This window comes from Streptomyces sp. NBC_01474, assembly GCF_035918215.1.
GTDB classification, from domain to species: Bacteria; Actinomycetota; Actinomycetes; order Streptomycetales; family Streptomycetaceae; genus Streptomyces; species Streptomyces aureus.
The window spans coordinates 5044936-5100172 of sequence record NZ_CP109449.1 but is presented as its reverse complement, the minus strand read 5'-3'; the positions used below and the strand labels follow the sequence as shown (position 1 = coordinate 5100172).

Here is a 55237-nt window from a genome sequence, read left to right as displayed (position 1 = left end):
AGGTCTTCTACATCAAGGCGAACACCAAGGCCCACGACGTCAGTTGGGTCCTGGAGCTGAAGTGGTCGAGCGGCACCCGCCATGGCGTCCTGAAGGTCGACGACCAGGGGCGGGCGTTCCGTACCAGCGCCGATGTCGGCCGCCCCGGCTACGACTACCCGATCGGGGCGGGCAGCTGGGGCGAGCGCGCCGCATAGCCGCCGGGCCGGACGACTGTGCCCCGCCGGGGACTCTCGGGTTCTAATGAACGTCGCAACACCCGACGTCCGGGTGGGCAATGAAAGACACGAGCACAGTCGGGGGGCGCCCGAACGGCAAGAGGGTGCCCCCCGAGGTCAAGCAGCGGTTCTTCGAACTGATACACGAAGGTGTGAGTATCAGAGAGGCCAGCCGCATCGTCAGCATCAACCGTCGAACTGGCCAGGAGTGGGCCAGCGGTCGTGGTGCGCGCGTGAAGACCACGAAGGCGGGGCGGAAGACAGTGCGGGCCGCGATCCAGCCAATCGTGGGCGACCCTCGTGAGTTCGAACCCCATCCGCGAGCTGAGGAGCGGAACGGCTCACGCTCGATCTCTGCCCGCTTCCTGTCCGAGGAGGAGCGGGTGCGCATCGCTGATCTGCGGCGAGAGAGGAAGTCGATACGGGCAATCGCTGGCGAGCTGAACCGCAGCCCGTCAACGATCAGCCGGGAGATCCGACGCAACGGCAACCCTGACAGCAGACCAAAACATCCGGTCCACTACCGCCCGTTCGCCGCCCACAGACGGGCGCAGGCACGACTGCCGCGGCCCAAGCCCCGGAAGATCGACCGTTGCCCCGAGCTGCGGGACTTCATCCAGACCCGGTTGGACGAGAAATGGAGCCCCGAGCAGATCGCGCACATCCTGCGTCGGGATTTCCCGGACCGCCCGGAGATGCATGTGACGCACGAATCGATCTACCGAGCCCTGTATGCCCAGGCCAAGACCGGCCTGATGCGGGAGGTCTCGCGGCGCCTACGGACGGGTCGAAGCCTGCGCAAGCGGCGCCGCCGGCCGGACCAGAGGACCACGCGGTTCACTCACCCGATGGTCCTGATCAGCCAGCGGCCCGCCGAAGCCAACGACCGCAACGTCCCGGGGCACTGGGAAGGTGACCTGATCGTCGGCACGAAGAACGGCTCGGCAATCGGCACTCTGGTCGAACGCAGCACCCGCTACACGCTGCTGGTGCACCTTCCGAACGGGTCCTCCCCTGGGTTCTTCCGGAAAGCGCTGCTCGATGCCGTCAGCGGCCTCCCGGCCCATCTCAAGCGATCCCTCACCTGGGACCAAGGGTCCGAGATGGCGCATCACTACGCGTTCTCGGAGGCTTCCGGAATCCCGGTCTACTTCTGCGAGCCTCACAGCCCCTGGCAGCGAGGCACGAACGAGAACACGAACGGCCTGCTACGGCAGTACTTCCCGAAGGGGACGGATCTTTCCAAGTACGCCAAGGAGGACCTGGAGGCCGCAGCCGCCGAGCTGAACCGCAGGCCCCGGAAGGCGCTCGGCTGGGACCACCCAGCCGCGCGCTTCACCGGCCTCCTGATGAACGACCCCAACACTCCTCGTGTTGCGACGATTTGTTGAATCTGCCGACTCCCGGCGGGGCACAGTCGGCGTATCGGGCTGCCGGGTATCGGAAGACCGAGGCCGGGTCAGAGGCGCTCGGGCGTCCTGATGCCCAGGAGCGCCATGCCCTGGTGCAGCGTGCGGGCCGTCAGGTCGCACAGGAACAGCCGGTTCTCGGCGACCTCCGGCGCGGGCGCCGGCTTCACGACCGGGCACTGGTCGTAGAACGTCGTGTACAGCGACGCCAGCTGGTACAGGTACGCGGCCAGCTTGTGCGGCTCGTACGACGACGCGACCTCGGCCAGCGTCTCGCCGAACCGGTCCAGGTGCAGGCCGAGCGCCCGCTCCGCCGGGGCCAGCTCCAGCTCCGGGTGCGCGAGAGGCCTGCGGTCGCCCGCCTTGCCGAAGATCGAGCGGATACGGGCGTACGCGTACTGGAGGTACACGCTCGTGTCGCCGTTCAGCGACACCATCTGGTCCAGGTCGAACTTGTAGTCCCGCACGGCGGAGGTCGACAGGTCGGCGTACTTCACCGCGCCGATGCCGACGTACATGCCGTTCTCGACGATCTCCTCCTCGGTCAGGCCCACCTTCTCGGCCTTCTCGCGCACGACGGACGTGGCGCGGTCGATCGCCTCGTCGAGGAGGTCGACCAGCCTCACCGTCTCGCCCTCACGGGTCTTGAACGGCTTGCCGTCCTTGCCCAGGACCGTGCCGAAGGCCAGCTGGTGCGCCTTCACGTCCTCGTTCAGCCAGCCGGCGCGACGGGCCGTCTCGAAGACCATCTTGAAGTGGAGCGACTGCCGGGCGTCCACGACATAGAGGAGCGTCGACGCCTTGAGGTTCTGGACGCGGTCCCGGATCGCGGAGAGGTCGGTCGCGGCGTAGCCGTAGCCGCCGTTCGTCTTCTTGACGATCAGGGGGACCTTGTTGCCGTCGGGGCCCAGCACGTCGTCGAAGAAGACGCACAGCGCGCCCTCGGAGCGGACGGCGACGCCCGACTCCTCCAGGATCCGGCAGGTCTCCTCGAGCATGTCGTTGTAGCCGGACTCGCCGACCACGTCCGGGTCGTCGATCTGCATGTCGAGCTTGTTGAAGACCGAGTAGAAGTAGATCTTCGACTCGTCGACGAACCGCTGCCACAGGGCGATGGTCTCCGCGTCCCCGGCCTGGAGGGCCACCACGCGGTCCCGCGAGCGGGCCTTGAACTCCTCGTCGGAGTCGAAGAGCGCGCGCGAGGCCTTGTAGAGCCGGTTCAGCGACGACATCGCCGCCTCGCCGTCCTCCTTGCCGCCCTCGTGGTCCAGCTCGTGCGGGTGCTCCAGGAGGTACTGGATGAGCATGCCGAACTGGGTGCCCCAGTCGCCGATGTGGTGACGCCGGACGACCTTCTCGCCGGTGAACTCCAGGATCTCGACCATCGCGGCGCCGATCACGGCGGACCGCAGGTGGCCGACGTGCATCTCCTTCGCCACGTTCGGCTGGGCGTAGTCGATGACCGTCGTGCCCGCGTCCTGCTGGAACGGCACGCCGAGGCGGTCGTCGGCGGCGCGGGCGGCCAGGGTCTCGATGATGGCCTTGTCGGCGATCGTGATGTTCAGGAAGCCGGGGCCCGAGACCTCGACGTCCTTGATCACGTCGTTCGCCGGGAGGGCGTCCAGGACGGTCGCCGCGAGCTCGCGCGGGTTCGCCTTCGCCTTCTTGGCGAGGGCGAGGATCCCGTTGGCCTGGAAGTCGGCCCGGTCACTTCGTCGCAGCAGCGGGTCCGCGGCGCCGGCCTCCGGCAGGGCGGCCGAGAGGGCGTCCGCGAGACGCTGGTGGACGGAAGCGGTGAGGGACGTGACCGAGGCCATGGGTGAGGTGCCGTTCTGCTCGGGTGCCTGGGTTTCTCCATATACAGAGAAGCTCAGTATCCCACGCGGTGAAAAGCGGTTTTCGCGGATGGGGGCGCAGCTGGGAGAATGGAACGGTCAGGCGTCCCTGACGCACTCCACGTATGAGGAAGAAGGACGTGCCGATCGTGGCTCAGAGCACAGAGACCACCGACTGGGTCTCCCGTTACGCGGACGAGGTCATTGCCGAGTCGGAGCGTCGTGCCCCGGGCAAACCCGTTGTCGTCGCGTCCGGACTCTCCCCGTCCGGCCCCATCCACCTGGGGAACCTGCGCGAGGTCATGACCCCGCACCTGGTCGCCGACGAGGTCCGCCGCCGCGGCTACGAGGTCCGGCACCTGATCTCCTGGGACGACTACGACCGGTACCGCAAGGTCCCGGCCGGTGTCCCCGGCGTCGACGAGTCCTGGGCCGAGCACATCGGCAAGCCGCTCACCTCGGTCCCGGCGCCCGCCGGGTCGGCGTTCCCGAACTGGGCGGAGCACTTCAAGGCCGCGATGACCGGGGCGCTCGGCGAGCTGGGCGTCGAGTTCGACGGCATCAGCCAGACCGAGCAGTACACGTCGGGCGTCTACCGCGAGCAGATCCTGCACGCGATGAAGCACCGCGGCGACATCGACGCGATCCTCGACCAGTACCGCACGAAGAAGACCCCCCAGCAGAAGCAGCAGAAGCAGCAGAAGCCGGTCGACGAGGCCGAGCTGGAGGCCGCGGAGGGCTCCGGCGCGGCGAACGAGGACGACGGCAGCGGCGGCGCGGGCGGCTACTACCCGTACAAGCCGTTCTGCGGCGAGTGCGGCAAGGACCTCACCACCGTCACGTCGTACGACGACGAGACGACGGAGCTGTCCTACACCTGCACGCTCGACGGCCACGGCGAGACGGTCCGGCTGACGGAGTTCAACCGCGGCAAGCTGGTCTGGAAGGTCGACTGGCCGATGCGCTGGGCGTTCGAGGGCGTGATCTTCGAGCCGTCCGGTGTCGACCACTCGTCCCCGGGCTCGTCGTTCCAGGTCGGCGGGCAGATCGTCGGGATCTTCGGCGGCAAGCAGCCGATCGGCCCGATGTACGCGTTCGTCGGCATCAGCGGCATGGCGAAGATGTCCTCCAGCAAGGGCGGGGTCCCGACCCCGGCCGACGCGCTCCAGATCATGGAGCCGCAGCTCCTTCGCTGGCTGTACGCCCGCCGCCGGCCCAACCAGTCCTTCAAGATCGCCTTCGACCAGGAGATCCAGCGGCTCTACGACGAGTGGGACAAGCTCGCGTCCAAGGTCGCCGACGGCTCGGTCCTGCCGGCGGACGCCGCCGCGTACACGCGCGCGGTGGGCACCGCGGCCGGTGAACTGCCGCGCACCCCGCGGCCGTTGCCGTACCGCACCCTGGCCTCCGTCGCCGACATCACCGCCGGCGCCGAGGACCAGACCCTGCGCATCCTCAGCGAGCTCGACCCGGAGAACCCGGTCACCGCGCTCGACGAGGTACGGCCGAGGCTCGACCGGGCCGAGGCGTGGATCAGCAAGTACGTGCCCGCCGAGTCGCGCACCCTGGTGCGCGACGAGCCGGACACGCAGGCGCTGGCCGCGCTCGACGACGAGGCCCGCGAGTCGCTGCGGCTCCTCCTCGACGGTCTGGACTCGCACTGGTCCCTCGACGGCCTGACGCACCTCGTCTACGGCGTGCCGAAGGTCCGGGCGGGCTTCTCGCCGGACGCGACGCCGAAGGAGCTGCCGCCGGAGATCAAGACGGCCCAGCGGTCGTTCTTCGCGCTCCTGTACGACCTGCTCGTCGGCCGTGACACCGGGCCGCGGCTGCCCACGCTGCTGCTCGCCGTGGGCGCGGACCGAGTGCGCAAGCTGCTCGGAGCCTGACCCGCCACAGACGCGAAAAGGGCCGCACCGGATGTTCCGGTGCGGCCCTCGCGCGTCTGTGGCGGGTCAGGCGATGTGGTCCTCGATGAACTCGCTGTTCAGCCGCTGCATGAACAGCTCCATGTAGCGCTGCAGTTCACGGGGTTCAAGGCTGGTTCCGAACGTCGCCTCGACGTTCGCGTGGAACGTGCCCGGGGTGGGCCCGCCCTCGCCGTCTATCGACTTGCGGAACACCTGGTACAGGTCTTCCTCCGTCGGCGGCTCCTCGCCGTTCTCGATGCCCTCACCGAGCTGGCGGGTGCGGTTGGGCCCGGACGGAACGGGGAACTCCGGCTCCTGCATCTGCGCCTGTGCCTGCATCTGCGCCTGCATCTGCGCGGGGATGAAGGCCTCGGTCGGCAACTGCTCCTGGACCTGGCCCGGAACCTGGTCCTCCTGCTGCTCCTGGTACCAGGGCTCGTACTCCTGCTCAGGCACGTACGACGGGTCGTAGCCGCCGTCGTACGACATCGCCTGCGGCGGGGTCGCGAACCACGGGCTCGACTCCTCACCGGCGGCAGCGGCAGCCTCGGCCGGAGTGCCGGGCTCGGCGGGGACCGGCTGCGGTCCGGTGGCCGCCGCAGCGGGACGCTCCAGCTCGGGAACGGGTACGGGAGCGGCCGGTGCCGGGGCCGGGGGCAGCAGCGCGGGCTCGATGCCTGCGGCGGCCAGGCCCGAGGGCGCGGTCTGTGCGAGGGGGACGCCGTAGCGCGCGAGGCGCAGCGGCATCAGGGACTCGACGGGGGCCTTGCGGCGCCAGGCGCGGCCGAAACGGGAGTGCAGACGGGCCTGGTAGACGAGACGATCCTGCTCCAGCTTGATGACCTGCTCGTAGGAGCGCAGCTCCCACAGCTTCATGCGGCGCCACAGCAGGAACGTGGGCAGCGGGGAGAGCAGCCAGCGCGTGAGGCGCACGCCCTCCATGTGCTTGTCGGCCGTGATGTCCGCGATCCGGCCCACCGCGTGCCGCGCCGCCTCGACCGAGACGACGAACAGGATCGGGATGACGGCGTGCATGCCGACGCCGAGGGGGTCCGGCCAGGCGGCCGCGCCGTTGAACGCGATCGTCGCCGCGGTCAGCAGCCACGCCGTCTGGCGCAGCAGCGGGAACGGTATGCGGATCCAGGTCAGCAGCAGGTCCAGGGCGAGCAGTACGCAGATACCCGCGTCGATGCCGATCGGGAACACGTAGCTGAAGTTCCCGAACCCCTTCTGGAGCGCGAGTGAGCGAACAGCCGCGTACGAACCCGCGAAACCGATGCCGGCGATGACCACCGCACCGGCGACGACCACGCCGATGAGTATGCGGTGCGTCCGTGTCAGCTGTGGCGCGGCCACACGTGCTCCCCTCCCTGTACGCCTTGTTGCGCGCAACAGCCTCGCACATCGGCGCGGGGGTCCGTGGCCCGGTACGGCGGGAGCCCGGCCCCATAAGGGACCGGGCTCCGCAAAAGGCGTGACCGGCAGGTGAGTTGAGGCCTGCTCGATGCCGACCGAGAGCCACGGAGGGCCACTTGGCGGCCGGTTGCCTACGTGGTCACGACTTCGAGGACGCCTTGTCCGACGGCGTGGCCGAGGTCTTCGAGGACGACTTCTCGGACGGCTTCGCGGAAGACTTGTCGGACGCCTTCTCCGACGGCTTCGAGGAGGCCTTGTCCGACGGCTTCGCCGATGCGGAACCGGCGGTGTCCGAGCCACCCGCCCCGTTCGCCGCGACGACCGCCGCGGCGGCGTCCTTCGCCGCCTTCTCGGCGTCCTTCACCAGCTCGTCGGCGCCCGGCGTCTTCTCGCCCGCGAGGCCCGCGCCGTTGTAGTCGATCGTGACGACGACGTTCTCGACGCGTGTGACGACCGTCTGCTGCTTGAAGGTGCCTTCCTTCTTCTTCAGCTCGTACGTCACCGCGGTCGCCTCGTCGCCCGTGCCGCTGACCGGCTCCGACTTCGGGGACTTCGCGCCGTCCACGGACTGCGCGTCGGTCACCTGCTTGGTGAAGTACTCGTGCGCCAGCTTGTTGCCGCTGCCGCGCGCCGCGTCCGAGTCGAAACGCATCAGCGACGCGTTCAGCCAGCGGAACTGCGACCCCTTCACGCCCTTGTTGTCGAGGCTCGACCAGGAGCAGGTGCCCCGCACCGACTCGTCGTCGGAGGAGCCCGCCTTGCCCGACTTCGCCTCCGGGACGAGATCGTCGAGCGTCTTCTTCGAGATCGCGGCGCACGGCTGCGGCAGGGAGTCGTACGCGGCTGCCTTCACCTTGGCGGCCGCGTCACTCGCGGGGGCCGACGCCTTCGAAGAGCCCTTGCCGGCCCCGTCGCCGGAGTCCGAGCCGGAGGAGCAGCCGGATGCCACGAGGATCACCGGCACGGCGGCTGCGCAGACGAATATGCGGGTGAGTCGCTTGGTCGGTCGGTGCATGGTTCCTTATTCTCCGGGTTTGCCTGGTACGTACCCGAGAGGTGCGGCCCGGGTCCGATGGGCCACCGTACGCCCAAGCCGGGCAGCGCGGTTCAGCTTCCGCGGACCCGCGCACCCGTGCTACCACCGGTTACCCGCCCAGCGTCCCGGCCAGCTTCCGGGCCAGTTCCTGCACCCTGTCCTGCATTTCCTTGCTGTCCGGCACCTTCGCGGCGGGGCCCGGCTGCTGCTCGTACTCGACGGTCACGATGACGTTGGACGTGCGGAACACCACAGTCACCGTGCGGTGGCCGCCCGCCGACGCGCGCGCCGTCAGCTGGTCGTCGAGGAACGCCTCGTCGGCCAGCCCTTCGAGAGCGCGGGGCTGCAGTTCGGCGTCCGGAGCGGAGTCGTCCGACGGGCTCGACGAGGTGTCGTCCGATACTTCGTCCGACGCCCCTTCGTCCGTCTTGCCCGACTTCTTCCCTTCCTTCTCCGTGTCGTCCCCGGCGTTCTCGTCGGTGCCGGCCGAGGGGGAGTGGGAAGGGGTCGGTGACGTCGTGTCCGTCGGGACCGGCTCCGGCAGATGCGCTTCGGTCCGCTTCGACGCGAAGATCTGGCCGGCCTCCGTGTCGTCGCTCACCGTGCTGTCGTAGGACACGACCCGCTCGAAGTCGACCAGCAGGCGATGCGTCGCGTCCGCCCCGTCGTCCTTCCAGCGGCAGCCCACTCGCCGGTCCGTGTCGTATGTAACCGTGGCTGCGCCCTCGTACGCCCTGTCGCGCTGCTCGCCCTCGGGGAGCTCCTTGATGCCGGGCAGCATCTTGTCGAGGGTGCCCTTGTCGGGCTGTCGGCACGGCTCGGGCAGGGTGCGGTACTTGCCGGGCCGGGCGGCCACGGCGCTGGTGCCGACGTCGCCGGGCTTGGAGTCGGTCGCGTCACCGGTGGCCCCGGAACCTCCGGTGCAGCCGGTGAGCAGCGCTGCGAGGAGCGCGGCGACGCCGGGTACGTACGCCTTCCGCTGCACGGTGATGGCCCCTCTCAACAAGGTGACACGTCGTCGGACGTGCTTATTCGGTTGCCGTCGCAGGACGGCCGATGGACACAATGTGTATCGCACGCACTGCTGTGAACGCCGGTCCGATATCCCATTCGTCGACCTTGGCGCCGGTATTTGCGATTACTGACTTTTGATCAAGTACGCGAAGGTACGGGAGCGTACGGGGGAAACGAGGACACCATGTCGTATGTAGAGGTTCCGGGGGCGAAGGTGCCGATCCGGATGTGGACGGATCCGGCGTCGGTCGAGGACGTGGCGATGCAGCAGCTGCGCAACGTCTCGACCTTGCCGTGGATCAAGGGTCTGGCCGTGATGCCCGATGTGCACTTCGGCAAGGGCGCGACGGTCGGCTCGGTCATCGCGATGCACGGCGCGGTCTGCCCGGCGGCGGTGGGCGTGGACATCGGCTGCGGCATGTCGGCGGTGAGGACGTCCCTGACGGCGAACGACCTGCCCGGGGACCTGTCCCGGCTGCGCTCGAAGATCGAGCAGGCGATTCCGGTGGGCCGCGGTATGCATGACGCCCCGGTGGATCCGGGGCGGCTGCACGGCTTCGGCACGGGGGCCTGGGACGACTTCTGGGGGCGGTTCGAGGGCGTCGCGGACGCGGTGAAGTTCCGTGAGGAACGGGCCGCGAAGCAGATGGGGACGCTCGGCAGTGGGAACCATTTCTGGGAGTTTTGCCTCGATACCGACAATTCGGTCTGGGTCATGCTCCATTCGGGGTCGCGGAACATCGGCAAGGAGCTGGCCGACCACCACATCGGCGTCGCGCAGAAGCTGTCGCACAATCAGGGCCTGGTCGACCGGGACCTCGCGGTGTTCATCGCGCAGACCCCGCAGATGGCGGCGTACCGCAACGACCTGTTCTGGGCGCAGGAATACGCGAAGTACAACCGCGCGGTCATGATGGCGCTCTCCCTGGACGTGATTCGCCGCGAGTTCAAGAAGGCGAAGCCGACGTTCGAACCGGTGATCTCCTGCCACCACAACTACGTGTCGGAGGAGCGCTACGACGGCATGGACCTGCTCGTAACCCGGAAGGGCGCGATCCGTGCGGGTTCCGGTGAGTACGGGATCATCCCGGGCTCGATGGGCACGGGCTCGTACATCGTGAAGGGCCTCGGGAACGTGGCGTCGTTCAACTCGGCGTCGCACGGCGCCGGCCGCAGGATGAGCCGGAACGCCGCGAAGAAGCAGTTCTCGACGAAGGACCTGGAGGAGCAGACGCGGGGCGTGGAGTGCCGTAAGGACTCCGGCGTCGTCGACGAGATCCCGGGGGCCTACAAGCCGATCGAGAAGGTCATCGACCAGCAGCGCGACCTGGTCGAGGTCGTCGCGAAGCTGAAGCAGGTCATCTGCGTGAAGGGCTGAACCGCCCCCGGCAAGCACCTGCCTCGCTGCTCGGCCGCTTCGCTACTTCGTGTGGGTGACGGCGTAGATCATGACCAGGGCCACCAGGTGGATACCGAAGAGGAAGTAGGCCAGGTACCACCACATGTGGCGCTCGCCGCGTTTTTCCTCTTCGCGGCGGCGCTCGTCCGCTTCTCGCTCCAGGATCTCCAGCGGGTCGGGGGGTTCCGGGGGCATTACAGCTCCCTGTGGACCTTGGTGTTGGAGGCCTGGGCGCGGGGGCGGACGACGAGCAGGTCGATGTTCACGCGGCTGGGGCGGGTGACCGCCCAGGTGATGGTGTCGGCCACGTCGTCGGCCGAGAGCGGTTCGGCGACGCCCGCGTAGACCTTCTCGGCCTTCTCGGTGTCGCCGCCGAAGCGGGTCAGGGCGAACTCCTCGGTCTTGACCATGCCGGGCGCGACCTCGATGACGCGGACCGGGGTGCCGACGATCTCCAGGCGCAGGGTCTCGGCGAGGACGTGCTCGGCGTGCTTGGCCGCCACGTAGCCGGCGCCGCCCTCGTACGTGCCGTGTCCGGCCGTGGAGGAGAGGACGACGACCGTGCCGTCGCCGCTGGCGGTGAGGGCGGGGAGCAGGGCCTGCGTGACGTTCAGCGTGCCGATGACGTTCGTCTCGTACATCTGGCGCCACTCGGCGGGGTCGCCCGTCGCCACGGGGTCCGCGCCGAGCGCGCCGCCCGCGTTGTTCACGAGGACGCCGATGGTCTTGAAGGCCGTGGCGAACTCGTCGACCGCGGCGCGGTCCGTGATGTCGAGCGCGTAGGCCGCCGCCTGGTGGCCCGCTTCGTTGATCTCGGCGGCCAGCGACTCGATCCGGTCCTTGCGGCGCGCGGTGAGCACGACCCGGTAACCGGCCGCCGCCAGCTGTCGTGCGGTGGCTGCGCCGATTCCGCTGCTCGCGCCGGTGATGACGGCGATGCGGGAGGCGGCTGCGGGCGCGGCGGCGGTCATGGCTTGCTCCTCGGACGTGCGATCGACTCCCGCCAGGATAGGCAGGCTGCGCGCGGTGGTGTCACCGGGCGCCGCGGGGCGCGTACATGATCACGGCCATGCCGGCCAGGCAGATGAGGGCTCCGGTGACGTCCCAGCGGTCGGGCCGGTAGCCGTCCGCGACCACGCCCCAGGCGATCGAGCCCGCGACGAAGACGCCTCCGTAGGCGGCGAGGATGCGGCCGAACTCGCCGTCGGGCTGGAGCGTGGCCACGAAGCCGTAGATGCCGAGGGCGATGACGCCCGCGCCGATCCACGCCCATCCCTTGTGTTCGCGCACGCCCTGCCAGACGAGCCAGGCGCCGCCGATCTCGAAGAGGGCGGCGAGGACGAAGAGGAGGGCGGAGCGGGCGACCAGCATGCGGGACAGGTTGCCATGCCGGTCCTGCGCGGCCGTCGCACCGTCACCTGTTGGACGGCGCCTGCGGGGCGGGATGCGTGGGATACATCAGGAGACCCGCCTGGCGGTGACCGGTGGTTCGTGGTCGGTGATCTGTGGCGGAGGACGAGAGGGCGGAGAGAACATGCTGGTGAGGTGTGGTGTGGGACGTGCGGTTGGGCGTGGATTCGGCGCTGTCGGGCTGAGTGCCGCCGCGGTGCTGGCGGCCGGTCCCGCCGCTGCCGACGGGCCCCGCCCGCGGCCCGTTCGGGAGGTCGATCTGGCGTATCACGGGCAGGTCGCCATGTCCCGGGGCCGGGTGGAGACCCGGCTGATCCCGCAGAACCACGGTCCGTCGTCGGTGGCGGACGCCACGCTGCGGCTGCGCTGGTCGGCGCCGGTCACGGACATGCGGGGGCTGCCGCCGATGTGTGTGCGGGCGGACAAACAGACGGTCCTGTGCCGGACCGGCGCGCTGCCGGCGGACAGCAGGGGCAGGCGGATCCGGGTGTCGGCGCGGCTGGCCGGGGCGCCTTCGGAGGTGACGGTGCGGATCGACACGATGTGGAGCGGAGGCGCCGCGGACCACAATCCGCAGAACAACACGCACAAGGTGCTGGCCCTGGACACCGGGGACGTCTACTACTTCTGACTCCTGTGAGCCGGGCCGCTCCTTCTGAGACGGGGGTGTGCGGCCCCGGCCGGGACTCCTATCGTTCGAGCATGAAGATCACTGACATGGAGCCCGGCGATCCACGCCTCGGCGCCGAGGTCCTGCCCGTGCTCCAGGAGCTGCGCCCGCATCTGACCGGCGAGCTGTTCTCCGAGGTGTACGCGGAGGGGTACCCGCAGGGGCTGCGGTTCACGGCCGCGTACACCGACGACGGGTCGTGCGCGGGCGTCGCGGGGTGGCGGGTGGTCGCCAACACGAGCGCGCTGCGCAAGCTCTACGTCGACGACCTGGTGACCGCCGAGCGGGCCAGGTCGGGCGGCGTGGGCCGGGCGCTGCTCGCGCATCTGGAGGAGCGGGCGCGTGAACTGGGCTGCCGCACGCTCCAGTTGGACTCGGGAACGCGTCGGACGGACGCGCACCGCTTCTATCTGCGGGAGCGCATGGACATCACGGCGTTCCACTTCACGAAGAAGCTCGGCTGAGGGTCCGCAGGTCGAGGTGCCAGTCGTGGCAGCGGATCGCGCGGCCCTTCGGGTACTCGAAGTCGCAGGGGCCGCGCAGGGTGAAGCCGGCGCTGCGGCAGACGCCGTTCGACGCGCGGTGGTCGACGGCCGGGAACGCGTGCAGGTGGCGCAGGCGTGCCCGGTCGGCGGCCGCGTGTGCGGCGACGAGGCGGGCGGCCGCGGCGGCGATGCCCCGGCCCTGGTAGCCGGGAAGGACGCCCCAGCCGGTCTCCCAGATCCGTTCGCCCTGCCACGGTGTCGCCCAGTAGCCGATGGAGCCGGCCGCGGGGGCGTCGGGTCCCGCGGTGATGCGGAACATCCGGCCGTGCCCGTCGAGCATGGACAGGGCGAGGTAGCGGCGGTGGCGGTCCATGAGCTGGTCGAGGGTCTCGGGGCCGCCGAGGTGGGCCGTCATCTCGGGCGCGTTGTTCTTGAGCAGGAGATCGAAGTCGGCGTCCGCCCAGGGCACGAGGCCTATGTGCGCCATCTTCTCCCCGGCCGTCCTGCGTTCGGTGCTGTGCGTCATCGGCTCATCGGTTCCTCGGTGCGTAGGCCGTCGGCGGCACGCCCACGGTCGCGGTGAAATCTCTGACGAGGTGGGCCTGGTCGGCGTATCCGAGGTCGGCGGCGAGGGCGGACCAGTCCACGGCGGCGTCCGAGTCGGCGCGTTCCAGGGCCTGGTGGATGCGGTGGCGCAGGATGATCCACTTAGGTCCGACGCCGACGTAGGCGGAGAAGAGGCGTTGCAGGGCCCGTACGGAGAGGCCCTGTGCCGCCGCGAACTCGCCGACGCGGTGCACGGTGGCGTCGGTGCGGATGCGGTCGACGAGGTCCATGGCGAGGTCGGCCTGCGGGTCGTCGGCGGCGGCGCGGGCGAGAAGGAAGGCGTCGAGCGCGGCCACGCGCGCGTGCTCGTCGTCGGGTCCGGTGACCGCTCGCGCGATGTCGGGCGGGGCGCCGGTGAACACGTCGCCCATGGGCAGCTCCTGGCCGGTCCAGTGGATGACCGGTACGTCAGGGGCGTAGGGCCGGAAGCCTCCGCTGCGGAACTTCACCCCGCACACCCGGCCGCGGCCGGTCAGTTTCTTGGTGAACAGGCCGAGCGCGACGCCGGTGACCACGCCGACGGGCGGTCCGCCGTGGCCTTGGGCGCCGGCGGACCGCCCGTCGGCATATCGCTCGAAGGTCAGGTTGACCGAGGGGTGCGGGACGATGTGCGAGGCGTAGGGCTCGGAGAGGTCCCAGTCGATGAACCAGTAGTTCTCGACGTAGTGGCGCAGCGGCTCGGCGGGCTCGTGGCGGCGGAACCGTACGCGGGTCAGGAGCTCGCTCGGGTCGACGATGCCGCGGGTGTCACGGCTGGGTGCGGCCATGGCCGGATCGTATGTCGCCTTTCTTCAAGACGGGTCGGGTTCGGGCCCGTAGCTTGGCGCCATGAATGACATCCATGGGAACAACGGGAGTCTCGGGCACGCGCGCGGCATCGGCGATCTTCTGGACGTGGCCGTGGAGCGGGCCGTCCCGGTCGTCCGCGCCCTGCCCGACGGCCGTCTCGAAGCGGCGACGCCGTGCGCGGAATTCGATGTGAAGGCCCTGGTCAACCACCTCTTCCAGGTGATGGAGCAGTTCCAGCGGCTGGCCGCGAAGCAGGACTCCGACTTTACGGAGTCCGCGGACCGGGTGGCCGAGGGGCCCGACTGGCGCGAGCGGTTCGGCGAGGAGGCCCGGAAGCTGGTGGCGGCCTGGTCGGCGCCGGGCGCCGAGGAGGGGACGACCGGCGCGATGAACATGCCGGCGGCCACGGTCGGCTCCATGGTGCTGCTCGATCTGACCGTGCACATCTGGGACCTGGCGCGGGCGACGGGGCAGGAGTACGTGCCCGAGGGGGAGGCGCTCGCCGTCGTGGAGCGGCTGGCCGGGACCGTCGCGGAGCTGGCGCCGACGGCACGGTCGATGGGGGTGTTCGGGGAGGCCGTGCCGGAGCCCGCGGGGGCGTCGGCGTTCGAGCGGCTGCTCGCGGCGACGGGGCGGGATCCGCGGTGGGCGGCGCCGGTGAGCTGAGGACCGCCGAGGAATAGAGGCGGGGCCGTCACCGTTCGAGGGTATAGTTGAATCATCAACAACCTCGGAGGGTGAAAGCCATGCAGTTCGGGATCTTCAGCGTCGGTGACGTCACGGCCGATCCGACGACGGGCCGTACGCCGAGCGAGCACGAGCGCATCAAGGCCATGCTCGCCATCGCCCTGAAGGCGGAGGAGGTCGGGCTCGACGTCTTCGCCACCGGCGAGCACCACAACCCGCCCTTCGTGCCGTCGTCACCGACCACGATGCTCGGCTACATCGCCGCCCGCACCGAGAACCTGATCCTCTCCACCTCCACGACGCTGATCACCACGAACGACCCGGTGAAGATCGCCGAGGACTTCGCGATGCTCCAGCACGTCGCGGACGGCCGCGTCGACCTGATGATGGGCCGCGGCAACACCGGCCCCGTCTACCCCTGGTTCGGCAAGGACATCCGCGAGGGCATCAACCTCGCCGTCGAGAACTACGCCCTGCTGCGCCGCCTGTGGGACGAGGACGTCGTGACGTGGGAGGGCAAGTTCCGTACGCCGCTGCAGTCCTTCACCTCGACGCCGCGCCCGCTCGACGGGGTCGCGCCCTTCGTGTGGCACGGCTCGATCCGCTCCCCCGAGATCGCCGAGCAGGCCGCGTTCTACGGCGACGGGTTCTTCCACAACAACATCTTCTGGCCGATGGAGCACACCAAGCAGATGGTGAACCTCTACCGCCGGCGCTTCGCCCACTACGGGCACGGCGCCCCCGAGCAGGCCATCGTCGGCCTCGGCGGCCAGGTGTTCATGCGTAAGAACTCGCAGGACGCGGTGCGGGAGTTCCGCCCGTACTTCGACAACGCGCCCGTCTACGGACACGGCCCCTCCCTGGAGGACTTCACCTCGCAGACCCCGCTGACCGTGGGATCCCCGCAGCAGGTGATCGAGCGCACCCTCGGCTTCCGGGAGCACGTCGGTGACTACCAGCGCCAGCTGTTCCTGATGGACCACGCCGGTCTGCCGCTGAAGACCGTCCTGGAGCAGCTCGACATCCTCGGCGAGGAGGTCGTGCCGGTGCTGCGCAAGGAGTTCGCGAACAGCCGTCCGGCGAACGTGCCGGACGCGCCGACGCACGCGTCGCGCGTCGCCGAGGCAGAGCTGGCGACCCAGCAGGACAAGGAGGTGCCGGCCGTATGAAGCTCGTCGTCGTGTCGGCGGGGCTGAGCGCCCCGTCGTCGAGCAGGATCCTCGCCGACCGGCTCACGCAGGCGGTGACCTCGCAGATCGCGGGCGCCGGTGTGGACGTGAGCGTCGTCGAACTGCGTGACCTGGCCGTCGAGATCGCGCACAACCTGGTCACCGGGTTCCCCGGGCCCGCCCTCAGGGAGGCGCTCGACGCGGTGACCGGGGCGGACGGCCTGATCGCCGTGTCGCCGGTGTTCTCGGCCTCGTACAGCGGTCTGTTCAAGTCGTTCTTCGACGTGCTCGACAAGGACGCGCTCACCGGGAAGCCGGTGCTCGTCGGGGCGACCGGCGGCACGCCGCGGCACTCGCTCGTCCTGGAGCACGCGATGCGTCCGCTGTTCGCCCACCTGCGGGCCGTGGTCGTGCCGACCGCCGTGTACGCGGCGTCGCAGGACTGGGGAGCGGAGGGACTTGAGCAGCGCGTCGAACGGGCCGGCGGCGAGCTCGCCCGGCTCATGACCGGGCTCGCGGCGGCCCGCCCGGCGCCGGTGGAGTGGGGCGACGACGTCATCCCCTTCGAGCGGCAGCTCGCCGCGCTGCGGGCGGAGTAGGCGTCGTCCGTCGGGTCACGGGCCCTGCGGGGCGGCCGGCGCGAGCCAGGCCGTCCAGCCGGGGGTGTGGTGCAGGGGATACGGCGTCCAGTCGCGCGCATAGTGCGGTGGGCGCTGTCCCTTTGCCGTGAGGAGGGCGGTCGGCACCTTCGCGGCGCGGTCGAGGAGGCCCGCGACGGTCGTCGAGAGGTTGTTGCCGTCCACCTGGGCGGAGGCGCAGCCCGCGTCGTAGGCGATGGGGAGGGCGCGCGGGCCCGAGACCAGGCAGGGCGGGCGCAGGCCCAGGGTGCGCAGGCCGTCGGCGGCGGCGCGGTAGCGCTCGTTCGTGAGGGCCGTGGACGCGGTGACCCGGGTCAGGACAGTGGCCTGCGAGACGAGCTGCGCCGCGATGAGCAGTCCTGCGAGGACGAGGCCGCGGCGCGGGTTCAGGCGTGTGACCAGGCCGGCGACCGGCAGTGCGAGGAGCGCGTAGGCAGGGAGCAGGAAGCGCGGAGCCGAGTAGTCGATCATGAGCAGATATGGCACGGAGAGCGCGGCGGCGACGGCCATGGGGAGCGCGGTCGGCAGGAGCCGGCGCTCGCGCAGGACGTAGGCGAGCGCGGCCGCGGCGAGCAGGGGCAGGGCCAGCCACCAGAGGGTGAGGCCGGGGGAGTCCAGGGTCGCCGTGCACGGGCGGCACAGCAGGGGGCCGTTGAGGCTGGACCAGGCGTTGTCGAAGTTGAGGTGCAGGCCCATGTCGCCCTCGGTGGCGCTCGACACGTGCAGCCGGTCCTGCACCGAGCCGAAGCGGATGTACGCCTCCGCGACCCACTGGGCGAGGCCGGCCGCGAGTCCGCCGACCAGGTAGGGCAGGGTACGGCGGTTGCGGAACAGGGACGTGGCGATCAGGGGCAGGGCGAGCCAGACGGCGTCCGGGGCGCGGAACAGGGCGGTCACGGCGACACAGCCCGCGAGCCACCAGTTGGCAGCCCGGGGTTCACGCCCGGTCACCGCGCGCAGGAACCAGCCGGTGGCCGCGACCGCGCCGAACGCGACCCAGAGGTTGGGCATGGCCTGAGGCCCGGAGATCTGGGTGATCCACAGTCCCGCGAACAGCAGCGCGGCGAGGGCCGTGGTGCGGGCGCCGACGACGGGACGCCATACGCGGAACGCGGCGTACAGGGCGGCCGACGAGAGCAGCGTGAGCCCGATGCGCAGGACGAGGACGGACGGGGTGGCCGCGATGAACGGCGCGGTCAGGAAGCTGATGCCGCGGGAGCGCGGAGCGCTGAAGAAGGCGGCGGGGACCCGCGGGTCGTACTGCGACACGTACACGGTCTCGTCCCACCCGAGCGCGTGCGCGAGCGGCGGCACGACGAGCAAGCACTGAACGAGGGCGTAGGCGAGGGCTACGAGGGCGAGCCACGGGGTGGCGCGGGGGCGCTTTCCGGGGGCGCCGGATGTGGCACCGGGGGCGGCGGTCGTGGCTGGGCGGCTGGGGGTGGGCCCGGTGTGGCGGCGGGGGGTGGTGATGGCTCCGGTGCCGGCCTCCGGGCGGGTGGCCCCGGCCTGCGGGTGACCCGTCTCCGGCCGGCCCGTCTCTGCTCGGCCCGTCCTCGCTCGGCCCGTCTCCGGTCGGGTGGTGGAGGCTGTCGGGTCCGTGTCCGGGCGAGCGGCGGCTGTCGGGTCGGGCTGCTGGGCGAGATGCCGCCGAGGCGTCGAGTGGCCTGGCGTCGGAGGGCGCTCGGCCCACCTCCGTGCCGCGGTTCCGGTCTCCGGTCGGGCAGTGGTGGCTGCCGTACCCGGCTGGGCGTCGGGCCGGGACACGGATGGCTCGGGCTCGGACAGGGACGGCACGGGCCCGGATGCGGACGGTCCGGGCTTCGGGTGGGGGTCGGGCCGGGGGGCGGGTCGCCGCCGGTTTTGATCGACCCGCCTTCCCCGGCCCTCGCTGGCCCGGTCCCGCTTGGCTCCGGGGGCCTTGGGGCCTTGCGGGCGGGCCGGTTCTGGGGTGGGGGTGCCGAGGTGTGCGTCGTTGGTCGTCATGTGCCTTCCCGCTCGTGCGTCACGTGGGGCGTGGGTCCGAGCGGGTGCCGCGCGCGGGCGCGGTCCGGGCCGGGCCGCGGGGCGAACGGGTCTTGCGCCGTGCCCAGTTGGCCGCCCGGTGGCGCAGCCGCTGCCATGAGCGCTGGCGCCGTGTCTCACGGAGTTCGGCGAACAGGAGGTCGTAGCGGGCGACGATCGGATCGGGGTCGTAGCGGCGGGCCGACGCGAACGCGGCGCGGGCCATGGCGTGCCGGTGCGGCGCGTCCTGGATGAGGTCGACCACGGCCTCGGCGAGGGCGCGCGCGTCCCCGACCGGTACGAGCCGGCCGTCGACGCCGTCCGTGATGATCTCGGCGGGGCCGAGCGGCGCGTTGGTGCTGACCGCCGGAACCCCGCACCGCATGGCCTCGACGAGCGTCATCCCGAAGGACTCCGCGTCGGAGGCGGACACCACGATCGAGGCCTTGGCGAACTCCGGCTCGATGGGTGAGTGCGCCCCCATGAGGTGGGCGCGCCCGCTCAGCCCGAGCCCGGCGATGAGATCGCGCAGCTTCGCCTCCTCGGGGCCGCCGCCGTAGATCCGCAGCTGCCACTCGGGTTCCTGCGCGGCGACGGCCGCGAACGCCTCCAGGAGCAGGTCGAAGCGCTTGCCCGGCGCGAGTCGCCCGGCGCTCGCGATGATCTTGGAAGTTCCCTCGGACGGGGGACAGGGCGCCTCCGGCACGATGTTCGGGACCGACAGAACCCGTACACCCGGCAGGGTCATGCGCGCCCGGTACACCTCGGCGTCCGCAGCGGTCATGGTGACGACGGCGTCGAGGGAGCGGTAGTGGCGGGCGAGTACCGCCCGGAGCTTCTTGCTGTGGGCGTCGTGGCGCAGGTGCTCCTGCCCGATGCGCAGCGCGGTGCGCGGGCCGTGCATCGCCAGATAGACGTTGATGCCGGGGCGCGTACCGATCACGACGTCAGCGTCGCAGCGCTCCAGGTAATCACGCACACGCAGATCGTGCAGACGGGTGTACTGCTTGTGGCGCTTCTCGGCGGCGGGAAAGTCCTGCGCGGGTTCCCCGTACGCCGCGTACTGCGTGTCGACGCCGCCGATGCGCGTGTCGACGAGCGGGACCAGTGAGACGGCGGGGTCGACCGTGAAGCGCGGCACCTCGCGGTGCCGGGACATCGAGACGATCTCGACCTCGTGGCCGCCGCACCCGGTGAGCGCCGCGGCGAGGTTGAGCGTGGTCCGTACGGTCCCGCCGATCGCGTACGCGTTGTGCAGCAGGAACACGATCTTCATGGACAGCCCTCCCGGCGGGCCCTGTGCCCGCTACATACGTCGGCAGCCTGGTCCAGCGAGGTAAGCCGCCGTTCGCTCCCGAGTGAGAGGCGGGTAAGAAGGCGTCCGGCGGGCCCCTGGTCAGGGGGTACCTCCCCGGCGACGGGGGGCACACTGGAACGCGTGTCCCCAACCGCTGCGTCCGCCACGCCCCGCGCCGCGTCCCCGACCGTGCTGCTCGCCGAGGACGACCGTGCCATCCGCCATGCCCTGGAGCGGGCCCTGACTCTGGAGGGTTACGAGGTCACGGCCGTGGCCGACGGGGTGGAGGCGATCGCCCAGGCCCATCGCAGCGCGCCCGACATACTCGTCCTGGACGTGATGATGCCGGGCATCGACGGCCTTCAGGTGTGCCGGGTGCTGCGCGCCGAGGGCGACCGCACGCCGATCCTGATGCTGACGGCGCTCGTCGAGACGCCCGACCGGATCGCGGGCCTGGACGCGGGCGCGGACGACTACGTCGTGAAGCCGTTCGACGTGGAGGAGGTCTTCGCGCGGCTCCGTGCCCTGCTGCGCCGCACCAATGGCGCGGCCTCGGGCGACGGGCAGGACGCCTCACCGGCCGGGCCGGACGGCCAGGTCGCCGCGGCCGACCTCCGGATGGATCCGCAGGCGAGGCGGGCCTGGCGCGGTGAGCGCGAGCTGGAGCTCACCCGCACCGAGTTCGACCTCCTGGAGCTGCTCGTGCGCAACGCGGGCATCGTCCTCGACCACGCCACGATCTACGACCGCATCTGGGGCTACGACTTCGGCCCCGGGTCGAAGAACCTCGCCGTCTACGTCGGCTATCTGCGCCGCAAGGTCGACGAACCAGGCGCCGCCTCCCTGATCCACACCGTGCGCGGCGTCGGCTACGTGCTGCGGGAGGACTGAGGATGCCGCGTCGCCGCCTGCGCGCATTCCTGCACGGGCGGCCGCGCGCCCGGTCCCTGCGGACCACGTTCGCCGTGTCGTTCGCGGCCGTCGCGGCGGCCGTCACCGTCCTGGTCGGCTTCCTCTCCTACGACGCCGCGGCGCGCCTCGTCCGCGTCGACCAGCAGGCCGTGTTCGACGAGGTCGTCACCGACCTGCGGCAGCAGGTGAAGGACACCGAGCTCACCCCGTACGACTTCGCGTCGGGAGACCCGGACCATGACGGGCCGCGCGACGACCTGATCAGGCCGGCGCGTACGGATGTCCAGGTCCTCGGGCCGGGCGGCCGGATCATCGACCGCGGCAGCCCGCAGCTGCCGGTGAACGCGGCCGACCGGCGCACCGCCGACGAGGCGCACGCCGGTGTGACGGAGGAGGCCGACGGGGCGGAGACGGGCGGGTCACGGCGTGATGTGGAGATCCGCGGGGACGCGTACCGGATGACGGCCGTGTCGCTGGGCGGGGGGCGCGGCGCGGTCCAGGTCGCGCAGGAGTTCAGCGACACGGAGGACCTGTTGCGTGAGCTCCAGCAGCGCACGGGCCTGCTGGCCGGTTTTGTGATCATCGCGGCGGGTCTCGTCGGCTGGTGGCTGGCGCGCCGGATCACGGGGCGTCTGGTCAGGCTGGCCGAGGCGGCGGAAGACGTGGCGGGCACGGGGCACCTCGATGTGCGGGTGCCGGTCACCGGCGGCGACGAGGTGGGCAGCCTGGGGCGCTCCTTCGACCGGATGCTGGGGCGGCTCGCGCGCTCCATGGAGGATCAGCGCCGCCTGGTGCAGGACGCCGGCCACGAACTGCGTACGCCGCTCACCTCGCTGCGTACGAACATCTCGCTGCTGCGTCGTATCGAGGACCTGCCGCCCGTGACCCGCGAGGAGCTGATCGCCGACCTCGCGCAGGAGTCGCGTGAACTGACCGACCTGGTCAACGAGTTGGTGGAGCTGGCCGCGGGCAAGGAGGACGACGAGCCGGTCGTCGAGGTGGCGCTCGCCGAGACGGCCGAGGACACGGCGGTCCTCGCGCGCCGCCGCACGGGCCGCACGGTCGTTGTGCGTTCGAGGGGCGACACGGTGATCCGGGGCCGCCCGTCCTCGCTCCAGCGCGCGGTGTCCAACCTGGTGGAGAACGCCGCCAAGTTCGACAGCGACGGGACGGAGTCGATCGAGATCGTGGTCACGGGAGGTCTCCCGGACGGCGTGCGCGTCGAGGTGCTCGACCGGGGTCCCGGCATCGCGGCCTCGGACCTGGACCGGGTCTTCGACCGCTTCTACCGCGCGCCGGCCGCCCGCAGCCTGCCCGGATCCGGCCTCGGCCTGTCGATCGTCCAGGAGGTGGCGGCGGCCCACGGGGGCGTGCCGTTCGCGAAGGGGCGAGACGGCGGGGGAGCGGCGATCGGGTTCACGGTGCGGGGGGTGCCGGAGGAGCGGGACTGAGGGCCGGCGGACGCGGCGCGTGCGGCCCGGCTGTTCAACGGGGCGAAGCCCAGCGAGAGCAGCACATGCCGAGGAACTTCAGCCACCACGGGTAGGGCGTCGGTGCCGCCTCGATCGCGGCCGGCCTGCGGATCGCCTCCGCGATACCGATCCGGCCGCCCGCAGCCCGGCGAGCAGCGGTTTCAGCGCGGCGACCTGGTCGAGGCGGAAGACCTCCCGGGAAGCCGTGCACGGTGACGGTGCGAGTACGGCCGTCCGCCGCGGTGACCGTGAGTGCCTCCGGTGCCAGCGGCAGGGGACCGAGCCGCCGAAGGCGCGGGCGCCGTCGGCCACGGCTTGCTCGACGAGGTGGGCGCCCTCGCCGGAGGAGCGCAGGAGAGGGCCGGTCGACCGGGCCAGGAATGCCGTGAGGTCGTCCAGATCCGCGGCTGCGTGTTTTTCCACGCCCGTCTCCTCGCTCCGGGATTCCAGCCTGCAAGGCGGGTCGCGGGTCGGCATCTAGAGGCATGACGCGTCAGTAGCGCAGTGCCGTGCGCGGCCGCCCGGCGCCCTCGTCCGCACATGACGAAGGCGGGGCCCGAAAACCCCGCCCGAAACCGGTGAAGCCCCGGCTCAGGGCCACACCAGGCAATACGGCTGATGTCCCGCCTCATGGAGCCGGTGGCTGAAGTCCTGCCATTCGTGCAGCAGTTGGTACACGTTGAACGCGTCGCGCGGGCCGCCGCGGTCCGGGACCGTCGACCAGATGAACGCCGCGGCGCCCACGGCCTCCTCGCCGACGCCGCGCAGCGGGTCGACGACCGTCATGGGCAGCTTCACGACCGCGTAGTCGGGGTGCAGGACGACCAGTTCCAGCGGGGGGACCTTGTGCAGAGGTATGCCCTCTATGCCGGTGAGGACCATCGCGGCCATCGTCTCCGGCTTGATCTTGGTGAACATGCCGCCCATGCCGAGCTCGTCACCGCCGAGCTCCTCGGGGCGCATCGAGATGGGGACACGGGCCGCCGTGGCACCGTCGGGCGCGCCGAAGTATTTGTACGTCACCCCCACCCGGCCACCATTCCTGCTCCCGGTCCCGCCCAGTGCCTGCCCGGCGTCCGCTTCTTCCGCCGCTGCCGCCTCCGCGTCGCGCCGGTGCTTTCCCCGCCGGGCACGCCGGGGGCCCAGATCGTCGGTCCCCTCGCCCAGTCCGCCACCGCGATGCATATCTCCACCCGACTGCTTTTCCAGGGCGCCTCGCCCCTTTTCTAGGCCGCGCGGCCACCACCGCGCAACCCGATCATCGTGTCAGTGACCTCCCCCACGGTCACTCGCCGAAACGTGCGGTGAAACACCTGCGCGGGCCGGGGAGCGAACCCCGCGCCGGCGTACAGCGTGAACTGTCCGCGAGCGGCCCATCCCCTGGGAGTTTAGGTAGTCGGTTCCCGCCGTGGCCAGAGAAGCAGGGGATGAGCCGGGCTCCGGAGAGCGTGCCCGTACGCTGAGAGGCATGGCAGAGGCGAACAACATCCCCGGGTCCGCGGCGCCGCCGTCGGGCGCGACCGCACCGTACCCCTATGAAGCACCGGTCTCGCAGGGTCTCTTCGACCGCGCGGCCCTCGTGACGCCGGGCGGCGTGAACTCGCCCGTACGCGCGTTCCGTGCCGTGGGCGGTACGCCCCGGTTCATGGTGTCCGGTACCGGTCCGTACCTCACGGATGCCGACGGTCGCGAGTACGTCGACCTCGTCTGCTCCTGGGGGCCGATGATCCTCGGCCATTCCCGTCCCGAGGTCATCGCGGCCGTCCAGGACGCCGTCGCGCGCGGCACGTCCTTCGGTACGCCGGGTGAGGGCGAGGTCGCCCTGGCCGAGGAGATCGTCGCGCGGATCGCGCCGGTCGAGCAGGTGCGGCTGGTGTCCAGCGGGACCGAGGCGACCATGTCCGCGATCCGGCTCGCCCGCGGGTTCACCGGGCGCGCCAAGGTGATCAAGTTCGCCGGCTGCTACCACGGACACGTGGACGCGCTGCTCGCCGCCGCGGGTTCGGGTGTGGCGACCTTCGGGCTGCCGGACACCCCGGGTGTGACCGGTGCCCAGGCGGGCGACACCATCGTCGTCCCGTACAACGACCTCGACGCCGTGCGGGCCGCGTTCGCCGCGAACGAGGGCCAGGTCGCGTGTGTCATCACCGAGGCGTCGCCGGGCAACATGGGCGTCGTGCCGCCGCTCGACGGCTTCAACCAGGGCCTCGCGGACCTGTGCCGCGAGAACGGCGCGCTGTACATCTCCGACGAGGTCATGACCGGCTTCCGCACGTCGAAGGCCGGCTGGTACGGCGTCGACGGGGTGGCGCCCGACCTGATGACGTTCGGCAAGGTCATGGGCGGTGGCTTCCCGGCCGCCGCGTTCGGTGGCCGCGCGGACGTCATGGGGCACCTCGCCCCGGCGGGACCCGTCTACCAGGCGGGCACGCTGTCCGGGAACCCGATCGCGACGGCGGCCGGTGTCGCGCAGCTGCGGCTGCTCGACGACGCCGCGTACGCGAAGATCGACGCGGTCTCCGAGGAGCTGCGCACCCTGGTGGGCGCCGCGCTCACCAAGGAGGGCGTCGCGCACCGCGTTCAGAGCGCCTCGAACATGTTCTCCGTGTTCTTCACGGAGAACGAGGTGCGCAACTACGAGGACGCGAAGGCGCAGGAGTCCTTCCGCTTCACCGCGTTCTTCCACTCGATGCTGGCGCAGGGCGTCTATCTGCCGCCGTCGGCCTTCGAGTCCTGGTTCGTCTCCACTGCCCATGACGAGCGGGCGGTCGAGCGCATCGCCGCCGCGCTCCCCGGTGCCGCGCGCGCGGCTGCGGAGGCCACGCAAGCATGACCACTGCCGGCAAGTCCGACCAGGACATCACCGTCGTCCACGTGATGCGGCACGGAGAGGTGCACAACCCGGAGGGGATCCTGTACGGGCGGCTGCCCGACTACCACCTCTCCGAGCTCGGCCGGCAGATGGCCGACCGGGTCGCCGAGCACCTGTCCTCGCGTGACGTGACCCATGTCGTGGCCTCGCCGCTGGACCGGGCGCAGGAGACGGCGACGCCGATCGCGAAGGCGCACGGGCTCGACCTGGCGACCGACGACCGGCTCGTCGAGGCGGGCAACGTCTTCCAGGGCAAGACGTTCGGCGTCGGCGACGGCGCGCTGCGCAAGCCGGAGAACTGGAAGCACCTCGTCAACCCGTTCAAGCCGTCGTGGGGCGAGCCGTACGTCGAGCAGGTCGTGCGGATGATGGGCGCCCTCGACGCGGCGAAGGACGCGGCGCGGGGTCACGAGGCGGTGTGCGTCAGCCATCAGCTGCCGATCTGGATCGTGCGCAGCTTCGTGGAGAAGCGTCGGCTGTGGCACGACCCGCGCAAGCGGCAGTGCACGCTCGCCTCGCTCACGACGTTCACCTATCGCGGCGACAAGATCGTGTCCGTCGGCTACACGGAGCCCGCGCGCGATCTCGTGCCCGCCCATCTCCTCGCGGGCGCCAAGCCCGTGAAGGGGAAGGACAAGGCGTTCGGCGCGTAGCGCCCTCGGCGCTCGGTGCATTCGGCGTATGGCCGTCGGCATTGCCCAATTTTGTTCTCTCTGCCGGAACCGCAGTGTTCGTCGCGCCCTCTAAGGGGGTGCCCGTCTCGTACGGGAACGGGGCGCGACGAATGGGGACCAGGCAATGCCGGACATCACACGAAGGGGACTGATCGGGCTCGGAGCGGGGGCGGCGGCGGCCGCCGCGCTCGCCGGGTGCGGTACCAGTAACGGGCAGGTCGGCGGGTCGTCCGTGCCGCCGGGCGACAGGTCCGGGGGCGGGGCCGGTAGGCCCGACAAGCCCGCGGCCCGGCCGATCGGCGACGGCTCGACGTCGTACACCGGCAAGCAGCCGAACCAGCCGGGCAGGCCCGTCCCCCTCGAACCCGGCCAGCAGCCGCCGCAGTTCGTGATCTTTTCCTGGGACGGCGCGGGCGAGGTCGGCAACGGCCTCTTCCCGCGCTTCCTCGAACTGGCCGAGAATCACGGCGCGCACATGACGTTCTTCCTCTCCGGCCTCTATCTGCTGCCGGAGTCGAAGAAGCGGCTGTACCGCCCGCCGAACAACGGGGTCGGCGCCTCCGACATCGGCTACCTCACCGACGCCCACATCAGGGAGACGCTGAAGTACGTGCGCCAGGCCTGGCTGGAAGGCCATGAGATCGGCACTCACTTCAACGGCCACTTCTGCGCAGGCACCGGCACCGTCGCCAACTGGACCCCGGCGCAGTGGCGCAGCGAGATCGACCAGGCCAAGTCGTTCGTCAAGGAATGGCGCACGAACACGGGCTGGCACGACCTGCCCTCGCTGCCCTTCGACTATGAGAAGGAACTCGTCGGCGGCCGCACGCCCTGCCTGCTCGGCCAGGACAACCTGCTGCCCACGGCCCGCGAGCTCGGCTGGCGCTACGACGCCTCGTCGCCGGGCGGCCGGCAGCGCTGGCCCTCCAAGCGGGGCGGGGTGTGGGATCTGCCGCTCCAGGCCGTGCCGTTCCCCGGGCGCAGCTTCGAGGTCCTCTCGATGGACTACAACATGCTGGCCAACCAGTCGGTGAACACCACCAGGGCGCCCGCCTACAACTACCCGCGCTGGCGCAAGCAGTCGGCCGAGGCCTACATAGCCGGCTTCAACCGGGCATACGAGACGAACCGGGCGCCGTTCTTCATAGGCAACCACTTCGAGGAGTGGAACGGCGGGATATATATGGACTCCGTCGAAGAGGCGCTCAAGTACATAGCCGGCAAGAAGGACGTACGCCTCGTCTCCTTCCGGCAGTTCGTCGACTGGCTGGACGTCCAGGACCCCGAGGTCCTTGACAAGCTGCGCTCGCTCGACGTCGGAGTGCGCCCCGACGGCGGCTGGAACAGCTACCTCAAAGCCGCGGCGTGAGCATCGCGCCGCACCCTGAATGCCCCCCTGAAATGGGGTTTTCCGTACGCAAGGGGGGTGCGGAAGATCCCCTAAACAGACATGCGAAACTTTTCACATGAGTGCCGACTGCCGCGTTTCCCCCCTCGCTGCATCCAAGCGCCGTACCGCCCTCCTCGCCGCAGGAGCCGCGGTCGCTGCGCTGACGCTCTCCGCGTGCAGCTCCGGCGGAACGTCCGGCGGTGGCAACAACACCAACTTCGTGACGAACTCCGGCGGCATCTCCACCGTCGACAAGGGTGAACGGCGCGACGCGCCGAAGCTGGACGGCAAGGATCTGAAGGGCAAGGCCCTCGACCTCGCCGACTACAAGGGCAAGGTCATCGTGTTGAACGTGTGGGGCTCCTGGTGCCCGCCGTGCCGCGCCGAGGCCAACTACTTCGCCAAGGTCGCGAACGAGACCAAGGGCAAGGACGTCCAGTTCATCGGGATCAACACCCGTGATCCGCAGACCGAACCGGCGCTCCAGTTCGAGAAGGACCACAACATCCCGTACCCGAGCTTCTACGACCCCTCGGGCAAGCTGATGCTGCGGTTCGAAAAGGGCACCCTCAACCCGCAGTCCATCCCGTCCACGCTCGTCATCGACCGCGACGGCAAGATCGCCGCCCGCTCGCTGCGCGCGCTCAGCGAGGACAAGCTGCGCAAGATGGTCGACCCCGTGATCGCGGAGAAGTGAGCGACGGTGCACGCCACGCTCACCGCTCTCGCCGCTGAAGGCGGAGTGAGCAGCACCGTCGAGAGCGGTACGCTCCTGCTCGCTCTGCCGATCGCCCTGCTCGGCGGTCTCCTTTCGTTCTTCTCGCCCTGCGTCCTGCCTCTCGTGCCCGGCTATCTGTCGTACGTGACGGGAGTCAGCGGCACCGACCTGGCCGACGCGCGGCGGGGCCGGATGGCCCTGGGCGCCGGACTCTTCGTCCTCGGCTTCACCGCCGTCTTCGTCTCCGGCGGGGCCCTCTTCGGCTACTTCGGCGAGACGCTCCAGGAGTACCAGGACACCCTCACCAAGATCCTCGGTGTCCTGATGGTCCTCATGGGGATCTTCTTCATGGGCATGATGCCCTGGCTCACCCAGCGCGAATTCCGCTTCCACAAGCGGCCGGTGACCGGGCTGATCGGCGCTCCGGTGCTCGGCGCCCTGTTCGGTATCGGCTGGACCCCCTGCATCGGGCCGACGCTCGCCTCCGTGACCGCCCTGTCGTTCAACGAGGCGAGCGCGGGGCGCGGGGCCATACTGACCGTTGCGTACTGCGCCGGGCTCGGTGTCCCCTTCGTGCTCGCCGCGGTCGCCTTCCGCAAGGCGCTCGGCGCCTTCGGCTGGGTCAAGAAGCACTACGCCTGGGTGATGCGGATCGGCGGCATCATGATGATCTTTACCGGAGTGCTGCTGCTCACAGGAGCCTGGGACACCCTCGTCCAGCAGATGCAGACCTGGTCCAACGGCTTCACGGTGGGAATCTGATTCATGAGCACGACTGAATCCGGCAAGACCGGCGAGGTGAGCGGCGACGAGCTCGGCGCGGCCGGCTCGCACCTGTCCACCGCTCCGCAGGAGGACCGCGGCCCGACCCTGCCCCGGCTGGGCGTCATCGGCTGGATCCGCTGGTTCTGGCGGCAGCTCACCTCGATGCGCGTCGCGCTGATCCTGCTCTTCATGCTCTCGCTCGGGGCGATCCCCGGCTCGCTGATCCCGCAGTCCGGGGTCGACGAGATGAAGGTGCAGACGTTCAAGGACGCGCACACGACGGTGTCGCCGGTCTACGACAAGCTGGGCCTGTTCCACGTCTACAGCTCGGTGTGGTTCTCCGCGATCTACATCCTGCTGTTCATCTCCCTCATCGGCTGCATCGTCCCGCGCACCTGGCAGTTCGTCGGGCAGCTGCGCGGTCGCGCCCCGGACGCCCCCAAGCGCTTCACGCACCTGCCCGCGTCGGCGACCTGGCGCACCGACGCCGAGCCGGAGCAGGTCCGCGCCGCGGCCCTCGAGATCCTCCGCAAGCGCCGCTTCCGCGCCCACATCGCCGGTGACGCCGTCGCTTCCGAGAAGGGCTATCTGCGCGAGGCCGGCAACCTGATCTTCCACATCGCGCTGATCGTGATGCTGATCGCCTTCGCCTGGGGCCAGCTCTTCAAGTCCGAGGGCGGCAAGCTGATGGTCGAGGGCGACGGAGGCTTCTCCAACGCCCTGCCGATGTACGACGACTTCAAGTCGGGCAACCTCTTCAACTCCGACACCGACCTGACGCCGTTCAGCTTCCAGCTCGACAAGTTCGACGGGACGTACGAGCGCAACGGGCCGAACAAGGGGAGCCCGCGCGTCTACCGCGCCAACGTGACCTACAGCGTCGGCGCGACCGGCAAGGAGCAGAAGACCGCGATCCAGGTCAATGACCCCCTCGAGATCGACGGCACCAAGGTCTACCTCAACGGCCACGGCTACGCGCCCACCGTCACCGTCCGGGACGGCCGCGGCAAGATCGTCTCCCGGCAGGCCGTGCCGCTGCTGCCCATCGACTCGAACGTCACGTCCACCGGTGCCATCAAGATCATGGACGGCTACCGCGACAAGAACGGCAAGCGGGAGCAGCTCGGCTTCAACGCCTTCTTCGTGCCGACCTTCGCGGGGTCCGGGAAGGGCAACATGTTCTCCCAGTTCCCCGCGCTCGACTACCCCGTCCTCGCGCTGTCCGCGTACCACGGAAGCCTGGGTGTCGACTCCGGTATCCCGCAGAACGTGTACCAACTGGACACCTCCAAGATGAAGAAGTTCACGGACTCGAAGGGGGAGCTGCTCAAGACGCGGCTGCGGCCCGGCGAGACCATGAAGCTTCCGAACGGTGCCGGGTCGATCACGTTCGACAAGGACATCAAGCAGTGGGCGAGCTTCCAGATCACCCACCAGCCCGGCGACGGCTGGGCCCTCGCCGGAGCGCTCGCCGCCATCGCGGGCCTCGCCGGTTCCCTGTTCATCCAGCGCCGCCGCGTCTGGGTCCGGGCGACCTCCGGAGCCGACGGAGTCACCGTCGTCGAGATGGGCGGTCTCGGCCGCAGTGAGTCCTCGAAGGTGGCCGAAGAACTCGGCGACCTGGCCGCACACCTCCACGAACGGGCGCCCAGCGCCGCCGATCCCCAACCTGCTGTTCCTGCCGAAGGGGCTGAGAAGTGAATCTCGCCGCCGCAACCAACGAGAATCTCGCGCACATCAGCAATGTGCTGATCTACTCGTCGATGGCCGTGTACCTCCTGGCCTTCTTCGCGCACATGGCCGAGTGGGTCTTCGGCAGCCGCAGCAAGGTCGGCCGCACCGCCGCCGCGCTGACGCAGAAGGCCACCGCGCAGGCCACGGCCGGCTCCGTGAAGGTGCAGGTCAAGGAGAAGAACGGCGGTACCGCCGTCCTGGAGCGGCCCAGCGTCGTGACCCGCGCCGTCTCCGGCACGCGTGACGTACCGGACGGTCCCGGCGCCTCCGGCGGCGACGAGCAGGGCGATCTCTACGGCCGTATCGCGGTGTCCCTCACCGTGCTCGCGTTCCTCGTCGAGGCGAGCGGTGTTCTCACCCGCGCGCTCTCCGTGCAGCGCGCGCCGTGGGGCAACATGTACGAGTTCAACATCACCTTCTCCACCGTCGCTGTCGCTGTGTACCTCGGCCTCATGCTGGCGAAGAAGAACATCGGCTGGCTCGGCCTCCCACTGGTCACCACGGTCCTCCTCGATCTCGGCCTCGCTGTCACTGTCTTGTACACCGCCAGTGACCAGTTGGTTCCCGCCCTTCACTCGTACTGGCTGTACATCCACGTCTCCACCGCGATCTTCTGCGGCGCGGTGTTCTACGTCGGCGCGGTCAGCACGCTGCTCTACCTCTTCCGCGACGCCTACGAGAACAAGCTGGCGAACGGCGGCAAGCCCGGGAAGTTCGCGACCTCCGTCCTGGAGCGCCTGCCCGCCGCGGCCTCGCTCGACAAGTTCTCGTACCGCGTGAACGCGGCCGTCTTCCCGCTGTGGACGTTCACGATCATCGCGGGCGCGATCTGGGCCGGCGACGCCTGGGGCCGCTACTGGGGCTGGGACCCCAAGGAGACCTGGTCGTTCATCACCTGGGTCGCCTACGCCTGCTACCTGCACGCCCGCGCGACCGCCGGATGGAAGGGCCGCAAGGCCGCCTACCTGGCCCTGATCGCGTTCGGCTGCTGGCTGTTCAACTACTACGGCGTGAACATCTTCGTCACCGGCAAGCACTCCTACGCCGGCGTCTGACACCGCGACCGCCACCGACGGCCGACCTCTTGTGAAGCGAGTCGCAAGAGGTCGGCCGTCGGTGTACGTACGGACTGGGAGGGGCCCGGGCGAAGAGGGGCACGGATCCCGGTGTGTAAGGGTGCGCGAAGCGCGCGGGCGCGCCAGCCTGGAGGTATGACCGAATCCAGCCACTCCACCGAGCCCGCGGCATCCGCCACACCCGTGGCGCCCGGCACGAGCCGGACCGAGGGGCACACCCACACCCTGCACTTCACGATCGCGCTTCCCCACCCCGTGGAGCAGGTCTGGGAGGCGGTGGCCACTCCCGCGGGACTGCCGGGGTGGCTGGCCGCCGCCGATGTGCTCGAACCACGGCTCGGCGGGGCGGTCACGCTGCGGTGGCTCAACAACGGGCGGACCCACGCGGGCCGCGTCACCGCGTGGGACGGCGAACGCGTCGCCGAGTACACGCTCGAAGGCCCGCACGGCCGCATGCGCTTCCACCTGGAGCCGACGGCCCCCGACGCGACGACCCTGCGGTTCACCGGCGAGATCGACGGCGACGACGCGGCGCGCCTGGACCACCTGGCCGCCTGGCACGACCACTTCGAGCACCTGGCCGCCGCGCTCGACGGGCGCCCGACGGACGAGCGGGCCTGGGCGGCCTGGACCCCGGACCGCCGGCGGCAGCTCCGGGACAGCTACCTCAAGACCCCACAGTGATCAGGCCCCCACGGCGGTCAAGGCGCCACGGTCAAGGCTCTACGCCGGTCAAGGCTCCACGCCGGTCAGGGCCCCACAGCGGTCAAGGCTCCACGCCGGTCAGGGCGGCACAGCGGTCAAGGCTCCACCGTGATGGCGTCCAGCTTCGCCCGCAGGTACGTGTGCGAGTCGACGGGCTCGTACGCGACCCGGCCCTTCGGCGCGGGGACGGACTCGACGCTCGTGCGCGGGTCGCACTCGTAGAAGTAGACGAGCGACATCAGCTCCTCCGCGGGCAGGTCCGCCGGGGGCGGCAGGACGCGGTGCCGGCCGGAGCGCCAGCGGTCGCCGGTCCAGCGCGCCATCAGGTCACCGATGTTGATGGTGAACGCGTCCGGGTCGAACGGCGCGTCCTCCCAGCCGCCCTCGTCGGTGCAGACCTGGAGCCCGCCCTTGCCCGCCTGCCGGTCCAGGACCGTGACCGTCCCGAAGTCGGTGTGCGGGCCGATGCGGAACTGGCACTCCTCGGGCTCGCCCACGACGTCCGTGCCCGGGTACCAGTTGATGTTGAAGCCCCAAGTGGGGTGCGTGGTGTGCCGGGTGAAGAAGTCCCGCTCCTCGCCGAGCGCGACCGCGAGAAGTTCGAGCAGCAGGTCGGACAGTTCCCGCATCCGCCCCAGATACGTCTCGACGAGCGCGCGGAGCCCGGGCGTCTCGGCGGGCCAGGTGTTGGGCAGGAACCACTCCGCGTCGATCTCCGCGTCGCCGGTGGGCAGTTCGGAGGCGTACGACAGGGACTCCTTCAGGTCGGGCGGGGTCTCGGTGCCCTCCGCGTAGCCGTTCGCCTCGGCGCCGGGGCCCAGCCAGCCCCGCCCGCCCACCTTCACGGCGTACGGCTCCTTCACCGCGGGCGGCAGCCGGAAGAAGTCGCGCGCCGCCTCCCGGATCCGGGCGCGCAGGCCTGGGTCCACGCCGTGCCCGGTGACCAGCAGGAATCCGGCGGTCCGCAGCGCCTCGTCGACGGTGCGGGCGATCTCGGCGCGCGCGTCCGGGCCGCCGGAGAGCCAGGGCCGCAGATCGATCGTGGGGATGCGGGGCCGCGGCGCGGAGGGTTCGGTCATGCCCCCACTGTGGACGCGGCCCAGCACCGAGGCAACGGCGCCTGACCCGGCCGGACGCGAGCGCTACGCGCCGATGTCCTCGTTCCACAGCTCGGGCCGGGCCGCGATGAACTCCTCCATCATGGCGACGCACTCGGGGTCGTCGAGCACCACGATCTCCACGCCGTGCTCGGCCAGCCAGTCGTGGCCGCCGTGGAACGTCCGCGCCTCACCGACGACGACCCTCGAGATTCCGAACTGCCGCACCAGACCGGAGCAGTACCAGCACGGCGAGAGCGTCGTCACCATCGTCGTGCCCTTGTACGAGCGCTGCCGTCCCGCGTTGCGGAAGGCGTCCGTCTCGCCGTGCACGGACGGATCCCCGTCCTGCACGCGCCGGTTGTGCCCGCGCCCGAGGACCTTTCCGTCCGCCGAGTAGAGGGCCGCGCCGATCGGGATGCCGCCCTCGGCGAGCCCCGCCCGCGCCTCCTCGACGGCCGTGGCCAGCCAGGTCCGCGCCAGTTCGGGGTCGAAGGCGTTCACGCCTGCTCGCCGCCCTGCTCGCGCTCGCGCTTCTTGAGCTCCTCCTCGCGGCGGCGTAGATCGGCCTCCCAGTCCTTGAGGAGCGACTCGTCCTTCTTGTTCTCCTCGCGCAGGGAGTGCAGGAACTCGGGGTTGTCGTCGGGCGCGACCCACTGTGTGCGGTGGCTGCGGTGCCACTCGGACGGGGTCGAGCCACCCGCGGGCGCGTGCCGGCGCCTGCCCGCGACGAGCCAGGCGATCGGGCCGACGAGCACCTCGCCGAAGAGCAGGATGATGATGACCCACACGACCTTCGGCAGGCCCCTGACCTCCTCCTCCGGAGTGTTCAGGCAGTCGATGAAGGCGTAGATCCACAACGCCAGTACCAGCAGGAACGGCAAGTAGCGGAGCATGGTGTCGCGATCCCCCAAGGAGCGGCATGGGGACGACGCGGGCCCCCGGTGACCGGGTCAGGGTAGCCGGTGCGCGCTGCGCCATCGCGGGAGACGACCCCCGGACCTCCGGCCGAAGGGCAGGGGCGGGCGCAGGAAGTGCGTGCCCCCTCAGCGATACTGGGACGCATGGCTTACGACGATCTTCGCTCCCTCCTGCGGGCGCTGGAGCGCGAGGGCGACCTCAAGCGCATCAAGGCCGAGGTCGACCCCTATCTCGAGGTCGGTGAGATCGTCGACCGGGTGCAGAAGTCCGGCGGCCCCGCTCTCCTCTTCGAGAACGTGCGCGGCTCCTCGATGCCCCTCGCGATGAATGTGTACGGGACCGACCGGCGCCTGCTGAAGGCGCTCGGCCTGAAGTCCTACGAGGAGATCAGCGACAAGATCGGCGGCCTGCTGCGCCCCGAGCTGCCGCACGGCTTCGTGGGCGTGCGCGAGGCGTTCGGCAAGCTCGGCTCGATGGTCCACGTGCCGCCGAAGAAGGTGAAGGACGCGCCGGTGCAGGAGGTCGTCCTGCGCGGCGACGACGTGGACCTGGACCAGCTCCCGGCCCTGTTCACCTGGCCCGAGGACGGCGGTTCCTTCTTCAACCTCGGCCTGACGCACACCAAGGACCCCGAGAGCGGCATCCGCAACCTCGGGCTCTACCGGCTCCAGCGCCACGACCGGCGCACCATCGGCATGCACTGGCAGATCCACAAGGACAGCCGCAACCACTACCAGGTGGCCGCCAGGAAGGGCGAGAAGCTGCCGGTCGCGATCGCCTTCGGCTGCCCGCCCGCCGTGACGTACGCGTCGACGGCGCCGCTGCCCGGGGACATCGACGAGTACCTCTTCGCCGGGTTCATCCAGGGCAAGCGGATCGAGATGGTCGACTGCAAGACGGTGCCGCTCCAGGTGCCGGCGAACGCCGAGGTCGTCCTGGAGGGGTGGCTGGAGCCCGGGGAGATGCTCCCCGAGGGCCCGTTCGGCGACCACACCGGCTTCTACACGCCGCAGGAACCCTTCCCCGCGCTGACGATCGACTGCGTGACGATGCGCAAGCGACCGCTGCTCCAGTCGATCGTGGTGGGGCGCCCGCCGACGGAGGACGGCCCCCTCGGCCGGGCCACGGAGCGCTTCTTCCTTCCGCTCCTCAAGATCATCGTGCCGGACATCGTGGACTACCACCTGCCCGAGTCGGGCGGATTCCACAACTGCGCGATCGTCTCGATCGACAAGAAGTACCCGAAACACGCGCAGAAGGTGATGCACGCCGTGTGGGGCGCGCACATGATGTCGCTGACCAAGCTGATCGTGGTCGTCGACTCGGACTGCGACGTGCATGACCTGCACGAGGTCGCGTGGCGGGCGCTCGGCAACACGGACTACGCCCGTGACCTGACCGTCGCCGAGGGTCCCGTCGACCACCTCGACCACGCGTCGTACCAACAGTTCTGGGGCGGCAAGGCGGGCATCGACGCGACGAAGAAGTGGCCCGAGGAGGGCTACACGCGGGACGGCGGCTGGCCCGAGATGGTGCTGTCCGACCCGCAGACGGCGGCGACGGTCGACCGCCGTTGGAAGGAGTACGGCCTGTGACCAGCGCCTCCGCCGCGATCCCGCAGCCGGGCCGGACCAAGGCGTTTCTGCGCCTCGTCATGATCGAGCACTCGGTGTTCGCGCTGCCCTTCGCGTACATCGCCGCGCTCACGGCGATGTTCCAGATGGACAGGAACATCCACTGGTGGCGGCTGCTGCTCGTGACGATCGCGATGGTCGGCCTGCGCACGTTCGCGATGGCCGTGAACCGGATCATCGACCGCGAGATCGACGCCCGTAACCCGAGGACCGCCCACCGCGAACTCGTCACGGGCGCGATGTCCGTGAAGTCCGCCTGGACCGGCGCGCTCATGGCGCTCGTCGTCTTCCTCGGCGCTGCCGCCCTGCTCAACCCGCTGTGCCTGGCGCTCGCGCCCATCGCGGTGATCCCGATGGTCGTCTATCCGTACGGCAAGCGGTTCACGAACTTCCCGCAGGCCATCCTGGGTCTCGCCCAGGCGATGGGCCCGGTCGGCGCCTGGCTCGCGATCACCGGCGAGTGGTCGTGGGACGCGGTGATCCTCGGGCTCGCGGTCGGCATCTGGATCGGCGGCTTCGACCTCATCTACGCCTGCCAGGACGTGGAGACCGACCGCGAGGTCGGCGTGATGTCGGTACCGGCCCGCTTCGGAGTCCCGGCGGCGATCTGGGGAGCGCGCGGCTGCCACACGCTCACCACGGCGCTGTTCGTCTGGTACGCCCTCGCCACGGACGCGAGCGCGTTCTTCTGGCTCGGCCTCGTCATCGTCGCGGGCGCCTTCCTCTACGAGCACACGATCGTGCGGCCGCGCGACCTGTCCCGGCTCAACCGGGCCTTCTTCCAGGTCAACAGCTTCATCGGGATCGCCCTGTTCGCGTGCGCGCTGCTCGACCTCCTCGTGCGCGGCCTGACAGTCTGACCGCGACCGGGTGCCGGATAGGCTCGATGGCATGACCGCAGGAGAAATTGGGCGCCGGCCTTGGATCGTGGGGGTGTCCGGCGCGTCGGGGACCCCGTATGCCGCCGCGGTTCTGCGCGCGCTGCTCGACGCGGGGGAGAGCGTGGACCTCTTCGTCTCGCGCGCCTCGCGGCTGACGCTGCTCGACGAGACGGGGATCGCCTTCCGGGACGCGCACTGGCGTCAGGACCTGGGGGAGTGGCTGGCGCGCGGGGCGGACGGGAAGCCGGACACGTTCGCGGTGGGCGCGGCTCTCGACCAGGTCAGGTACTGGTCCGCCGGGGATCTGGCGGCGGGACCGTCGTCCGGGTCGTATCCGGCGAAGGGCATGATCATCGTGCCCGCGTCCACGGCGTGCGTGGCGGGCGTGGCGCTCGGCCTGTCGAAGGATCTGCTCCAGCGCGCGGCGAGCGTGACGCTCAAGGAGGGGCGCAGGCTGGTCGTCGCGGTGCGCGAGACACCGCTGAACGGACAGACGCTGAAGCATCTGGTGGCGCTGGACGAGGCGGGCGCGGTGGTGCTGCCCGCCTCTCCGGCGTTCTACGCGGGGGCGACGCACATCCAGGATCTGGTGGACTTCGTCGCCGGGCGGGCGCTCGACGCGGCAGGGGTGCCGCATCGGCTCTACCGCCGGTGGGAGGGAGAGCTCGGGGGCGGCTCTCCGGACCGTTAGCGCTTCTTGGCGCGCGCGGCCCGCTTCTCAGCGGTACGCGCCTCGACGGCGGACTGGTGGGCACGCGAGCGGTTGGCCTGGTCCTGCAGCTCGCGCATACGGGCGTAGGCCATCTCGATCGTGTACACGGTGACAACACTCCTGAATGATCGTCTTTGATCGGTAGTCGAAGATCGCTTGGTAGGGAAGCCGAAGGTGAAACCGGGTTTCGGCTAAAAGATTCACAGGGGCAATGCCCTGCACGCCTTAGATTCTACACGTAAACTCGCGTCAACGCAGAATAATGAAAGGCATGGACCCATGGACGCCGTGGACAGGCAGCTCATTCAGGCCCTGCGCGAGAACGGCCGCGCCTCGTATGCCGAGCTGGGACGCCTCGTAGGCCTGTCCGGGCCCAGCGTCACCGACCGCATCAACCGCCTGGAGGCGGCCGGTGTCATCACGGGCTACCGCGCGACCGTCGACTCGCCCTCGCTCGGTCTCGGGGTCACCGCCCTGATCGGCATCTCGCTCTCCGACGCCGCCGACCACGAGGACGTGGCGCGCCGGCTCAAGGACCTGTACGAGATCGAGGACTGCTGGTTCATCGCGGGCGACGACTCCTACATGCTCAAGGTGCGGGTCGGCGACGTGGACGGCCTGGAGCGCACCATCCGCCGGCTCAGCGGCACGAAGGGCGTCTCGCGCACGCGCACCACGATCGTGCTGTCCACCAAGTGGGAGAACCGGGTGGGGGAGCTGCCCGAGGAGGAGTAGAGGCGGGCACGAAGTGCCTGATGGGGGCCCTCCCGCCCGAAGGGTGGGGGAGTACGGTTGGCCGCAGTCTTTGGTGAGGAGCAATGGCAATGGACGTAGGGCTCAAGCGCGAGCTGGAGCAGAAGGTGCGGGACGGCGAGCGGCTGTCCCGTGAGGACGGCGTCGCGCTGTACGAGTCGGACGACCTGGCCTGGCTGGGCGGGCTCGCCCACGAGGTGCGCACGCGCAAGAACGGCGACGTCGTCCACTTCAACGTCAACCGCCACCTCAACATGACGAACGTGTGCACCGCCTCGTGCGCGTACTGCTCGTTCCAGCGCAAGCCGGGCGAGAAGGACGCGTACACGATGCGCATCGAGGAGGCCGTCCGCCTCGCCAAGGCGATGGAGAACGAGAACCTCACCGAGCTGCACATCGTCAACGGCCTGCACCCGACGCTGCCCTGGCGCTACTACCCGCGCTCCCTGAAGGCCCTCAAGGAGGCGCTGCCGGACGTCGCGCTGAAGGCGTTCACGGCGACGGAGATCCACCACTTCGAGACGATCTCCGGGCTCTCCGCCTCCGAGATCCTCGACGAGCTGATCGACGCCGGCCTGGAGTCGCTGACCGGCGGCGGCGCCGAGATCTTCGACTGGGAGGTCCGGCAGCACATCGTCGACCACGCCACCCACTGGGAGGACTGGTCGCGGATCCACCGCCTCGCGCACGAGAAGGGTCTCAAGACCCCGTCGACGATGCTGTACGGGCACATCGAGGAGCCCCGTCACCGCGTCGACCACGTGCTGCGCCTGCGTGAACTCCAGGACGAGACCGGCGGTTTCCAGGTCTTCATCCCGCTGCGCTACCAGCACGACTTCGTCGACATGAAGGACGGCAAGGTCCGTAACCGCCTCCAGGCGCGTACGACCATGGCGACCGGCGCCGAGGCGCTCAAGACCTTCGCGGTCTCCCGGCTTCTGTTCGACAACGTGCCGCACGTGAAGTGCTTCTGGGTCATGCACGGCGTGCAGACCACCCAGCTCGCGCTCCAGCACGGCGCCGACGACATGGACGGCTCGGTCGTCGAGTACAAGATCACGCACGACGCGGACAACTACGGGACGCCGAACAAGCTGACCCGCGAGGACCTGCTCGACCTGATCCGCGACGCCGGCTTCCGGCCCGTCGAGCGGAACACCCGGTACGAGATCATCCGCGAGTACGACGGCCCGGACCCGGCGCGCCGTGAGACGCCGCAGGCGATGCGCGTCTGACGACGTCGCTGACGGCGTCTTTGACGGCAGGCGTAACGACGAAGAGGGGTTCCGGCCGGTGGCCGGGCCCCTCTTCCCGTATCGCCGTATGTGGGTCAGGCCACCGGCAGCAGCATCGTGATGTCGTCGCGGTCGTCGCCGGGGGCCACCCGGATCGCGCCCGGGACGCGGCCGACCTCCTTGTAGCCGCACGCCGCGTAGAAGCGGTCGGCGCCGGTGCCGCCGCGGCAGGTGAGACGGATCGCCTCGATGCCGTCGAAGGCGCGGGCGGCGTCGGCCGCTGCGTCCATCAGCTCCCGCCCGTACCCCTTGCCCTGGTACCGCGGGTGGACCATCACCGTGTACAGCCAGATGTAGTGCTTCTGCAGGCGGTGCTGGTTGTACGTGAAGAAGGCCGTCGCCGCGACGGTGCCCTCCTCGTCGCGTCCGACCAGGAGCCGGGTGCGGCCCTCCGCCATCGCGGCGAGGTGTCTGACCAGCTCGGGGCGTATGTCCTCGGTGGTGACGGGCGGGACGAAGCCGACCGCTCCGCCCGCGTTGGACACGTCGGCCCAGAGCGCGAGGACGTCATCCCGCAGCGCCGGTCCGATCTGCGGGTCCAACTGAAACGTAAGGGTCATTGGGCCACTCTAGCCATTACTTGCGGTACCGCTCAATGCCCTTCGAGGGCCGCATGCTTCACTGGACGTGCGTAGGACCGATTCGGAACGGAAGAGTGGATTGACATGCTCCGCTACACGCTGATGCGCTTCGGGATCTTCGCGGGCTGCTTCCTTGTCGTCTGGGGCCTCGCCTCGACGGGCATCGTGCCCCGCGGTGCCGGAAGCTCGTACTTCCTGTGGATCGCCCTGCTCGGTCTCGTCATCTCCGCACCCATCAGCTACGTCGTGCTGCGCAAGGAGCGTGACCGCGCCTCGGTCAAGATCGTCGAGCGCGTCGACCGCACGAAGGCCAACTACGAGCGCAATCGCACGCAGGAGGACCTCGCGGACGACGTGGCCCGCGCGCAGAGCGCCTCGTAACGCGACTCGTCCCCGAAGTCCCGTGTAAGGGACTCGTAAGCTTCGTCACAGCACAGGTGGCCCCGGCATCGCTCGATGCCGGGGCCACCTGCGTTTTCCAGGCCCAAGGGCTATAGATGAGGTCATTTCTGTCCCAAAGAACCCCTTTGATGTTCTCAAAGCATGAGTGTTAACGTGATTGTCATGAAGACATCCGCAGTCCGCATGCCCATGAGCGTTCCGCTCGTGGCGCGCCTGCATGTCGATCTCTGCCGTTGCATGTCCGCGGCCTGTCGCCTCTGAAGCGACCCCCCGATGCAGCGGCGCCCCTGGTTCTTCCTCCCGCGGTGGCCGCTTCCTTACGTCCGACCCCACCCGCGCGTCATCACTGGAGTGTGTCCGTGTCCGCGAACACCGCGTCCGCGTCCGAGAAGCAGAAGCCCCGCTTCCGGATACCCATCCCCTTCTGGGCCCAGGTCCTGCTCGGCCTCGTCGTCGGCCTCGTGCTCGGCTACGTCGCCCGCACCTACGACGTGTCCTGGCTCGCCACGACCCTCGACAAGGTCGGCGGCATCTTCATCCAGCTCCTGAAGCTGGCCGTGGCCCCGCTGGTCTTCTTCGCGATCCTGGTGTCCATCACCAACCTGCGGAAGGTCAACAACGCCGCGCGGCTCGCCAGCCGTACCCTCCTCTGGTTCATGATCACCTCGCTGATCGCGGTCGTCATCGGCCTCGCGATCGGCCTGATCACCAACCCGGGCAACGGCTCGAACCTCACCCCGGCCGACGGCTCCAAGCCCGACCACGCCGGCTCCTGGCTGGACTTCCTGACCGGCATCGTCCCGACCGATGTCGTCACGCCGTTCACCCAGCTCAACGTCCTGCAGATCGTCTTCATGGCGGTCGTCGCCGGTGTCGCCATCCTGAAGATCGGCCCGAAGGCCCAGCCGATCCTCTCCCTGTCCGAGTCGGTGCTCGAACTGCTGCAGAAGGCCCTGTGGTGGGTCATCCTGCTCGCCCCGATCGGCTCCGCCGGCCTCATCGGCCGCGCCATCGTCCAGTACGGCTGGGACCTCCTCGGCAACTACGCGACGTTCACGATCGACATCTACGTCGGCTGCGCCCTGGTCCTCTTCGGCGTCTACCCGCTGCTCCTCGCGACCGTCGCCAAGCTGAACCCGCTCCAGTTCTTCAAGGGCGCCTGGCCCGCGATCCAGCTGGCCTTCGTGTCCCGCTCCTCCGTCGGCACGATGCCCGTCACCCAGCAGTCCGCCGAGCGCCTCGGCGTCCCGCGCAACTACGCCTCCTTCGCCGTGCCGTTCGGCGCGACGACCAAGATGGACGGCTGCGCCGCGATCTACCCGGCGATCTCCGCGATCTTCGTCGCGCAGATCTTCGACGTGCAGCTCGGCATCAAGGAGTACCTGCTCATCGCGTTCGTCTCGGTGATCGGCTCCGCCGCGACCGCCGGACTGACCGGTGCCACGGTCATGCTGACGCTGACCCTGTCGACGCTCGGCCTCCCGATGGAGGGCGTGGGTCTGCTCCTCGCCATCGACCCGATCCTGGACATGATGCGCACCGCCACGAACGTGGCCGGACAGGCGCTCGTGCCGGTCATCGTGGCCGCACGCGAGAACATCCTGGACCGGGTGAAGTACGACCGCGCCACTGCGTCTCCCGTCGAGGAGCTCGTGGCAGAGAGCCAGCACGAGGACGAGCCTCAGGCGGTGGGTGCCGCCGCCTGAGTCCCCAGGCTCGTACCCGTCCGCACCCCGCACCCGCCGGTTTCCTCCGGTCGTGGTGCGGGGTGTGTGCGTTGTGGTGGCTAGGCTTGCGTGCGGACGCGGTGTGGAGAGAGGCGGGCGGCCGGGGTGGGCGAAGTGAGGACCAAGCGGATGCCGCGGGCCGTGCGGGAGCGCCAGATGCTCGACGCGGCGGTGCGGGTGTTCGGGGAGCGTGGGTACCGGGCCGCGTCGATGGATGACATCGCGGAGCTCGCCGGGGTGTCGAAACCGCTGGTGTACCTCTATCTGAACTCCAAGGAAGAGCTCTTTTCGGCGTGTATCCGGCGCGAGTCCGCGGCCCTGGTCGCGGCCGTACGCGCGGGTGTGTCCGGCGCCGGAGGAGCCGACCGGCAGCTGTGGGACGGGCTCCGGGCGTTCTTCACGCACACGGCGCACAACCCCGACGGCTGGGCCGTTCTGCACAGCCACGCGCGGACGGGCGGTGAGCCCTTCGCCGTCGAGGTCACGGCCATGCGGGAGGAGATCGTCGCGTTCGTGACCGGGCTGATCGCCGCGGCGGCCAGGGAGGCGCACGGCGATCCCGCGCTGCCCGACCGCGAGGTCGCCGGGCTCGGGCAGGCGCTGGTCGGGGCCGCGGAGTCGCTGGCCGGCTGGGCCGGCACGGACCCGTCGGTCACGGCCAAGGAGGCCGCGGCCACGCTGATGAACTTCGCCTGGTCGGGCCTCGGGAACCTGATGGAGGGCCGGCGCTGGTCACCCGCCCCCGGCGCGTAGCACCTCACCCGTGACATGGGTGCGCGCCGAGCGGAGCTCGAAGGCGGGCCCCCGGGACGCGTATGTCACGGTCGCCGGCAGCAGTACGGGGGCCTTGAACGCGGCGCGCACCTGCACCTCGCCCTCCGCGCCGTGTTCGGCGAGACAGCGGGCGACCGTCCACATGCCGTGCGCGATGGCGCGCGGGAAGCCGAAGAGGCGGGCCGTGAGCGGGTGCAGATGGATGGGGTTGCGGTCGCCGGATGCGGCGCCGTAGCGGCGGCCCAGGTCGCCGGGCAGCTTCCATTCGGCCACGGCGGGCAGCGGCTCGGGACGCTCCTCTGCCGCCGCCGCGGCGGGTGTGTCGGTGCGGTGGCGCGCCAGGTAGGTGCTGGTCGAGGTCCACGCACGTGTGTCGCCCGCCCGCAGCTCGGTGACGACCGTGGCCTCGGTGCCGCGCCGGTGAGGCGCCAACTCCTTTACGTAAACGGAGAGTTCGTACGCCTCGTCGACCGGCAGGTCGTGCCCCTGGGTGACGGTGATGGAGGTGTGGACGAGGCCGAGCAGGGGGAGCGGGAAGCGTCGCTCGGCCATGATCCGCATCGCCAGGGGGAAGCCGAGGACGTGCGGATACGTGACCGGGAGTGCGGCCTGGTCCGGGGCGAAGCCGCACACCTCGCGGTACGCGGCCAGGCGGGTGCGGTCGGCGCGTGCGGCCGGCAGGACCAGGCGGGTCGCGGGGGCCTCGGCGCCGGGGCCCGGGCGCTTGAGGGGTGAGAGCAGGGCGCCGCGGGCCAGGAGGGGAGGCAGGGACGGGGCGGCGGTGAGCGTGACGGTCGTCATGGTCGTCAGGCCCCCAGCAGGCTCTGGCCGCAGACACGGACGACCTGGCCGTTGACGGCGCCGGAGGCGGGGTGGGCCAGCCAGGCCGTCGTCTCCGCCACGTCCACCGGGAGCCCGCCCTGTCCGAGGGAGTTCATGCGGCGGCCCGCCTCGCGGATGAACAGGGGGACCGCGGCCGTCATCTTCGTCTCGATGAAGCCGGGCGCCACCGCGTTGACCGTGACACCGTGTTCGGCGAGCGCCTTGGGGGCGAGGGAGCGGGTCAGTCCGGCGATGCCCGCCTTGCTGGCCGCGTAGTTCGTCTGGCCCGCGTTCCCCGCGAGACCGGCGATGGACGCGGTGGCGACGACGCGGCCGCCGCGGCTGAGCGTGCCGGACCTGAGCAGGGCGTCCGTGGTGGTCAGGACGCTCGCGAGGTTCACGTCGAGGACCGTGGCCCAGCGGTCGGCGGGCATCTTGGCGAGGGTGCGGTCCCGGGTGATGCCCGCGTTGTGGACCAGGGTGTCCAGGGCGGGTGCGGCGTCCGTGATCCGCTCGGCCGCGCCGGGGGACGTGATGTCGAGGGGCAGCGCCGTCGCGTCGAGGCGGGCCGCAAGGGCCTCGAGATCACCCTGTGCGGATGGCACGTCCAGGAGGATCAGACGGGCCCCGTCCCGCGCGAGGACCTCCGCCACCGCCTCGCCGATGCCGCGGGCGGCGCCCGTGACCAGGGCCGTGCGGCCGGCCAGGGGGCGCGCCCAGTCGGCGGGCGCGGTGGTGTCGCCGGCCGCGACCTCGATCACCTGGCCGCTGACGTACGCGGACTTGGGCGACAGGAGGAATCGCAGTGTCGACTCGGCGGCTGCCACGGGCCCTTCGACACGTACGAGGGTGACGGTGCGGCCGCGGCCGGTCTCCTTGCCGAGGGAGCGCACGAACCCTTCGAGTGCCTGCTGGGCGGCGGCCTGGTGGTGGTCGTCGCGGGAGAGCGGGGCGCCGAGCACCACGATCCGGCCACTGGACGCGACCGCGCGCGCGACCGGGTGCAGGGCCGCGTGCACCTCGGCGAGCGTGGGAATGTCCGTGACTGCCGTGGCGTCGAGGACGATCGCGGCGGGGCGCTCGGCCGCCGCCCGCACGTCGGGGCCGGTGCGCGCCAGCAGCCCCGCGAGCTCCGCCGTGTGCACGGATTCACCGGCCGTGAGATGGAGCAACGGGCCGTCCAGCACCGGTCGTTCGGGTGTCCAGCGGTGCAGCTGTGCGGGCTGGGGAAGGCCCAGGCGGCGGGTCAGGAAGCGGCCCGGGGCCGTGCCGGTGAAGTTCAGATAGCGGTCGGCCATTGTCCAACTCCCTGCTCGGTCAGTAATTTACTTCTGAGTAAGGTTACTGAACAGTCAGGAGTTGGTCGAGATGGAACGCCCAGCACGCCCGGTGCGCGCAGATCTGCCGCGCCGCGTCGCGGTCGTCGGCGGCAGCCGCATCCCCTTCGCCCGCTCCGACGGCCCCTACGCGACCGCCTCGAACCAGGACATGCTGACCGCGGCCCTCGACGGCCTCGCCACGCGCTACGGCCTCCAGGCTCCGGGCGCCGTCGGCGAGTTCGTCGCCGGAGCCGTCCTCAAGCACAGCCGCGACTTCAACCTCGCGCGCGAGACGCTCCTCGGCTCCGCACTCGACCCGCGCACCCCGGCGTACGACATCCAGCAGGCCTGCGGCACCGGACTCCAGGCCGTGATCGCCGCCGCCAACAAGATCGCGCTCGGGCAGCTCGACAGCGCGGTCGCCGGCGGCGCCGACACCGCGAGCGACGCGCCGCTCGGTGTCAACGACTTCCTGCGCCGCATCCTCCTCGACGCGCGGCGCGCCCGTTCCCTGCCCGCGCGCCTCAAGGCCCTGAGCCGGGTGCGCCCCCAGCACCTCGTACCGGACATCCCCCGCAACGCCGAGCCGCGCACCGGGCTGGCCATGGGCGAGCACGCCGCCGTCACCGCGCGTGCCTGGGGCATCGCCCGCGAGGCGCAGGACGAGCTGGCGGCCGCAAGCCACCAGCGGCTCGCGGCCGCCTACGAGCGCGGCTTCCTGGACGACCTCGTCGTCCCGTACCGGGGGCTCGACCGCGACCAGAATCTGCGCCCCGGGTCGACCGTCGGCAAACTCGCCACGCTCAAGCCGGTGTTCGGCACGGACGGCCCGAACCCGACGATGACAGCCGGGAATTCGACCCCGCTGACCGACGGCGCGGCCGTGGTGCTGCTCGCGAGCGAGGAGTGGGCCGCTGAGCAGGGCCTCGAACCGCTGGCCTACCTCACGGCGTACGAGACCGGGGCGGTGGACTTCGTCGGCGGAGACGTGACCGGGGGTGAGGGCGACGGGCTGCTCATGGCGCCCGCCCACGCCGTGCCCCGGATGCTGGAGCGGGCCGGGCTCGGCGTCGAGGACTTCGACCTCTTCGAGGTGCACGAGGCGTTCGCCTCACAGGTCCTCGCGACGCTGGCCGCCTGGGAGAAGCAGGGCCTCGCGCCCGTCGACCGGGCCCGCCTCAACGTCGCCGGATCCTCCCTCGCGACCGGCCACCCCTTCGCCGCGACCGGCGCCCGCATCGTGGCCACCCTGGCGAAGCTCCTGAGCGAACGTGACGCCCCCTCCCGCGGGCTGATCTCGATCTGCGCCGCCGGCGGGCAGGGCGTCACCGCGATACTCGAACGCGCCTGAGGAATAAGGGAGTTCAGGGCTCCCGGCGGTCCGGACGGGCCGCCGGGTCCAGGCGGAGCATCGCCGCCTCGTCCGGGCTGCCGGGCTCGGCCTGATACGTGACGAGGCGCTGCCCGCCCGTGCGGGCCAGCTGCATGACCTCGAAGGTGAGGGTCATCCGGCCGACCTTGGGGTGCGCGAACGTCTTGGTGCCGCCGCCGCGCTCAAGGACCTCGTAACGGTCCCAGAGCTTCGCGAACTCCGGGGACTTCAGGACGAGTTCGCCGACGAGGGCGGCCAGCTCCGGCGAGTTCGGGTCCTTGCCGCCCACCGCGCGCAGGTGCGCCACCGACTGGGCGACCGTCTCCTCCCAGGGGACGTAGAGGACGCGGCCCACGGGGTGCAGGAACAGATACCGCGTGATGTTGCGCTCCTCGTCCGGCCAGTCCCACAGGCCGGGCAGGAGGCGGCGGCCCGCCGGGTTCGCCGCCAGCACGTAGTTGTGCGGGCTCACCACGTACGCGGGCAGCGGACTCAGCGCCTCCAGGACCCGCAGGACCGAATCGCGCACCGTGCGGTCGGTCGTGGGGTGCGGCTCGGTGAGGCGCCCCGAGGCCAGCTCTGCCAGGTCGTGGAGGCGCTCGTGCGCGTCGCCGCACAGCCGCAGGGCGCGGCTGATGGCGTCGATCACGGCCGTGGAGGGATTCGTCTCGCGGCCACGCTCCAGGCGCGTGTAGTAGTCGACGCTGACGCCGGCGAGCGTCGCCAGCTCCTCGCGGCGCAGGCCCGGCGTTCGCCGGATACCCGCGCCCGCGGGCAGCCCCGCGTCCGCCGGGCTCACGAGCGCGCGCCGCGCCTTGAGATATCTGCCCAGTTCAGTGCCGTCGTTCGTCGCTCCACCAGCCATACCTCCATTGTCCCCGCTCGGCGAGGTCTGTGGGGGGCCGTGTCAGGACCAGGAACAGCGCGCCCCGGTGAACGGCGCCCTGCCACCTCGCGCCAACACCCCGCAGAGTTGAACCCGTTGCGGGCGGCGAGGCCACCGCGGACCCAGGGGGTGCATGACACCGGGCCGCGGCCGCGGTTGCCGAAGCCGCCCGCATGAAGCCTTGCCGGGAAGGACCGACGGACCACGTCGCCCACCCGTTTCTCCACCCGAGGAGCCCCGAATGCCGTCCGTCGCCACCCGCTCCGACCAGCGGAACCCGACCCGCGTCCGCAGACCGGCGGCTGGTTCGCCGGCACCCGCACAGGAGTCCGGCTTCGCCCTCGTCGCCGCACTCCTCGGCTTCACCGTCATCTCCATCGACGTGTCCGCGGTGAACATCGCCCTCCCCGCCATCCGTACGTCCCTGCACGGCGGCATCACCGGGCTCCAGTGGATCGTCGACGCGTACACCCTGATGTTCGCCGCGCTCATGCTCTCCGCCGGGGCGCTCGCCGACCGGGCCGGTGCGCGGCGCGCCTACGCCTGGGGTGTCGCACTGTTCACCCTCGCCTCGCTCGCCTGCGCGCTCGCGCCCGGCATCGGCACGCTCGTCGCCGCCCGTGTCGTCCAGGGCGGCGCCGCGGCCATCGTGATGCCGGCCTCGCTCGCGCTGATCCGCCAGGCCTACGACGACGCGCGCCACCGCGCACGGGCCATCGCCCTGTGGACGGTGGGCGGTTCGGTCGCCATGGCCGTCGGCCCCGTCCTCGGCGGCATACTCACCGAGGCCGCCGGCTGGCGCGCCGTCTTCTTCCTGAACCTGCCGGTGGGCGCCCTGATCCTGGCCCTCCTCGCCCGCGTCCCGCGCTCCCCGCGCCGTCCCGCCCCGCTCGACCTGGCCGGCCAGGTCACCGCCGTCCTCGCGCTCGCCGGGCTCGCCTTCGCGGTCATCGAGGGCGGCCACGCGGGCTGGACCGCCCCGTCCGTCCTCGCGGCACTCGCCGTGGCGGTCGCCGGGGCGCTCGCCTTCCTCGCCGCCGAGAAGCGCCACCGCGCGCCCATGGTCCCGCTGCCCCTGCTGCGGCGGCGCGACGTGAGCGTGTCCCTCGCCATCGGCTTCGCCGTCAACGTCGCCTTCTACGGCGCGATCTTCCTGCTCGGCCTCTACTACCAGCAGCTGCGCGGCATGTCCGGCACCGAGGCGGGTCTCATGTTCGTACCGCTGGCCGCGATCATCACGTCGACCAATCTCATCTCCCCGCCGATGGCCGAGCGCTTCGGCCGCCGTCCCGTCATCGTGACCGGGCAGGCCGTCCTCGCCCTCGGCATGTTCTGCCTGCTGCCGCTGGCCGCGCACACCCCGGTCTGGCTGATCCTGCTCCTGCTCGTCCCGACGGGCATGGGCGGCGCGTTCGCGGTCCCCGCGCTCACCGCCCTGCTCATGGACAGCGTCCCGGCGGCCCGCGCGGGCACGGCCTCCGGCCTCCTGAACGCGTTCCGCCAGACCGGCGGCGCCCTCGCCGTCGCCCTCTTCGGCTCGCTGATCGCGGGCGGCGCCGGTGACGGCTTCTCGCTCGGGGGCATGCGGACGAGCCTGATCGTCGCGGGCGGCCTCCTGTGCGTGACGGCGGCGCTGGCGGCCTGGGCCCTGCCCAGGAAGAAGAAGGGCTAGGGCGGGGAGGAGGCCGCGTTGCGCAGGCAGTGCGCCAGGCACCGCCGCCGGAACTCGGCATCCTCGCCGAGGCGTTCCAGCAGGTGCCTGCCGTACGCGCGCGTGGCCGCCGTCATGCGGAAGGCGCCGGGGCTCGACGGCTCGGGTGTGAACAGGAAGTGGTCCGCGAGCCCCTCGAAGGCGCGGGCGAGCTCGTCGGCCGGCAGCCGGTCGTCCGCGCACACCGTCACCGTGTCGGACAGGGTGAAAGGCCCCGTGAAGACGGAGGCCCGCGCCCACAGCAGCCGTTCGCCGGGCGGGCAGAGCCGCTGGCTCCAGCGCAGCGAGGCGCGCAGCGTGCGCAGCCGGTGCGGCAGTCCGGGCATCGGGGCGGGCAGGTCGAGCAGGTGCTCCGGGCGGCCGATGAGCGACAGCAGGTCGTCGGCGTCGTGGTGTTTCAGCTGGCCCGCCGCGATGCGCAGGGCGAGCGGCAGACCGCCGAGTGCCTTGCAGACGCGGCGGACCGGCTCGTGGTCCGGGCCCTCCGGCGCGCCGAGTGCCCGCGCGGCCGTCCTGAGCAGGCGGGCCGCGCCGCCGGGGGTGAGCGGGGGCAGCGGGAACGTGACCGGGGTGTCCAGCGGGACCCTGCTGGTGGCGAGGACGCGCAGCTCCGGGCACGCCTGTACGAGGTGCAGCAGCGTGGCGGCGCACTCCGCGGCCTGGCGCTCGCAGGTGTCGACGACGAGGAGCACCGGGCGCCGCCCGATCGCGGCGGCCAGCGCGGGGAGCTGCGGCACCGCGGGATCGCCGTCGATGCGCAGGGCGCGGGCGAGCGCGTGCGGCACGAGCCCGGGGATGTCGAGCGTGGCCAGGTCGGCGGTGCCCTTCGCGGACCAGGGCTCGCGGCGCATGCGCCGTACGACTTCGGCGGCGAGCGCGCTCTTGCCGACGCCGCCCGGCCCGGCGACCGTCACCAGGCGCTCCGCGCGCAGCAGCCCTTCGAGCGCGGCCGCGGCGCCGCCCCGGCCGACGAGTCCCACGGCCCGGGTGTGCAGGAGCTCCGGCATGTTCTGGTGCCTCCGTCGTGCTGCCTCTTGCTGCGTTCCGGTCGGATGCGGCCAGCATGTGCCGGGCGGGCGGTTCCCGGCATCGGTGCGTGCGCAGAAATCGGTCCACCTGTCCTCTGCGCGGGGTCCGGTCGGTGACGCGGGCCGATCACAGTAGCGGCGGTTTCCCCGACGCCGGTCCGCGCGACCGATCGGAACCGCTTTCCGTTCGCAGGTTGCCGAATGGGCCCGGCCGGGAGCGAGTTGGAGGCGTTACCCGCCCGATCCGGTACGGATTGCCGCACCTGCGTGGCCTCTACGGCACGCCCGCGAGCCGCAGGAGGCCCGTCGTCGCGGCGGCGCCCACGACGACGACGGCGAAGGGCGCCTTACGCCACGCGAGCACCCCGCCGGCCAGCACTCCGGCGGGCCGCGCCCACCCGGCGAAGCCGTGCCCCTCGGTCAGCGCCCCCGTCGCGAGCAGACCCACCAGCAGCACGGTCGCCCCCACGGTCAGCAACTCCTGCACCCGCGCGGGCAGTTCGACCCGCCCGTGCAGCAGGGGCCCGGCGAGCCGGAAGACGTACGTCCCGGCGGCCAGGACGAGGACGGCGACGAGCGTGGCGTTCACGAGGGGCCTCCCGGGGAGGTCGTACGGGAAGGGGATCCCGGGCGGGGCGTACGGGAAGGGGTTCCCCGCCGGGGCGTGCGGGCCACGAGCAATCCGGTCAGCGCCAGCAGGACCGGCACCCCCGCGGGCAGCACCGGCGTCGCCGCGACCGCGATCACCGCGCCGGCCGCCGCGGCCCGCCGCACCCCGGCCGAGCCGCGCAGCGCGGGCAGTACGAGCGCAAGGAGCACCGCCGGGAACGCCGCGTCCAGGCCGAACCTGGCGGTGTCCCCGAGCGCGGAGCCCGCGAGTGCCCCGGCGAGCACGCTGAGGTTCCAGGCGGCGAAGAGCCCGAGGCCCGATATCCAGAACGCCGCCCTGCGCCGCCGGGGATCGCGCTGCGCGAGGACGAACGCCGCCGTCTCGTCGGTGACGAGGTGGGCGCCGACGAGACGCACGGGCCAGGACCGGCCGAGCGCGTCCGCGACGGCGAGACTGAACGCCGCCGTGCGGGTGTTGAGCAGCAGTCCGGTCGCCGCGGCGGCCACGGGGCCGCCACCCGCCGTGAGCACGGCGACGGTGCTGAACTGCGCCGATCCGGCGAAGACGATCAGCGACATCAGCACGGGAACCCAGACGGGCAGCCCGCCGGTGACCGCGATCGCGCCGAAGGAGACACCCACGACGGCGTCGGCGAGGCAGACGAGCGCGATGTCGCGCAGGAGGCTCCGGTCGGTGCGGGCGGGAACGGCGGCGGGGTCCGAGGGCGTGCCGGAGGCCACCGTTCGCTCAAGGAGGCTATCTGTTCGGTGTGGCGAACGCATACTCGTAGAATGGACACGAGACCAGCCGTTCGTCAAGGCGAACGTTTCGGTCCGCCTCAGCGAACGAACGGTGAGTAGGAGCAGCATGGCCGGCGACACCCCCCGCCTCCCCCTCGACCGCATCGCCGCGGCCCTGCGCCGGGAGCGCGGCCGGGCCGGGATCTCCCTGTCCGAGCTGGCCAAGCGCGCGGGGATCGCCAAGTCCACGCTTTCGCAACTGGAGTCGGCGAGCGGGAACCCGAGCCTGGAGACCCTCTGGGCGCTGAGTGTCGCGCTCGACGTCCCGCCGAGTCTGCTGCTCGACCCGCCGCGCCCCGTCGTCCAGGTCATCAGGGCGGGCCAGGGCGTCGCCGTTCCCTCGGAGCGGGCCGACTACGCGGCGACGCTGCTCTCGCCGAACCCGCCGGGCTCCCGCCGTGACCTCTACTTCCTCCAGGTCGAGCCCGGCGCGCCCCGTGAATCGGAGCCCCACATGCCGGGCGCTGTCGAGCACATCGTGGTGGGCACCGGCCGGGTTCTCGCGGGACCACAGGACGACCCGGTCGAACTCGGTCCGGGCGACTACATGTCGTACCCCGGCGACGTCCCGCACACCTGCCGCGCCCTGGAGCCGGGTACGACCTGCGTTCTGGTCATGCAGTACGCGTGAGCCGAAAGGCAGGAGCCCCGTCTCCGCCGCGTGCCGGGGCACTTGGCGGAGCGGGGCTCCTTGGGTACTGCATCCGTTCCGGAGTCACGACGTCCCAAGGGCAAACCTGGGGACGCCCCACTTACATGGGGGTGACGTTCTCCGCCTGCGGGCCCTTCGGGCCCTGCGTGACGTCGAAGCTCACGGCCTGGTTCTCCTCGAGGGAGCGGAAGCCGTTTGCGTTGATCGCGGAGTAGTGGACGAAGACGTCCGGGCCGCCGCCTTCCTGGGCGATGAAGCCAAAGCCCTTTTCAGCGTTGAACCACTTCACGGTTCCGGTAGCCATAAGCCCTCCTTGGGCCAAAGGGTCGCCCTGCTCCAGAACCTGCAAATGCACTTGCGAACAACTGCAAAAGTCTGAATACGACGAGAGCCCGCGGTCACATGCTCCGCAGGCTCTGTACTGCAAGGGAAACCAAACTGCAACTTGGCGGTGAGCCTAGCACGCAGGCACCGGAATGCAATAGAGGGAAAGATCACGTCACCCGGAGGTTTGACACGGGGCGCCAAAGGGTTGACGGGGCCGACTCGGGGACCCTGAAGCCTGCACCGTACCGCATGGGGTCTAGCCTCGCGATGTGGACAATTCTCCCGAGATCCCGCAGCGCAACCGGCCACGAGTCGGCCACATCCAGTTCCTCAACTGCATGCCCCTGTACTGGGGACTTGCCAGGACGGGAACGCTCCTCGACCTCGAGCTCACGAAGGACACCCCGGAGAAGCTCAGCGAGAGCCTCGTCCAGGGTGACCTCGACATCGCGCCCATCACCCTCGTCGAGTTCCTGAAGGCCGCCGACCAGCTCGTCGCCTTCCCCGACCTCGCGGTCGGCTGCGACGGCCCGGTGATGTCGTGCGTGATCGTCTCGCAGGTACCTCTCGACCAGCTCGACGGGCGGCGGGTGGCGCTCGGCTCCACCTCGCGCACATCCGTGCGCCTCGCGCAGCTGCTGCTGGCCGACCGGTTCGGCGTACGGCCCGACTACTACACGTGCCCGCCCGACCTGGGCCTGATGATGCAGGACGCGGACGCGGCCGTGCTCATCGGGGACGCGGCCCTGCGCGCCAACCTGCACGACGCGCCGCGCCTGGGACTGCAGGTGCACGACCTGGGCGCCCTGTGGAAGGAGTGGACGGGACTGCCGTTCGTCTTCGCCGTGTGGGCCGCCCGCAAGGACTACGCGGAGCGCGAGCCGCTCATCACGCGCAAGGTGCACGAGGCGTTCCTCGCCTCCCGGGACGTGTCCCTGGAAGAGGTCACCAAGGTCGCCGAGCAGGCCTCCCGCTGGGAGGTCTTCGACGAGCAGGTCCTCGAGCGCTATTTCACGACGCTCGACTTCCGCTTCGGCGCGCGGCAGCTGGAGGGCGTCACGGAGTTCGCCCGCCGAGTGGGTCCGACGACCGGCTTCGCGGCCGATGTCCGGGTCGATCTGCTGCAGCCGTGACGCGGTAGCTCCGCCGGCCCCGGAAGGCGTACGCGAATTCCCCCGCGGGAATTCCCGTACGCCTTCTGTGTGCAGCCCCTCTCGCGTGCGGGGCAATTCCGGCTATCCGGGAAACAACGGGCCGTTCGGCCGCGATCGACTGTGAACGTCAGGAATTTCACCGGTGAACGTTTTGAATACGCCGGGCACGCGGATATCGGAGCGATGCGTTCCGCGAGGCGGCGACTACGGGAAGCCCTGACAGGGGAGTACTACCCTGGCCCGACCGGAGCGTGGGCACAGGGGGAGGCCAGGTCATGCAGCCGCTGGAAGCCGGCGAACCGACCACGATCGGGCCCTACCGGCTGCTCGGAAGACTCGGTTCGGGCGGAATGGGCCGCGTCTACCTGGGGCGCAGCGCCGGAGGCCGCACAGTCGCCGTGAAGGTCGTCCATCCGCACTTCGCGCTCGACGAGGAGTTCCGGGCGCGCTTCCGGCGCGAGGTCGACGCCGCGCGGCGCGTCGGGGGTGCCTGGACGGCGCCGGTCCTCGACGCCGACCCGGAGGCGGCCGTCCCGTGGGTGGCGACCGGGTACGTGGCAGGCCCCTCCCTCGCGCAGGCCGTGAAGGAACGCGCCCTGCCCGACCACTCCGTACGGGTCCTGGGCGCGGGCCTCGCCGAGGCGCTGTCGGCGGTGCACGGTCTCGGGCTCGTCCACCGCGACGTGAAGCCGTCGAACGTGCTGCTCACCGTGGACGGCCCGCGCCTGATCGACTTCGGCATCGCCCGCGCCACCGACGGCACCGCCTCCCTCACCTCCACCGGCGTCTCGATCGGGTCGCCCGGATACATGGCGCCCGAGCAGATCCTCGGCAAGGGCGCCACAGGCGCCGCCGACGTCTTCTCGCTCGGCGCGGTCCTGGTCTACGCGGTGACCGGCACGTCCCCGTTCTCCGGCGACTCGTCCGCCGCGCTCCTCTACAAGGTGGTGCACGAGGAACCCGAACTCGGCCTGGCGCGCGGGGAGCTGCGCGACGTCGCCGCCGCGTGCCTGGCGAAGGACCCGGCCGCGCGGCCCACCCCTGACGAGGTGGCGAGCGCTCTCGCCCCGCAGGGCGCGGCCCGGCTCGTGGCGGCGGGGTGGCTGCCGGGCGCGCTGGTGGAGCAGGTGGGGCGCAGCGCGGTGGCACTCCTGGACCTGGAGGGCGCGGCGCCGGCGGGTGCCGCGGAGCGTTCGGGTCCGGTCGGCTTCAGCAAGCCCTCGGTCGACTGGCCGTCGGACGCGGCGGGATCGCCGGCCGGGGTGTTCGGGCCGCCCGATCCCGCGTACGGGCCGCCGGCCTCGCAGCCCTACGTGCCCGCCGACTCCGCCGTGCCGGCACCGCGCACCGAGGTGCCGGGTGCCGGGAAACTCTCCGTCAGCGTGGCCGCGACGTCCCTGCCGGGCGTCAACGGGCGTGGGCGCAGTCTCAGTTGTACGGTCGCTCTGGGAGTCGCGGGCGCCCTGGCC

The 55237-nt window shown here is 70.9% G+C and carries 57 protein-coding genes (2 of these 57 running past the window's edge); 32 read left to right on the top strand and 25 right to left on the bottom strand.

The genetic code is table 11. The annotated features are described in order from the left end of the window. A protein-coding gene (locus OG758_RS23370; protein ID WP_326711766.1) for a helix-turn-helix domain-containing protein crosses the window boundary here: on the top strand, positions 1-197 show its 3' end. It extends 1036 nt beyond the left edge of the window; the window shows 197 of its 1233 coding nt (coding positions 1037-1233); its start codon lies beyond the left edge, outside the window; its stop codon occupies positions 195-197. An 80-nt stretch (positions 198-277) separates the two neighbouring features. Next, positions 278-1609, top strand: a complete 1332-nt coding sequence (locus OG758_RS23365) for an IS30 family transposase (protein ID WP_442810342.1) — start codon at positions 278-280, stop codon at positions 1607-1609. A gap of 68 nt (positions 1610-1677) precedes the next feature. On the opposite strand, the gene argS is transcribed toward OG758_RS23365, so the two are convergent. Then, a complete protein-coding gene (gene argS, locus OG758_RS23360) occupies positions 1678-3444 on the bottom strand; it encodes an arginine--tRNA ligase (protein ID WP_326711765.1) in 1767 nt (588 codons plus the stop codon). 158 nt (positions 3445-3602) lie between these two features. Between argS and lysS the strand changes: the two genes are divergently transcribed. Beyond that, positions 3603-5351, top strand: a complete 1749-nt coding sequence (gene lysS / locus OG758_RS23355) for a lysine--tRNA ligase (protein ID WP_326716006.1) — start codon at positions 3603-3605, stop codon at positions 5349-5351. A gap of 66 nt (positions 5352-5417) precedes the next feature. Here the strand turns inward: lysS and OG758_RS23350 are convergent, their stop codons facing one another. The 3 genes from OG758_RS23350 to OG758_RS23340 all read right to left on the bottom strand — a co-directional run bounded on the left by OG758_RS23350 (position 5418) and on the right by OG758_RS23340 (position 8809). Further along, positions 5418-6728, bottom strand: coding sequence for a DUF2637 domain-containing protein (locus OG758_RS23350; protein ID WP_326711764.1), 1311 nt, complete (start codon positions 6726-6728; stop codon positions 5418-5420). Between the two features lie 199 nt (positions 6729-6927). Beyond that, positions 6928-7803 carry a DUF3558 domain-containing protein gene (locus OG758_RS23345; RefSeq protein ID WP_326711763.1) on the bottom strand — a complete coding sequence of 292 codons (876 nt, stop codon included), beginning with the start codon at positions 7801-7803 and terminating at the stop codon, positions 6928-6930. Between the two features lie 130 nt (positions 7804-7933). Then, positions 7934-8809, bottom strand: a complete 876-nt coding sequence (locus tag OG758_RS23340; RefSeq protein ID WP_326711762.1) for a DUF3558 domain-containing protein — start codon at positions 8807-8809, stop codon at positions 7934-7936. Between the two features lie 213 nt (positions 8810-9022). Between OG758_RS23340 and OG758_RS23335 the strand changes: the two genes are divergently transcribed. Next, positions 9023-10216: an RtcB family protein gene (locus OG758_RS23335; protein WP_326711761.1), complete on the top strand. Its 1194-nt coding sequence runs from the start codon at positions 9023-9025 to the stop codon at positions 10214-10216. 42 nt (positions 10217-10258) lie between these two features. On the opposite strand, the gene OG758_RS23330 is transcribed toward OG758_RS23335, so the two are convergent. From OG758_RS23330 to OG758_RS23320, 3 genes are all read right to left on the bottom strand, one after another. Further along, a complete protein-coding gene (locus OG758_RS23330; RefSeq protein ID WP_326711760.1) occupies positions 10259-10432 on the bottom strand; it encodes a hypothetical protein in 174 nt (57 codons plus the stop codon). Continuing rightward, a complete protein-coding gene (locus OG758_RS23325; RefSeq protein ID WP_326711759.1) occupies positions 10432-11208 on the bottom strand; it encodes an SDR family NAD(P)-dependent oxidoreductase in 777 nt (258 codons plus the stop codon). The genes OG758_RS23330 and OG758_RS23325 overlap by 1 nt, the downstream gene beginning before the upstream one ends. Before the next feature lie 61 nt (positions 11209-11269). Then, positions 11270-11608 carry a YnfA family protein gene (locus OG758_RS23320; RefSeq protein ID WP_326711758.1) on the bottom strand — a complete coding sequence of 113 codons (339 nt, stop codon included), beginning with the start codon at positions 11606-11608 and terminating at the stop codon, positions 11270-11272. Between the two features lie 181 nt (positions 11609-11789). Between OG758_RS23320 and OG758_RS23315 the strand changes: the two genes are divergently transcribed. Next, a complete protein-coding gene (locus OG758_RS23315; protein ID WP_326711757.1) occupies positions 11790-12278 on the top strand; it encodes a hypothetical protein in 489 nt (162 codons plus the stop codon). 71 nt (positions 12279-12349) lie between these two features. Further along, positions 12350-12781, top strand: coding sequence for a GNAT family N-acetyltransferase (locus tag OG758_RS23310; RefSeq protein ID WP_326711756.1), 432 nt, complete (start codon positions 12350-12352; stop codon positions 12779-12781). Here OG758_RS23310 and OG758_RS23305 read toward each other — a convergent pair. Beyond that, positions 12762-13328 carry a GNAT family N-acetyltransferase gene (locus tag OG758_RS23305; RefSeq protein ID WP_326711755.1) on the bottom strand — a complete coding sequence of 189 codons (567 nt, stop codon included), beginning with the start codon at positions 13326-13328 and terminating at the stop codon, positions 12762-12764. The genes OG758_RS23310 and OG758_RS23305 overlap by 20 nt on opposite strands. Before the next feature lie 4 nt (positions 13329-13332). After that, positions 13333-14175 carry an AraC family transcriptional regulator gene (locus tag OG758_RS23300; protein WP_326711754.1) on the bottom strand — a complete coding sequence of 281 codons (843 nt, stop codon included), beginning with the start codon at positions 14173-14175 and terminating at the stop codon, positions 13333-13335. 61 nt (positions 14176-14236) lie between these two features. On the opposite strand from OG758_RS23300, the gene OG758_RS23295 reads away from it, so the two are divergent. The 3 genes from OG758_RS23295 (at position 14237) to OG758_RS23285 (ending at position 16652) form a co-directional block, all read left to right on the top strand. Further along, positions 14237-14863: a TIGR03086 family metal-binding protein gene (locus tag OG758_RS23295; protein ID WP_326711753.1), complete on the top strand. Its 627-nt coding sequence runs from the start codon at positions 14237-14239 to the stop codon at positions 14861-14863. An 80-nt stretch (positions 14864-14943) separates the two neighbouring features. Continuing rightward, on the top strand, positions 14944-16053 hold the full coding sequence (locus OG758_RS23290; RefSeq protein WP_326711752.1) for an LLM class flavin-dependent oxidoreductase: 1110 nt from the start codon (positions 14944-14946) through the stop codon (positions 16051-16053). Then, positions 16050-16652 (top strand): FMN reductase, encoded by a 603-nt coding sequence (locus OG758_RS23285; RefSeq protein WP_326711751.1) that lies wholly within the window; start codon positions 16050-16052, stop codon positions 16650-16652. The genes OG758_RS23290 and OG758_RS23285 overlap by 4 nt, the downstream gene beginning before the upstream one ends. A gap of 15 nt (positions 16653-16667) precedes the next feature. Here the strand turns inward: OG758_RS23285 and OG758_RS23280 are convergent, their stop codons facing one another. Beyond that, a complete protein-coding gene (locus OG758_RS23280; RefSeq protein WP_326711750.1) occupies positions 16668-18677 on the bottom strand; it encodes a hypothetical protein in 2010 nt (669 codons plus the stop codon). Positions 18678-18696: 19 nt separating this feature from the next. After that, a complete protein-coding gene (locus OG758_RS23275; RefSeq protein WP_326711749.1) occupies positions 18697-19971 on the bottom strand; it encodes a glycosyltransferase family 4 protein in 1275 nt (424 codons plus the stop codon). 162 nt (positions 19972-20133) lie between these two features. Between OG758_RS23275 and OG758_RS23270 the strand changes: the two genes are divergently transcribed. Then, positions 20134-20883 (top strand): response regulator transcription factor, encoded by a 750-nt coding sequence (locus tag OG758_RS23270; RefSeq protein WP_372566047.1) that lies wholly within the window; start codon positions 20134-20136, stop codon positions 20881-20883. A 2-nt stretch (positions 20884-20885) separates the two neighbouring features. Next, positions 20886-22355 (top strand): sensor histidine kinase, encoded by a 1470-nt coding sequence (locus OG758_RS23265; RefSeq protein WP_326711748.1) that lies wholly within the window; start codon positions 20886-20888, stop codon positions 22353-22355. A 78-nt stretch (positions 22356-22433) separates the two neighbouring features. Here the strand turns inward: OG758_RS23265 and OG758_RS23260 are convergent, their stop codons facing one another. Continuing rightward, positions 22434-22799 (bottom strand): hypothetical protein, encoded by a 366-nt coding sequence (locus OG758_RS23260; protein ID WP_326711747.1) that lies wholly within the window; start codon positions 22797-22799, stop codon positions 22434-22436. A gap of 168 nt (positions 22800-22967) precedes the next feature. Beyond that, positions 22968-23561, bottom strand: a complete 594-nt coding sequence (locus OG758_RS23255; protein WP_326711746.1) for a hypothetical protein — start codon at positions 23559-23561, stop codon at positions 22968-22970. Positions 23562-23844: 283 nt separating this feature from the next. Here OG758_RS23255 and hemL point away from each other — a divergent pair, with 283 nt between their 5' ends. From hemL to OG758_RS23215, 8 genes are all read left to right on the top strand, one after another. Beyond that, entirely contained in the window at positions 23845-25209 is a 1365-nt protein-coding gene (gene hemL / locus OG758_RS23250) for a glutamate-1-semialdehyde 2,1-aminomutase (RefSeq protein WP_326711745.1), read from the top strand. Then, a complete protein-coding gene (locus OG758_RS23245) occupies positions 25206-25901 on the top strand; it encodes a histidine phosphatase family protein (RefSeq protein ID WP_326711744.1) in 696 nt (231 codons plus the stop codon). Before hemL ends, OG758_RS23245 begins: the two co-directional genes overlap by 4 nt. 145 nt (positions 25902-26046) lie before the next feature. Continuing rightward, positions 26047-27291, top strand: a complete 1245-nt coding sequence (locus tag OG758_RS23240) for a hypothetical protein (RefSeq protein WP_326711743.1) — start codon at positions 26047-26049, stop codon at positions 27289-27291. A 97-nt stretch (positions 27292-27388) separates the two neighbouring features. Next, the gene (locus OG758_RS23235) at positions 27389-28009 is read left to right on the top strand and encodes a TlpA family protein disulfide reductase (protein WP_326711742.1); all 621 of its coding nucleotides are present in this window, start codon (positions 27389-27391) and stop codon (positions 28007-28009) included. Positions 28010-28015: 6 nt separating this feature from the next. Next, entirely contained in the window at positions 28016-28792 is a 777-nt protein-coding gene (locus tag OG758_RS23230) for a cytochrome c biogenesis CcdA family protein (RefSeq protein ID WP_326711741.1), read from the top strand. Positions 28793-28795: 3 nt separating this feature from the next. Next, positions 28796-30496 (top strand): cytochrome c biogenesis protein ResB, encoded by a 1701-nt coding sequence (gene resB, locus OG758_RS23225; protein ID WP_326711740.1) that lies wholly within the window; start codon positions 28796-28798, stop codon positions 30494-30496. Next, entirely contained in the window at positions 30493-31584 is a 1092-nt protein-coding gene (gene ccsB / locus OG758_RS23220) for a c-type cytochrome biogenesis protein CcsB (RefSeq protein ID WP_326711739.1), read from the top strand. Before resB ends, ccsB begins: the two co-directional genes overlap by 4 nt. Positions 31585-31740: 156 nt before the next feature. Beyond that, entirely contained in the window at positions 31741-32289 is a 549-nt protein-coding gene (locus OG758_RS23215) for an SRPBCC domain-containing protein (protein ID WP_326711738.1), read from the top strand. A 116-nt stretch (positions 32290-32405) separates the two neighbouring features. Here the strand turns inward: OG758_RS23215 and OG758_RS23210 are convergent, their stop codons facing one another. The 3 genes from OG758_RS23210 to OG758_RS23200 form a co-directional block, all read right to left on the bottom strand. Continuing rightward, a complete protein-coding gene (locus tag OG758_RS23210) occupies positions 32406-33389 on the bottom strand; it encodes an isopenicillin N synthase family dioxygenase (RefSeq protein ID WP_326711737.1) in 984 nt (327 codons plus the stop codon). Between the two features lie 63 nt (positions 33390-33452). Then, positions 33453-33911 (bottom strand): nucleoside deaminase, encoded by a 459-nt coding sequence (locus OG758_RS23205; protein WP_326711736.1) that lies wholly within the window; start codon positions 33909-33911, stop codon positions 33453-33455. After that, a complete protein-coding gene (locus OG758_RS23200; protein WP_227296685.1) occupies positions 33908-34303 on the bottom strand; it encodes a PLD nuclease N-terminal domain-containing protein in 396 nt (131 codons plus the stop codon). The genes OG758_RS23205 and OG758_RS23200 overlap by 4 nt, the downstream gene beginning before the upstream one ends. A 168-nt stretch (positions 34304-34471) precedes the next feature. On the opposite strand from OG758_RS23200, the gene OG758_RS23195 reads away from it, so the two are divergent. The 3 genes from OG758_RS23195 to OG758_RS23185 are packed head-to-tail and all read left to right on the top strand — an operon-like array spanning position 34472 to position 37534. Next, positions 34472-35923, top strand: coding sequence for a menaquinone biosynthesis decarboxylase (locus OG758_RS23195; protein WP_100597997.1), 1452 nt, complete (start codon positions 34472-34474; stop codon positions 35921-35923). Beyond that, positions 35920-36822, top strand: a complete 903-nt coding sequence (gene mqnP / locus OG758_RS23190; protein ID WP_326711735.1) for a menaquinone biosynthesis prenyltransferase MqnP — start codon at positions 35920-35922, stop codon at positions 36820-36822. The genes OG758_RS23195 and mqnP overlap by 4 nt, the downstream gene beginning before the upstream one ends. Before the next feature lie 31 nt (positions 36823-36853). Further along, positions 36854-37534, top strand: a complete 681-nt coding sequence (locus OG758_RS23185; RefSeq protein WP_326711734.1) for a UbiX family flavin prenyltransferase — start codon at positions 36854-36856, stop codon at positions 37532-37534. Here the strand turns inward: OG758_RS23185 and OG758_RS23180 are convergent. Then, complete coding sequence (locus OG758_RS23180; RefSeq protein WP_264484737.1) at positions 37531-37662, bottom strand: hypothetical protein; 132 nt, start codon at positions 37660-37662, stop codon at positions 37531-37533. The genes OG758_RS23185 and OG758_RS23180 overlap by 4 nt on opposite strands. A 172-nt stretch (positions 37663-37834) precedes the next feature. On the opposite strand from OG758_RS23180, the gene OG758_RS23175 reads away from it, so the two are divergent. Together OG758_RS23175 and mqnE are read left to right on the top strand one after the other, a co-directional pair. Beyond that, positions 37835-38290 (top strand): Lrp/AsnC family transcriptional regulator, encoded by a 456-nt coding sequence (locus tag OG758_RS23175; RefSeq protein WP_116511305.1) that lies wholly within the window; start codon positions 37835-37837, stop codon positions 38288-38290. Positions 38291-38379: 89 nt separating this feature from the next. Next, positions 38380-39543, top strand: coding sequence for an aminofutalosine synthase MqnE (gene mqnE, locus OG758_RS23170; RefSeq protein WP_326716004.1), 1164 nt, complete (start codon positions 38380-38382; stop codon positions 39541-39543). 95 nt (positions 39544-39638) lie between these two features. Here mqnE and OG758_RS23165 read toward each other — a convergent pair whose 3' ends face one another. Next, positions 39639-40163, bottom strand: a complete 525-nt coding sequence (locus OG758_RS23165; protein WP_326711733.1) for a GNAT family N-acetyltransferase — start codon at positions 40161-40163, stop codon at positions 39639-39641. Between the two features lie 105 nt (positions 40164-40268). Here OG758_RS23165 and OG758_RS23160 point away from each other — a divergent pair, with 105 nt between their 5' ends. The 3 genes from OG758_RS23160 to OG758_RS23150 all read left to right on the top strand — a co-directional run bounded on the left by OG758_RS23160 (position 40269) and on the right by OG758_RS23150 (position 43066). Continuing rightward, positions 40269-40565 carry a DUF4229 domain-containing protein gene (locus tag OG758_RS23160; protein WP_326711732.1) on the top strand — a complete coding sequence of 99 codons (297 nt, stop codon included), beginning with the start codon at positions 40269-40271 and terminating at the stop codon, positions 40563-40565. Positions 40566-40945: 380 nt separating this feature from the next. Further along, positions 40946-42292, top strand: coding sequence for a dicarboxylate/amino acid:cation symporter (locus OG758_RS23155; RefSeq protein ID WP_326711731.1), 1347 nt, complete (start codon positions 40946-40948; stop codon positions 42290-42292). Between the two features lie 126 nt (positions 42293-42418). Further along, entirely contained in the window at positions 42419-43066 is a 648-nt protein-coding gene (locus OG758_RS23150; protein ID WP_326711730.1) for a TetR/AcrR family transcriptional regulator, read from the top strand. Here the strand turns inward: OG758_RS23150 and OG758_RS23145 are convergent. Continuing rightward, entirely contained in the window at positions 43046-43888 is an 843-nt protein-coding gene (locus OG758_RS23145; RefSeq protein ID WP_326711729.1) for a MaoC family dehydratase, read from the bottom strand. The two genes, OG758_RS23150 and OG758_RS23145, sit on opposite strands and share 21 nt — an antisense overlap. 5 nt (positions 43889-43893) lie before the next feature. Continuing rightward, positions 43894-45207 carry a 3-oxoacyl-ACP reductase gene (locus tag OG758_RS23140; RefSeq protein WP_326711728.1) on the bottom strand — a complete coding sequence of 438 codons (1314 nt, stop codon included), beginning with the start codon at positions 45205-45207 and terminating at the stop codon, positions 43894-43896. A gap of 70 nt (positions 45208-45277) precedes the next feature. On the opposite strand from OG758_RS23140, the gene OG758_RS23135 reads away from it, so the two are divergent. Beyond that, complete coding sequence (locus OG758_RS23135; RefSeq protein ID WP_326711727.1) at positions 45278-46579, top strand: acetyl-CoA C-acetyltransferase; 1302 nt, start codon at positions 45278-45280, stop codon at positions 46577-46579. A gap of 13 nt (positions 46580-46592) precedes the next feature. Here the strand turns inward: OG758_RS23135 and OG758_RS23130 are convergent, their stop codons facing one another. Then, on the bottom strand, positions 46593-47465 hold the full coding sequence (locus OG758_RS23130) for a helix-turn-helix domain-containing protein (RefSeq protein ID WP_266561384.1): 873 nt from the start codon (positions 47463-47465) through the stop codon (positions 46593-46595). Between the two features lie 262 nt (positions 47466-47727). Here OG758_RS23130 and OG758_RS23125 point away from each other — a divergent pair, with 262 nt between their 5' ends. Continuing rightward, the gene (locus tag OG758_RS23125; protein WP_326711726.1) at positions 47728-49158 is read left to right on the top strand and encodes an MFS transporter; all 1431 of its coding nucleotides are present in this window, start codon (positions 47728-47730) and stop codon (positions 49156-49158) included. Here OG758_RS23125 and OG758_RS23120 read toward each other — a convergent pair. From OG758_RS23120 to OG758_RS23110, 3 genes are all read right to left on the bottom strand, one after another. Continuing rightward, positions 49155-50204, bottom strand: a complete 1050-nt coding sequence (locus tag OG758_RS23120; protein WP_326711725.1) for an ATP-binding protein — start codon at positions 50202-50204, stop codon at positions 49155-49157. The two genes, OG758_RS23125 and OG758_RS23120, sit on opposite strands and share 4 nt — an antisense overlap. A gap of 295 nt (positions 50205-50499) precedes the next feature. Further along, entirely contained in the window at positions 50500-50814 is a 315-nt protein-coding gene (locus OG758_RS23115) for an AzlD domain-containing protein (protein ID WP_266561378.1), read from the bottom strand. Beyond that, the gene (locus OG758_RS23110) at positions 50811-51617 is read right to left on the bottom strand and encodes an AzlC family ABC transporter permease (RefSeq protein WP_326711724.1); all 807 of its coding nucleotides are present in this window, start codon (positions 51615-51617) and stop codon (positions 50811-50813) included. The genes OG758_RS23115 and OG758_RS23110 overlap by 4 nt, the downstream gene beginning before the upstream one ends. A gap of 85 nt (positions 51618-51702) precedes the next feature. Between OG758_RS23110 and OG758_RS23105 the strand changes: the two genes are divergently transcribed. Then, the gene (locus OG758_RS23105) at positions 51703-52266 is read left to right on the top strand and encodes a helix-turn-helix domain-containing protein (RefSeq protein ID WP_326711723.1); all 564 of its coding nucleotides are present in this window, start codon (positions 51703-51705) and stop codon (positions 52264-52266) included. A 121-nt stretch (positions 52267-52387) separates the two neighbouring features. Here the strand turns inward: OG758_RS23105 and OG758_RS23100 are convergent, their stop codons facing one another. Then, the gene (locus tag OG758_RS23100) at positions 52388-52591 is read right to left on the bottom strand and encodes a cold-shock protein (protein ID WP_006138897.1); all 204 of its coding nucleotides are present in this window, start codon (positions 52589-52591) and stop codon (positions 52388-52390) included. 292 nt (positions 52592-52883) lie between these two features. Here OG758_RS23100 and OG758_RS23095 point away from each other — a divergent pair, with 292 nt between their 5' ends. Then, positions 52884-53747, top strand: coding sequence for a menaquinone biosynthetic enzyme MqnA/MqnD family protein (locus tag OG758_RS23095; protein WP_372566066.1), 864 nt, complete (start codon positions 52884-52886; stop codon positions 53745-53747). A gap of 296 nt (positions 53748-54043) precedes the next feature. Continuing rightward, positions 54044-55237, top strand: the 5' portion of a protein-coding gene (locus OG758_RS23090; RefSeq protein ID WP_326711722.1) for a serine/threonine-protein kinase. 459 nt of this gene lie beyond the right edge of the window; 1194 of the gene's 1653 nt are visible here — the first part of the coding sequence; it begins with the start codon at positions 54044-54046; its stop codon lies beyond the right edge, outside the window.

Bases quoted from the DNA above. Each gene is read 5' to 3' on its own strand.
- OG758_RS23365 (WP_442810342.1), top strand. From the start codon at position 278: ATGAAAGACACGAGCACAGTCGGGGGGCGCCCGAACGGCAAGAGGGTG.
- argS (WP_326711765.1), bottom strand. From the start codon at position 3,444: ATGGCCTCGGTCACGTCCCTCACCGCTTCCGTCCACCAGCGTCTCGCG.
- OG758_RS23345 (WP_326711763.1), bottom strand. From the start codon at position 7,803: ATGCACCGACCGACCAAGCGACTCACCCGCATATTCGTCTGCGCAGCC.
- OG758_RS23335 (WP_326711761.1), top strand. From the start codon at position 9,023: ATGTCGTATGTAGAGGTTCCGGGGGCGAAGGTGCCGATCCGGATGTGG.
- OG758_RS23330 (WP_326711760.1), bottom strand. From the start codon at position 10,432: ATGCCCCCGGAACCCCCCGACCCGCTGGAGATCCTGGAGCGAGAAGCG.
- OG758_RS23325 (WP_326711759.1), bottom strand. From the start codon at position 11,208: ATGACCGCCGCCGCGCCCGCAGCCGCCTCCCGCATCGCCGTCATCACC.
- OG758_RS23320 (WP_326711758.1), bottom strand. From the start codon at position 11,608: ATGCTGGTCGCCCGCTCCGCCCTCCTCTTCGTCCTCGCCGCCCTCTTC.
- OG758_RS23310 (WP_326711756.1), top strand. From the start codon at position 12,350: ATGAAGATCACTGACATGGAGCCCGGCGATCCACGCCTCGGCGCCGAG.
- OG758_RS23305 (WP_326711755.1), bottom strand. From the start codon at position 13,328: ATGACGCACAGCACCGAACGCAGGACGGCCGGGGAGAAGATGGCGCAC.
- OG758_RS23300 (WP_326711754.1), bottom strand. From the start codon at position 14,175: ATGGCCGCACCCAGCCGTGACACCCGCGGCATCGTCGACCCGAGCGAG.
- OG758_RS23295 (WP_326711753.1), top strand. From the start codon at position 14,237: ATGAATGACATCCATGGGAACAACGGGAGTCTCGGGCACGCGCGCGGC.
- OG758_RS23290 (WP_326711752.1), top strand. From the start codon at position 14,944: ATGCAGTTCGGGATCTTCAGCGTCGGTGACGTCACGGCCGATCCGACG.
- OG758_RS23285 (WP_326711751.1), top strand. From the start codon at position 16,050: ATGAAGCTCGTCGTCGTGTCGGCGGGGCTGAGCGCCCCGTCGTCGAGC.
- OG758_RS23280 (WP_326711750.1), bottom strand. From the start codon at position 18,677: ATGACGACCAACGACGCACACCTCGGCACCCCCACCCCAGAACCGGCC.
- OG758_RS23275 (WP_326711749.1), bottom strand. From the start codon at position 19,971: ATGAAGATCGTGTTCCTGCTGCACAACGCGTACGCGATCGGCGGGACC.
- OG758_RS23265 (WP_326711748.1), top strand. From the start codon at position 20,886: ATGCCGCGTCGCCGCCTGCGCGCATTCCTGCACGGGCGGCCGCGCGCC.
- OG758_RS23255 (WP_326711746.1), bottom strand. From the start codon at position 23,561: ATGCATCGCGGTGGCGGACTGGGCGAGGGGACCGACGATCTGGGCCCC.
- hemL (WP_326711745.1), top strand. From the start codon at position 23,845: ATGGCAGAGGCGAACAACATCCCCGGGTCCGCGGCGCCGCCGTCGGGC.
- OG758_RS23245 (WP_326711744.1), top strand. From the start codon at position 25,206: ATGACCACTGCCGGCAAGTCCGACCAGGACATCACCGTCGTCCACGTG.
- OG758_RS23240 (WP_326711743.1), top strand. From the start codon at position 26,047: ATGCCGGACATCACACGAAGGGGACTGATCGGGCTCGGAGCGGGGGCG.
- OG758_RS23235 (WP_326711742.1), top strand. From the start codon at position 27,389: ATGAGTGCCGACTGCCGCGTTTCCCCCCTCGCTGCATCCAAGCGCCGT.
- resB (WP_326711740.1), top strand. From the start codon at position 28,796: ATGAGCACGACTGAATCCGGCAAGACCGGCGAGGTGAGCGGCGACGAG.
- OG758_RS23215 (WP_326711738.1), top strand. From the start codon at position 31,741: ATGACCGAATCCAGCCACTCCACCGAGCCCGCGGCATCCGCCACACCC.
- OG758_RS23210 (WP_326711737.1), bottom strand. From the start codon at position 33,389: ATGACCGAACCCTCCGCGCCGCGGCCCCGCATCCCCACGATCGATCTG.
- OG758_RS23200 (WP_227296685.1), bottom strand. From the start codon at position 34,303: ATGCTCCGCTACTTGCCGTTCCTGCTGGTACTGGCGTTGTGGATCTAC.
- OG758_RS23195 (WP_100597997.1), top strand. From the start codon at position 34,472: ATGGCTTACGACGATCTTCGCTCCCTCCTGCGGGCGCTGGAGCGCGAG.
- OG758_RS23185 (WP_326711734.1), top strand. From the start codon at position 36,854: ATGACCGCAGGAGAAATTGGGCGCCGGCCTTGGATCGTGGGGGTGTCC.
- OG758_RS23175 (WP_116511305.1), top strand. From the start codon at position 37,835: ATGGACGCCGTGGACAGGCAGCTCATTCAGGCCCTGCGCGAGAACGGC.
- mqnE (WP_326716004.1), top strand. From the start codon at position 38,380: ATGGACGTAGGGCTCAAGCGCGAGCTGGAGCAGAAGGTGCGGGACGGC.
- OG758_RS23165 (WP_326711733.1), bottom strand. From the start codon at position 40,163: ATGACCCTTACGTTTCAGTTGGACCCGCAGATCGGACCGGCGCTGCGG.
- OG758_RS23160 (WP_326711732.1), top strand. From the start codon at position 40,269: ATGCTCCGCTACACGCTGATGCGCTTCGGGATCTTCGCGGGCTGCTTC.
- OG758_RS23145 (WP_326711729.1), bottom strand. From the start codon at position 43,888: ATGACGACCGTCACGCTCACCGCCGCCCCGTCCCTGCCTCCCCTCCTG.
- OG758_RS23140 (WP_326711728.1), bottom strand. From the start codon at position 45,207: ATGGCCGACCGCTATCTGAACTTCACCGGCACGGCCCCGGGCCGCTTC.
- OG758_RS23135 (WP_326711727.1), top strand. From the start codon at position 45,278: ATGGAACGCCCAGCACGCCCGGTGCGCGCAGATCTGCCGCGCCGCGTC.
- OG758_RS23130 (WP_266561384.1), bottom strand. From the start codon at position 47,465: ATGGCTGGTGGAGCGACGAACGACGGCACTGAACTGGGCAGATATCTC.
- OG758_RS23125 (WP_326711726.1), top strand. From the start codon at position 47,728: ATGCCGTCCGTCGCCACCCGCTCCGACCAGCGGAACCCGACCCGCGTC.
- OG758_RS23120 (WP_326711725.1), bottom strand. From the start codon at position 50,204: ATGCCGGAGCTCCTGCACACCCGGGCCGTGGGACTCGTCGGCCGGGGC.
- OG758_RS23110 (WP_326711724.1), bottom strand. From the start codon at position 51,617: ATGCGTTCGCCACACCGAACAGATAGCCTCCTTGAGCGAACGGTGGCC.
- OG758_RS23105 (WP_326711723.1), top strand. From the start codon at position 51,703: ATGGCCGGCGACACCCCCCGCCTCCCCCTCGACCGCATCGCCGCGGCC.
- OG758_RS23100 (WP_006138897.1), bottom strand. From the start codon at position 52,591: ATGGCTACCGGAACCGTGAAGTGGTTCAACGCTGAAAAGGGCTTTGGC.